This window comes from Sporosarcina sp. 179-K 3D1 HS (assembly GCF_047228905.1).
Taxonomy (GTDB): Bacteria; Bacillota; Bacilli; order Bacillales_A; family Planococcaceae; genus Sporosarcina.
Map to the genome: position 1 here is coordinate 1 of NZ_JBFEGI010000007.1, position 57,671 is coordinate 57,671.

The 57,671-nt window shown below is 48.5% G+C and carries 57 protein-coding genes, 2 riboswitches and 1 other annotated feature (1 of these 60 running past the window's edge); of the genes, 42 read left to right on the forward strand and 15 right to left on the reverse strand.

Annotated elements, in window-relative coordinates:
* Window positions 1–844 precede the first annotated feature (844 nt).
* Complete coding sequence (locus tag AB1K83_RS10405) at window positions 845–1,351, forward strand: hypothetical protein (RefSeq protein ID WP_413058133.1); 507 nt, start codon at window positions 845–847, stop codon at window positions 1,349–1,351.
* A 51-nt stretch (window positions 1,352–1,402) separates the two neighbouring features.
* On the opposite strand, the gene AB1K83_RS10410 is transcribed toward AB1K83_RS10405, so the two are convergent.
* Complete coding sequence (locus tag AB1K83_RS10410) at window positions 1,403–2,857, reverse strand: amidase (RefSeq protein ID WP_413058134.1); 1,455 nt, start codon at window positions 2,855–2,857, stop codon at window positions 1,403–1,405.
* A gap of 105 nt (window positions 2,858–2,962) precedes the next feature.
* Between AB1K83_RS10410 and AB1K83_RS10415 the strand changes: the two genes are divergently transcribed.
* Window positions 2,963–3,718 (forward strand): response regulator transcription factor, encoded by a 756-nt coding sequence (locus AB1K83_RS10415; protein ID WP_413058135.1) that lies wholly within the window; start codon window positions 2,963–2,965, stop codon window positions 3,716–3,718.
* A 166-nt stretch (window positions 3,719–3,884) separates the two neighbouring features.
* Here AB1K83_RS10415 and thiW read toward each other — a convergent pair whose 3' ends face one another.
* The 4 genes from thiW to thiM are packed head-to-tail and all read right to left on the reverse strand — an operon-like array spanning window position 3,885 to window position 6,670.
* On the reverse strand, window positions 3,885–4,382 hold the full coding sequence (thiW, locus tag AB1K83_RS10420) for an energy coupling factor transporter S component ThiW (protein ID WP_413058136.1): 498 nt from the start codon (window positions 4,380–4,382) through the stop codon (window positions 3,885–3,887).
* Complete coding sequence (thiE, locus tag AB1K83_RS10425; RefSeq protein WP_413058137.1) at window positions 4,379–5,047, reverse strand: thiamine phosphate synthase; 669 nt, start codon at window positions 5,045–5,047, stop codon at window positions 4,379–4,381. The genes thiW and thiE overlap by 4 nt, the downstream gene beginning before the upstream one ends.
* Window positions 5,037–5,870, reverse strand: coding sequence for a bifunctional hydroxymethylpyrimidine kinase/phosphomethylpyrimidine kinase (thiD, locus tag AB1K83_RS10430; RefSeq protein WP_413058138.1), 834 nt, complete (start codon window positions 5,868–5,870; stop codon window positions 5,037–5,039). The genes thiE and thiD overlap by 11 nt, the downstream gene beginning before the upstream one ends.
* Entirely contained in the window at window positions 5,867–6,670 is an 804-nt protein-coding gene (gene thiM / locus AB1K83_RS10435; protein ID WP_413058139.1) for a hydroxyethylthiazole kinase, read from the reverse strand. Before thiM ends, thiD begins: the two co-directional genes overlap by 4 nt.
* A gap of 80 nt (window positions 6,671–6,750) precedes the next feature.
* Window positions 6,751–6,858: riboswitch (TPP riboswitch) on the reverse strand.
* Window positions 6,859–6,993: 135 nt separating this feature from the next.
* On the opposite strand from thiM, the gene AB1K83_RS10440 reads away from it, so the two are divergent.
* The 3 genes from AB1K83_RS10440 (at window position 6,994) to wrbA (ending at window position 9,538) form a co-directional block, all read left to right on the forward strand.
* On the forward strand, window positions 6,994–8,190 hold the full coding sequence (locus AB1K83_RS10440; RefSeq protein WP_413058140.1) for a DUF3238 domain-containing protein: 1,197 nt from the start codon (window positions 6,994–6,996) through the stop codon (window positions 8,188–8,190).
* A gap of 74 nt (window positions 8,191–8,264) precedes the next feature.
* Window positions 8,265–8,879, forward strand: coding sequence for an alpha/beta hydrolase (locus AB1K83_RS10445; RefSeq protein WP_413058141.1), 615 nt, complete (start codon window positions 8,265–8,267; stop codon window positions 8,877–8,879).
* Between the two features lie 47 nt (window positions 8,880–8,926).
* Window positions 8,927–9,538: an NAD(P)H:quinone oxidoreductase gene (gene wrbA, locus AB1K83_RS10450; protein WP_413058142.1), complete on the forward strand. Its 612-nt coding sequence runs from the start codon at window positions 8,927–8,929 to the stop codon at window positions 9,536–9,538.
* Window positions 9,539–9,815: 277 nt separating this feature from the next.
* Here wrbA and AB1K83_RS10455 read toward each other — a convergent pair whose 3' ends face one another.
* On the reverse strand, window positions 9,816–10,373 hold the full coding sequence (locus AB1K83_RS10455) for a hypothetical protein (RefSeq protein ID WP_413058143.1): 558 nt from the start codon (window positions 10,371–10,373) through the stop codon (window positions 9,816–9,818).
* A 116-nt stretch (window positions 10,374–10,489) separates the two neighbouring features.
* On the opposite strand from AB1K83_RS10455, the gene AB1K83_RS10460 reads away from it, so the two are divergent.
* On the forward strand, window positions 10,490–11,077 hold the full coding sequence (locus AB1K83_RS10460; RefSeq protein WP_413058144.1) for a TetR/AcrR family transcriptional regulator: 588 nt from the start codon (window positions 10,490–10,492) through the stop codon (window positions 11,075–11,077).
* Window positions 11,078–11,134: 57 nt separating this feature from the next.
* Window positions 11,135–11,605 (forward strand): hypothetical protein, encoded by a 471-nt coding sequence (locus AB1K83_RS10465; protein ID WP_413058145.1) that lies wholly within the window; start codon window positions 11,135–11,137, stop codon window positions 11,603–11,605.
* A gap of 50 nt (window positions 11,606–11,655) precedes the next feature.
* Here AB1K83_RS10465 and AB1K83_RS10470 read toward each other — a convergent pair whose 3' ends face one another.
* The 3 genes from AB1K83_RS10470 to AB1K83_RS10480 form a co-directional block, all read right to left on the reverse strand.
* Complete coding sequence (locus AB1K83_RS10470; RefSeq protein WP_413058146.1) at window positions 11,656–13,062, reverse strand: sensor histidine kinase; 1,407 nt, start codon at window positions 13,060–13,062, stop codon at window positions 11,656–11,658.
* Window positions 13,059–13,760, reverse strand: a complete 702-nt coding sequence (locus tag AB1K83_RS10475) for a winged helix-turn-helix domain-containing protein (protein ID WP_413058147.1) — start codon at window positions 13,758–13,760, stop codon at window positions 13,059–13,061. Before AB1K83_RS10475 ends, AB1K83_RS10470 begins: the two co-directional genes overlap by 4 nt.
* A gap of 352 nt (window positions 13,761–14,112) precedes the next feature.
* The gene (locus AB1K83_RS10480; RefSeq protein WP_413058148.1) at window positions 14,113–15,267 is read right to left on the reverse strand and encodes a S1C family serine protease; all 1,155 of its coding nucleotides are present in this window, start codon (window positions 15,265–15,267) and stop codon (window positions 14,113–14,115) included.
* Between the two features lie 275 nt (window positions 15,268–15,542).
* On the opposite strand from AB1K83_RS10480, the gene adh reads away from it, so the two are divergent.
* Both adh and AB1K83_RS10490 read left to right on the forward strand, forming a co-directional pair.
* The gene (gene adh / locus AB1K83_RS10485; RefSeq protein ID WP_413058149.1) at window positions 15,543–17,084 is read left to right on the forward strand and encodes an aldehyde dehydrogenase; all 1,542 of its coding nucleotides are present in this window, start codon (window positions 15,543–15,545) and stop codon (window positions 17,082–17,084) included.
* A 29-nt stretch (window positions 17,085–17,113) separates the two neighbouring features.
* Window positions 17,114–17,470: a DUF779 domain-containing protein gene (locus AB1K83_RS10490; RefSeq protein WP_413058150.1), complete on the forward strand. Its 357-nt coding sequence runs from the start codon at window positions 17,114–17,116 to the stop codon at window positions 17,468–17,470.
* Window positions 17,471–17,743: 273 nt separating this feature from the next.
* Here the strand turns inward: AB1K83_RS10490 and AB1K83_RS10495 are convergent, their stop codons facing one another.
* Entirely contained in the window at window positions 17,744–18,133 is a 390-nt protein-coding gene (locus AB1K83_RS10495) for a thiol-disulfide oxidoreductase DCC family protein (protein WP_413058151.1), read from the reverse strand.
* Window positions 18,134–18,308: 175 nt separating this feature from the next.
* Here AB1K83_RS10495 and AB1K83_RS10500 point away from each other — a divergent pair, with 175 nt between their 5' ends.
* Window positions 18,309–18,482, forward strand: a complete 174-nt coding sequence (locus AB1K83_RS10500; RefSeq protein ID WP_413058152.1) for a hypothetical protein — start codon at window positions 18,309–18,311, stop codon at window positions 18,480–18,482.
* 26 nt (window positions 18,483–18,508) lie between these two features.
* Here AB1K83_RS10500 and AB1K83_RS10505 read toward each other — a convergent pair whose 3' ends face one another.
* Complete coding sequence (locus AB1K83_RS10505; protein ID WP_413058153.1) at window positions 18,509–19,435, reverse strand: MerR family transcriptional regulator; 927 nt, start codon at window positions 19,433–19,435, stop codon at window positions 18,509–18,511.
* A gap of 115 nt (window positions 19,436–19,550) precedes the next feature.
* Between AB1K83_RS10505 and AB1K83_RS10510 the strand changes: the two genes are divergently transcribed.
* Window positions 19,551–20,054, forward strand: a complete 504-nt coding sequence (locus tag AB1K83_RS10510) for a hypothetical protein (protein ID WP_413058154.1) — start codon at window positions 19,551–19,553, stop codon at window positions 20,052–20,054.
* Here AB1K83_RS10510 and AB1K83_RS10515 read toward each other — a convergent pair.
* Window positions 20,044–20,274, reverse strand: a complete 231-nt coding sequence (locus AB1K83_RS10515; protein WP_413058155.1) for an EAL domain-containing protein — start codon at window positions 20,272–20,274, stop codon at window positions 20,044–20,046. The two genes, AB1K83_RS10510 and AB1K83_RS10515, sit on opposite strands and share 11 nt — an antisense overlap.
* Before the next feature lie 388 nt (window positions 20,275–20,662).
* Here AB1K83_RS10515 and AB1K83_RS10520 point away from each other — a divergent pair, with 388 nt between their 5' ends.
* The 6 genes from AB1K83_RS10520 to AB1K83_RS10545 all read left to right on the forward strand — a co-directional run bounded on the left by AB1K83_RS10520 (window position 20,663) and on the right by AB1K83_RS10545 (window position 25,631).
* Complete coding sequence (locus AB1K83_RS10520; protein ID WP_413058156.1) at window positions 20,663–21,958, forward strand: protoglobin domain-containing protein; 1,296 nt, start codon at window positions 20,663–20,665, stop codon at window positions 21,956–21,958.
* Between the two features lie 24 nt (window positions 21,959–21,982).
* Window positions 21,983–23,053: an ABC transporter permease gene (locus AB1K83_RS10525; RefSeq protein WP_413058157.1), complete on the forward strand. Its 1,071-nt coding sequence runs from the start codon at window positions 21,983–21,985 to the stop codon at window positions 23,051–23,053.
* 3 nt (window positions 23,054–23,056) lie between these two features.
* Window positions 23,057–23,734, forward strand: a complete 678-nt coding sequence (locus tag AB1K83_RS10530; RefSeq protein WP_413058158.1) for an ABC transporter ATP-binding protein — start codon at window positions 23,057–23,059, stop codon at window positions 23,732–23,734.
* Between the two features lie 12 nt (window positions 23,735–23,746).
* Window positions 23,747–24,556: a deoxyribodipyrimidine photo-lyase gene (locus tag AB1K83_RS10535; RefSeq protein ID WP_413058159.1), complete on the forward strand. Its 810-nt coding sequence runs from the start codon at window positions 23,747–23,749 to the stop codon at window positions 24,554–24,556.
* Window positions 24,520–25,161, forward strand: a complete 642-nt coding sequence (locus AB1K83_RS10540; RefSeq protein ID WP_413058160.1) for an FAD-binding domain-containing protein — start codon at window positions 24,520–24,522, stop codon at window positions 25,159–25,161. Before AB1K83_RS10535 ends, AB1K83_RS10540 begins: the two co-directional genes overlap by 37 nt.
* Window positions 25,162–25,310: 149 nt before the next feature.
* Window positions 25,311–25,631, forward strand: coding sequence for a hypothetical protein (locus AB1K83_RS10545; protein ID WP_413058161.1), 321 nt, complete (start codon window positions 25,311–25,313; stop codon window positions 25,629–25,631).
* A 237-nt stretch (window positions 25,632–25,868) separates the two neighbouring features.
* On the opposite strand, the gene metH is transcribed toward AB1K83_RS10545, so the two are convergent.
* Entirely contained in the window at window positions 25,869–29,318 is a 3,450-nt protein-coding gene (gene metH / locus AB1K83_RS10550) for a methionine synthase (protein ID WP_413058315.1), read from the reverse strand.
* Complete coding sequence (locus AB1K83_RS10555) at window positions 29,299–31,158, reverse strand: bifunctional homocysteine S-methyltransferase/methylenetetrahydrofolate reductase (protein WP_413058162.1); 1,860 nt, start codon at window positions 31,156–31,158, stop codon at window positions 29,299–29,301. Before AB1K83_RS10555 ends, metH begins: the two co-directional genes overlap by 20 nt.
* Before the next feature lie 115 nt (window positions 31,159–31,273).
* Window positions 31,274–31,379: riboswitch (SAM riboswitch) on the reverse strand.
* A gap of 202 nt (window positions 31,380–31,581) precedes the next feature.
* On the opposite strand from AB1K83_RS10555, the gene AB1K83_RS10560 reads away from it, so the two are divergent.
* From AB1K83_RS10560 to AB1K83_RS10620, 13 genes are all read left to right on the forward strand, one after another.
* The gene (locus tag AB1K83_RS10560) at window positions 31,582–31,767 is read left to right on the forward strand and encodes a histidine kinase (protein ID WP_413058163.1); all 186 of its coding nucleotides are present in this window, start codon (window positions 31,582–31,584) and stop codon (window positions 31,765–31,767) included.
* A 267-nt stretch (window positions 31,768–32,034) separates the two neighbouring features.
* Window positions 32,035–32,457, forward strand: a complete 423-nt coding sequence (locus tag AB1K83_RS10565) for a c-type cytochrome (protein ID WP_413058164.1) — start codon at window positions 32,035–32,037, stop codon at window positions 32,455–32,457.
* Between the two features lie 17 nt (window positions 32,458–32,474).
* Complete coding sequence (gene nosZ / locus AB1K83_RS10570) at window positions 32,475–34,346, forward strand: Sec-dependent nitrous-oxide reductase (RefSeq protein ID WP_413058165.1); 1,872 nt, start codon at window positions 32,475–32,477, stop codon at window positions 34,344–34,346.
* A gap of 69 nt (window positions 34,347–34,415) precedes the next feature.
* Complete coding sequence (locus AB1K83_RS10575) at window positions 34,416–34,979, forward strand: hypothetical protein (RefSeq protein ID WP_413058166.1); 564 nt, start codon at window positions 34,416–34,418, stop codon at window positions 34,977–34,979.
* Window positions 34,976–36,274, forward strand: a complete 1,299-nt coding sequence (nosD, locus tag AB1K83_RS10580; protein WP_413058167.1) for a nitrous oxide reductase family maturation protein NosD — start codon at window positions 34,976–34,978, stop codon at window positions 36,272–36,274. The genes AB1K83_RS10575 and nosD overlap by 4 nt, the downstream gene beginning before the upstream one ends.
* Window positions 36,271–37,071, forward strand: coding sequence for a copper ABC transporter permease (locus tag AB1K83_RS10585; protein ID WP_413058168.1), 801 nt, complete (start codon window positions 36,271–36,273; stop codon window positions 37,069–37,071). Before nosD ends, AB1K83_RS10585 begins: the two co-directional genes overlap by 4 nt.
* Window positions 37,064–37,732: an ABC transporter ATP-binding protein gene (locus AB1K83_RS10590; protein ID WP_413058169.1), complete on the forward strand. Its 669-nt coding sequence runs from the start codon at window positions 37,064–37,066 to the stop codon at window positions 37,730–37,732. The genes AB1K83_RS10585 and AB1K83_RS10590 overlap by 8 nt, the downstream gene beginning before the upstream one ends.
* Complete coding sequence (locus AB1K83_RS10595) at window positions 37,729–38,088, forward strand: FixH family protein (RefSeq protein ID WP_413058170.1); 360 nt, start codon at window positions 37,729–37,731, stop codon at window positions 38,086–38,088. Before AB1K83_RS10590 ends, AB1K83_RS10595 begins: the two co-directional genes overlap by 4 nt.
* 5 nt (window positions 38,089–38,093) lie before the next feature.
* Complete coding sequence (locus tag AB1K83_RS10600) at window positions 38,094–38,744, forward strand: hypothetical protein (RefSeq protein ID WP_413058171.1); 651 nt, start codon at window positions 38,094–38,096, stop codon at window positions 38,742–38,744.
* 147 nt (window positions 38,745–38,891) lie between these two features.
* Window positions 38,892–39,488, forward strand: a complete 597-nt coding sequence (locus tag AB1K83_RS10605; RefSeq protein ID WP_413058172.1) for a biotin transporter BioY — start codon at window positions 38,892–38,894, stop codon at window positions 39,486–39,488.
* Complete coding sequence (gene bioB / locus AB1K83_RS10610) at window positions 39,485–40,489, forward strand: biotin synthase BioB (protein WP_413058173.1); 1,005 nt, start codon at window positions 39,485–39,487, stop codon at window positions 40,487–40,489. The genes AB1K83_RS10605 and bioB overlap by 4 nt, the downstream gene beginning before the upstream one ends.
* 382 nt (window positions 40,490–40,871) lie before the next feature.
* The gene (locus AB1K83_RS10615; protein ID WP_413058174.1) at window positions 40,872–41,396 is read left to right on the forward strand and encodes a sigma-70 family RNA polymerase sigma factor; all 525 of its coding nucleotides are present in this window, start codon (window positions 40,872–40,874) and stop codon (window positions 41,394–41,396) included.
* Entirely contained in the window at window positions 41,389–42,072 is a 684-nt protein-coding gene (locus tag AB1K83_RS10620; RefSeq protein WP_413058175.1) for a DUF3600 domain-containing protein, read from the forward strand. Before AB1K83_RS10615 ends, AB1K83_RS10620 begins: the two co-directional genes overlap by 8 nt.
* A 352-nt stretch (window positions 42,073–42,424) precedes the next feature.
* Here AB1K83_RS10620 and AB1K83_RS10625 read toward each other — a convergent pair whose 3' ends face one another.
* Window positions 42,425–43,102 (reverse strand): hypothetical protein, encoded by a 678-nt coding sequence (locus AB1K83_RS10625; RefSeq protein ID WP_413058176.1) that lies wholly within the window; start codon window positions 43,100–43,102, stop codon window positions 42,425–42,427.
* 136 nt (window positions 43,103–43,238) lie between these two features.
* On the opposite strand from AB1K83_RS10625, the gene AB1K83_RS10630 reads away from it, so the two are divergent.
* The 12 genes from AB1K83_RS10630 to cysS form a co-directional block, all read left to right on the forward strand.
* On the forward strand, window positions 43,239–44,921 hold the full coding sequence (locus AB1K83_RS10630) for a hypothetical protein (protein WP_413058177.1): 1,683 nt from the start codon (window positions 43,239–43,241) through the stop codon (window positions 44,919–44,921).
* Between the two features lie 327 nt (window positions 44,922–45,248).
* Window positions 45,249–45,719 carry a CtsR family transcriptional regulator gene (locus AB1K83_RS10635; protein ID WP_413058178.1) on the forward strand — a complete coding sequence of 157 codons (471 nt, stop codon included), beginning with the start codon at window positions 45,249–45,251 and terminating at the stop codon, window positions 45,717–45,719.
* 32 nt (window positions 45,720–45,751) lie between these two features.
* On the forward strand, window positions 45,752–46,309 hold the full coding sequence (locus tag AB1K83_RS10640) for a UvrB/UvrC motif-containing protein (protein WP_413058179.1): 558 nt from the start codon (window positions 45,752–45,754) through the stop codon (window positions 46,307–46,309).
* Window positions 46,299–47,387, forward strand: coding sequence for a protein arginine kinase (locus tag AB1K83_RS10645; RefSeq protein ID WP_413058180.1), 1,089 nt, complete (start codon window positions 46,299–46,301; stop codon window positions 47,385–47,387). The genes AB1K83_RS10640 and AB1K83_RS10645 overlap by 11 nt, the downstream gene beginning before the upstream one ends.
* 222 nt (window positions 47,388–47,609) lie before the next feature.
* On the forward strand, window positions 47,610–50,066 hold the full coding sequence (gene clpC, locus AB1K83_RS10650) for an ATP-dependent protease ATP-binding subunit ClpC (RefSeq protein ID WP_413058181.1): 2,457 nt from the start codon (window positions 47,610–47,612) through the stop codon (window positions 50,064–50,066).
* Between the two features lie 76 nt (window positions 50,067–50,142).
* The gene (gene radA, locus AB1K83_RS10655) at window positions 50,143–51,513 is read left to right on the forward strand and encodes a DNA repair protein RadA (protein ID WP_413058182.1); all 1,371 of its coding nucleotides are present in this window, start codon (window positions 50,143–50,145) and stop codon (window positions 51,511–51,513) included.
* A 255-nt stretch (window positions 51,514–51,768) separates the two neighbouring features.
* The gene (locus AB1K83_RS10660; protein WP_413058183.1) at window positions 51,769–52,881 is read left to right on the forward strand and encodes a PIN/TRAM domain-containing protein; all 1,113 of its coding nucleotides are present in this window, start codon (window positions 51,769–51,771) and stop codon (window positions 52,879–52,881) included.
* Window positions 52,882–52,919: 38 nt separating this feature from the next.
* Complete coding sequence (ispD, locus tag AB1K83_RS10665; protein ID WP_413058184.1) at window positions 52,920–53,636, forward strand: 2-C-methyl-D-erythritol 4-phosphate cytidylyltransferase; 717 nt, start codon at window positions 52,920–52,922, stop codon at window positions 53,634–53,636.
* The gene (ispF, locus tag AB1K83_RS10670; protein WP_413058185.1) at window positions 53,611–54,087 is read left to right on the forward strand and encodes a 2-C-methyl-D-erythritol 2,4-cyclodiphosphate synthase; all 477 of its coding nucleotides are present in this window, start codon (window positions 53,611–53,613) and stop codon (window positions 54,085–54,087) included. Before ispD ends, ispF begins: the two co-directional genes overlap by 26 nt.
* A gap of 71 nt (window positions 54,088–54,158) precedes the next feature.
* Complete coding sequence (gene gltX / locus AB1K83_RS10675) at window positions 54,159–55,622, forward strand: glutamate--tRNA ligase (protein ID WP_413058186.1); 1,464 nt, start codon at window positions 54,159–54,161, stop codon at window positions 55,620–55,622.
* 87 nt (window positions 55,623–55,709) lie between these two features.
* Window positions 55,710–55,929 (forward strand) — a binding site (T-box leader).
* Between the two features lie 110 nt (window positions 55,930–56,039).
* Window positions 56,040–56,696, forward strand: a complete 657-nt coding sequence (cysE, locus tag AB1K83_RS10680) for a serine O-acetyltransferase (protein WP_413058187.1) — start codon at window positions 56,040–56,042, stop codon at window positions 56,694–56,696.
* Window positions 56,693–57,671: the 5' portion of a cysteine--tRNA ligase gene (gene cysS / locus AB1K83_RS10685; RefSeq protein WP_413058188.1), read on the forward strand. Its footprint extends 422 nt past the window's final position; the window shows 979 of its 1,401 coding nt (coding positions 1–979); the start codon lies at window positions 56,693–56,695; its stop codon lies off the right edge, out of view. The genes cysE and cysS overlap by 4 nt, the downstream gene beginning before the upstream one ends.

The following is a 57,671-nucleotide window of genomic DNA, read 5'->3' on the forward strand; positions in this document are numbered from 1 at the left end:
CAAGCAACTTGACATGGAGCCTCTGCGGGCATGAGTCCCAAACCAGGAAACCCAGCTCATGGGGCTGGCTTTGCCCGACAAGGCTATCATGCCCGCCCCTCCATGTAAAGTTGCGAGCAAATGAATTGTAGAACCAGTATGGCCAAGTATATTTGCGTCATAAGGAAGAGCTTGAAAACATTGCAAGGGAATTTACACAAGATTAAGGACTTGACTCATAAATCTCGCGGAACGCCTATAACATGTGAGAAACGCTTATAAATCAAGTGGAGAGCTCATAACTTGTGCAAAGCGCTCATATGTAGTGCTGAACGCTGATAACTCCCTGGCTCCGCTCATAACTTCGCCAAAACGCTTATAATGCCGGCAGACTCTAGGCATTAACCATTACATTTTATCCAGGGGGCATGTACATATGGTCGAGAATCAAATTACAAATGGACAGATTACCAAACGGTATTGGATCAATTGGTGAACTGGCAGTCGGCAGTCCAATAATTTAAGGCAGCTTTCCGAAGTGGGAAAGCCGCCTTTTTACCTGTTTATTTTCCTGAAGAAGTGTCATAAGCAATCAAGATGACGCCTAATTTCTGCTCCAGCGCCGCTAGTTCTTCCAATTGTTTGGCATCCAATTTCGCCACTTGTGTCTGATTCGATGACATTGTGAAACCTCCTTTTTGCTATATGCAATAGTGTAGCCAAAGAGGAGTTGGCGTAACCGGTTAATCGGAGAAGGCGATTAAAGGTATATAGTAGCTTCAATCCGAGTGATATTGCAGACATAATGCCCAAGGGAACTTCAAATAAAAAGGATCCGAATTAAAAAAAAAAGGAGCCGAGCCCTATGCCTTTAACCCCCACTACGTATATTCAAACAGTCAAAAAACATCTTCTCCAGCACTCGGAAACCTTAACCGAACGGATCCGGGAAGTTGTAAGCTTCTCCTATTCCAAGAAAGTTGACCTGCTGGACTTCCAAGTGTTCCTTCAGCCTTTCGAGCAGTCGATTATGTTATTTACAATGGATCGGAAGGCAAATGAGGTGTTTATGAAGGGAGAGCAACCAGGTGTCTTTGCGGGGAGCCATGAACTGCTAGGTAATGCGGTTTATTATAAAATGGCCACGGAATCGATGGACGCATTTTATGAATTCTACGAGCAGCACGATACGGAGTTGGAGGAAGCTGAACAGCGAGTGGTGACGGAGTGGTTTGTCGATTGTTGGATTAAGGCGGAAGGCAATCGCTTGGCATTGCCGGTCTACTTCGATTTCCATGATTCTACGGCATCCTTTGATATGCATCGGAAGGTGTGGGTGAAAGAGGAAGAGAAGTGGCAGGCATCTTTTTAAACTCCACAATTGAAAGGCCCGTTGTCTTTGCATGAGACAACGGGCTTTTCATTATGAAATAGTCAACAGCTTATGGACCGGTGGCTTTTTCTCTTTCCACGGTTTGGCTTGTTCTAATTGTGCTGCTAGCTGTAGAAGTGTGGTTTCATCCGCAAATCGGCCAGTGAACTGCATGCCGATCGGCAATCCTTCATGGCTCCATCCGATTGGGAGGGAGATGGAGGGTTGTCCCGTTGCATTGAACAGGTTGGTGAATGGTGCATAGGTGAAGATTTGTTCTGTCCATTCGACCGCGTCTATCGACGGATTATTGGAATTAAGCAATCCTAATGGCGTTGGCAACGTAGCAAGGGTCGGTGAGAGTAAAACGTCATAGTCCGTGAAAAACTGTCCAACCTGGCGGGAGACGGCTGCATTGGTGTCAATGGCTTCCAACAGTTCTGAAGCACGCATCTCTCCCCCATGTTTATAACATTGCCAGATGGCCGCTTCAATGTTTTGTTCACTCGGTTTACGATCTAAGGCAGCCGCGACCCCATTGATCATATGATGGATATTGGCAGTCCAGATACGGACCGTGGCTTGGCTGAATGATTCCGCATCGTATTGCGGCGCGGCTTCCACTACCGTGTGGCCCAAATCCTCCAAGAGAGAGACGGTTTCGTGTAAAGCGCGAAGGCATTCATCGTCAACGGGCACTCCTGAAGCCGGTTTTCCCGTCCATGCTATTTTCAATGGTTTCGGTGCTGTTTTCATTGCTTGGGCGTATGGTGTTTTCGGCGGTTCCGCCCATCCATAGCAACCGACATCCGGTCCCGCCACTGCATCCAGCAAGGTGGCCGTGTCACGGACAGTCCTGGATAGGGCAAATTCGATAGCAATGCCGTTTAATGGTTCACTATTGAAAGGGCCGAACGGAATACGCCCTCTTGTCGGTTTCAATCCGACTAATCCGGTACAGGAAGCGGGAATCCGGATGGAACCCCCTCCATCATTGGCGTGGGCAAGAGGGGTGATTCCGGCAGCAACCGCGGATGATAAGCCTCCGCTGGATCCGCCCGGACTGCGGCTTGTGTCCCATGGATTTTTCGCCGGTTCACCATAGAAAGTTGCCTCCGTGGTCGCATTGTAGCCGAATTCCGGCGTAGGCGTGGTCCCCACGGTTACAAGGCCGGCTTTACGGAAACGGACCATTAATTCACTATCCACAGGGAAGGTCATACCTTCCGCTAGGCGACTCCCCATATTGACGGGAACCCCTTTGGCGTGAAGGACAATTTCTTTTATAAGGAAGGGTACTCCTTCGAACGGACCTTTCGGCAATCCTTGTTTGATTTCTTCCATAGCCTGATCTCCGATTAACGAGGCGACTGCATGAAGTGTAGGATTCAAATCTTCGATGAGACTCAGTGATGTTTGAACCAATTCCTCAGGTGTGACTTCCTTGTTTTTTACAAGTTCCGCAAGGCCAATTCCATCGTAGTTCACGTATTCTGACTTTTTCATCTTCTCTCCTCCTTTGTTCCATTGTAATAAAAGAGGAAAACGGATACTATTACCCAAAAGAGTTATATGACCATTTATAATATTCTGAACCGGGAGGAAGATTACTTGTTGCAATTGACGCAGAAAGAGTACAACAAGATCATGGAAGGTTTGGACCGGGTTGCATTTGACCCTGATAGGAGCAGCTTGACAGCTTATCGTCAGAAAGTGGTTGATTGTCTTTTTGAAGTGTTTGGCTATACCAATTTATTTTGGTTACTGGATGAAGAAGGGCGGCTGATTGATCCGATTTTCACTAATATTGAAGATCAATCGATGTATGAGTATTTTGAAACGTTTCACACGTATGATGTATTGGCACCTAGGAATATACCGACTTTAGTACCCACGGCCCCCATCCTGAAAATAAAGGATGTCATGTGTTTAGAGCAATTTAATAAGACAGAGTTCGCGCTCCATTTTTTTAATCGGTTCGGTTATATCGATGAAATGGGAATTTACATTTATGATAAATCGGATTTGGTTGGGGTGATCGGTTTGGTGAGGAAGCAAGGGGAAGCTCTTTTTAGCCAAGAAGATCGAAATCGACTGCATTTTCTTGTGAAGTCAATTGAAGGTGCCTTTCATGCTGCGTCAATCATTGGTCGGGAGAAGAGCAATCCAATTTTGGAGGCAAGATTAACTAAGCGTGAGCAGGAAATTGTGGAATTGGTTCGACAAGGTTTATTGAATAAGGAAATTGGAGAGACGCTAACTATCAGTGTGAATACAGTGAAAAAGCATTTGCAAAATGTCTTTCAAAAGATGGGTGTCGAGAATCGGACTGAATTGGGATATTATTTGTCTCGTATAAATGTGTGAGTAAAGTCCTGATTTGAGAATAGACTTGTAAACTTGACGAATATCTTTCTCGAAGTGACGGATAAGTACATCAAAGTGACGAATATTCCGTGAAGAATGACGGATATCCCACAAAAAGTGACGGATAAAAAAACAGCGGCCATCTAAGTGCCGCTGTCGTTCTAATCTATTCCACTTGACCGATTTTCGCCGAAATCCGGGTACCCTGCAATCGGGCTGCCAGTACGAGGCCAAGCAAGGCGCCGCTTACGCTCGATACGAGGAAGGGCGGGACAAAGAAAAATGCGGTGAAGGTCGTACCCATCAGAATTTTGGCATATGGGACGGCGAGCAATGAGGCGATGATGCCCGTTCCGACCATTTCGCCGACACCGGCGAGCCACGCTTTGCCGAATCGCTTATACATGACACCCGCCAGGAACGCGCCGATCATGCCGCCAGGGAATGCTAATAAGGAACCGGTTCCTGTCAAAATTCGGACCAACCCCGTCAAAAAGGCGATGATGACGGCGGGAACCGGTCCGAGCATGATCGCCGCGATGACGTTGACGGCGTGTTGGATCGGATAGGCCCGTGCGATGCCTGCCGGAAATGAAACGAACGCCGAACCCGCTACGGCAATCGCCACGAACATTGTTATAATGACCATCTTGCGTGTATTCATGATGAAATTCCTTCCCTCTGTATGGTGTCGTCTATCGCTGTTGCGAAATTCCGTGCCGTTTCATATGGATTGTGAGACGACGCAATGGCCGAGATCAAGGACACTCCACTGGCACCAGCCTGGATGACCGGTGCGAAATTATCCAGTGTAATACCGCCGATGCCGACAATCGGCAAGTCGGGGTGAATTAAAGTCGTTTTGCGAATCAATTCCGTCCCCGCGACCGGCTTGGCATCCGCTTTCGAGATCGTTGCATAAACGGGACCCATGCCGACGTAATCGGCTCCGGCGGCAATCGCTTTTTCCACCTCATCCAACGTGTGGGTGGAAACGCCCAAGATTTTATGGGGGCCGAGCTGTTCCCGCACCCGTCCCGCTTCCTCATCGTCTTGTCCGACATGGACGCCGTCCGCATCGATAGCCATCGCCAATTCAACGTCATCATTGACGATGAACGGGACGTTGTATTGCTTACAAAGCTGTTGGCAGGCTAATGCAAATTCCCGCTTTTCTTCCCCAGTCAATGCGCCTTCCCCTTTTTCCCGCAATTGAAAACAGGTGACGCCTCCACGGAGAGCCGCTTCTAATACGTCGAGTGGCTTGGCATCCCCGGTATTATTTGATCCCATAATGAAATACAACTTCAACTGCTCTTTAATCGACAAAAACAACACCCTTTCCTGCACTTTCTCCTAGGCGGCGGTAGGCCCAATGATTGGTCGGTCCATGTCCGGCGCCTAGCTTCAATCCATCGCGGATGGCTGCTTGGATGAAATGTTTCGCATCAATCACAGCTTCCCCAGCTGGCTTTCCGCTTGCCATCCGGGCTGTGATGGCAGCTGAAAATGTGCAGCCGGTTCCGTGGGTGTCTTTCGTATTAATCCGTTCTGAGCGGAGAGTGAACCGCTCGCCGTCCGCGGAGAGGAACAGGTCTTCTGCAAATTCTTCATTGTGGCGATGGCCGCCTTTCATGACGACCGAATGGGCCCCGAGCTCCAACAGTTTCTCCGCAGCTTTCAATACGTCGGCGTCCGTTTCGATGGCGATCCCTGTCAGCACTTCCGCTTCCGGTATGTTCGGCGTGATCACCGTGGCAATCGGGAGGAGCTCTTCCTTCAACGCTAGCACAGCTTCCTGCTGCAAGAGGGAGGCGCCTCCCTTTGCGATCATGACGGGGTCGATGACCAATGCAGGTGGTCCATACATCTGCAATGCCTGTGCGACTGCTGTAATGATGTCAGCCGAAAAGAGCATGCCCGTTTTCACCGCACCGACGGTAAAGTCGTCCAAGACCGCTTTCACCTGAGCAATGACACCACCGACTTCAATCGGATAGACGCCATGCACACCGAGCGTGTTCTGCGCCGTGAGGGCGGTCAGTGCGGATGTGCCGAATACATCCAATTCCTGGAATGTCTTCAGGTCGGCTTGGATGCCGGCACCGCCTCCGCTATCCGAACCTGCAATCGTTAACGCTACTGCTGTCATGATGAGACACCTCCTTGTGGAATGAAATTCTCAATTGTATTTTCTAGTGAAGATAAGCCATTTAGGAAATAAACTGCAAAATCCCCCGGGCCGGTAGCCGTCGCTGCCGCTTGTTCCCCGACTTGTTTATAAAAAGTCAATGCGGTGGCGGCCGCCTCCAACCGCTTTTCATTAGCCACTGCTAAGAAAGCACCTACGACCGAGCTTAATAGGCAACCGACACCAGTTACGCGCGTCATGAGTGGGTGTCCTCCTGTAATGGACAAGACGTCCTGTCCGTCCGTGACAATATCGACCTCCCCGGATACTGCAACGAGGCAATGGTGAGTGGCGGCGACTTGTTTTGCCAATTTCACAACGTCAGCTTCACCCTCTCCGGAATCCACGCCTTTGGATTGCCAATCAGCCCCTGCGATGGCTGCAATTTCTCCGGCATTGCAACGGATGAGCGTGACATCGACTTCTTTCAAAATACGCAGTACGGAATCCTTGCGGAACGCAGTCGCTCCAGCTCCGACCGGGTCCAAGATGACCGGCTTTCCGTGCTCATTGGCACTCTTGCCTGCAAGGATCATCGCCTCGACCGTCACCGCCTTCAACGTACCGATATTAAGGACGGTACAAGAGGAGATTGACGCAATTTCTGCCGCCTCTTCGACCGCGTCCGCCATCACAGGGGAAGCGCCCAAAGCAAGCAAGCCATTCGCCTGGAAGTTGGCCACGACAATATTCGTAATGCAGTGAACGAGAGGCTGCTCCTCCCGTAATTTTTGTAAAAGAGGTTCTGTTGAATTTGACATGAGGATCCACTCCTTTGTTGGAAATAAAAAACGCTTCCTGATCGGATCAGGAAGCGGGCGTGTTGAAAAATGGAATAATCAAAACTACCACTCCACTTCCCTCCGCTGGCTTCAACCAGATCAGGTTCCAAGGGTCCGCATATCCATACGCGTCTCAGTCCTTCTACGGGACTCCCCTAGTGGCGATACATGAAATTTGTTTTCACCCCCACTATAACATAGTTTCAAGCGATGGCAAGGAGGGAATTCATAATAAGATGCCTGACCAGGTTTAGTCTCTTTGAAAACAAGCAAACATGGAGGATAAAGGAGGCTTCGCATCTATGCAGCCACTATTTGAGATTAAGACAGTCTTGCACGAGGCGGACCTGATTTCATTCACATGGAATGACGTCGGCGGACTGTATCGTGTGTATAAAGATGGGACACATCTGTACGAAGGGACGGTGGCCGAATTCAGTGATGGGGATTTCACCCATGCAAAACTCTATACGTACACGATCGAACGGCTGGAAAACGGGGAAGTGGTCGATGTCATCGTCCTTCAAACGTCAGCGTTCGCGGAGGAAAAGAATAAGGAGAATCCACTTCAATCCATCGTCATGACAACCATCGTTGCCAAGACGCAAATCGCATTGTCATGGGAGAAGATAAAAGATATTGAAGAATATCATATTTTACGCAACGGAGTTTATGTAGAAACGGTAAGAAGGAATCGTTATATCGACCGGGATATCTCATTAGATGAACCTTCCACCTACTCCATTCATGCGGAGCGTCCATTGGCACAGTCCGAAGAACAGTTGAATGTCAGTAAATCCATCGTATCTCAAGTGTTTGGTAGCTTGAATCCGTTTGCTACAAAAGAGGAAGCCGAAGTGGAACAGTTTTGGATAACGAAGGAAATTGATCCTCCGAGTCAATTGCTGCTGCCTATCCAAGAGAAGGAACCCCGGAACAAGGTGGATCGTTGGAAGTTTCGGTATACGACTTTCTTGGCAGACAAATGGGTGACCAATCCGAATGTCCTTTCTCCGAATCACTATTTCAAAGGAGATGGGAGAGGTTTCAACCCGGAAGGAAAGGGGTTCCGCACAAGGGTCGACGTCGGACTCGCCTATGACTTGGACCGTTCTCCATTGACCTTTACAAAGCAGGTGGGGGAGTCTGTCGCCTATAACTATTTGAAACGTTATCGGGAACGGGCGGCTGCATCGCCCGACGGCATCACGTTGAAACGGTTGGATCACGGTGAAGAGGAATCCGGTTTTCTACTCCAGCATGCGGGCGGCAATCCGTTGACTACGGCTCCGCAAATCGATTATGAAGTGACAGCGGTCATGCGGCGGGATGGCTTATTCGATATTTGGGGCTATCATGACCAAGCACCTCATCATGAAGTGTATTTAGCGCGTGGTGACGGGAAGTGGGAAGACATCCATCTGGCAGAAAGCAAAGGGTTGGCGTGGATGTCCCGGATTGTCGCCTGGCAATATTGGCGCATTTCGAACTTGCAGTGAAACAGACTTTTTGACAGTCAAAATGGGCATTGTTATATTTATCTTGAATTAAAGATAAATAACGAGGTGAAGGAATGATTCATCTTTTCAAAGAAGGAACGAATCCCGCGAGGCCGATCTTGCTTCTGCTGCACGGCACAGGCGGGACGGAACGGGATTTATTGCCATTAGCTGAATGGGTTGATCCGCAAGCGTCGGTGCTCAGTGTCCGAGGCAATGTGTCGGAGAATGGCATGCCCCGTTTCTTTCGGCGTTTGGCGGAAGGCGTGTTTGACGAGGAGGACTTGATTTTCCGGACAGGGGAGTTGCACCGGTTCCTGGACGAAGCGTCCGAAAAATACGGATTTGACCGATCCAATATAGTGGCGATCGGGTATTCGAATGGGGCCAATATCGCGGCGAGTTTATTGTTTCATTATCAAGATAGTTTGAGTGGTGCGATACTCCATCATCCGATGGTTCCACGTCGTGGGGTGGAGTTGCCGGATTTGGCCGGGGTTCGGGCATTCATTGCCGCAGGGAAAAATGATCCGATGTGTCCTCCGGAGGAAGCGGAAGAATTGGCGGGTTTATTGAATGGGGCGGGCGCAGAAACAGTGATCCATTGGGAAATGAACGGCCATTCGCTAACCCGTTCGGAAGTGGAAGCTGCGGCGGAATGGTATGGAAAGACGATGACTGGTGAATAAAGTGAAGACACCATAGACAAGCTAATTTGGAAATCTGAAAGGAGAAGATGGATATGGTTAAAACAGCAATCGTATATTACAGCTCAACGGGAACGAATTACCAGCTCGCCCAGTGGGCAGCGGAGGCAGCGAAGGAAGCCGGTTCGGAGGTTAAGGTGTTGAAAGCTCCAGAGACGGCACCTCAAGCGGCCATCGATTCAAATGAGGCATGGCGGGCGCATGTGGATGCGACGAAAGACGTGCCGGATGTGACGCCGGCGGACTTGGAATGGGCAGACGCCATCATTTTTAGCGTGCCGACGCGATTCGGCAATATGCCAGGGCAAATGAAGAACTTCCTGGATACGACAGGCGGTAGTTGGGCGCAAGGAAAGCTTGCCAATAAAGCCGTGAGCGCTATGTCGTCCGCGCAAAACCCACATGGCGGCCAAGAAGCGACCATCCTTTCTTTGTACACGACCATGTACCATTGGGGAGCGATCGTCGCGGCGCCGGGATACACGGATGCCGTTACATTCGGTGCAGGCGGCAATCCATACGGCACGAGCGTCACGGTGAGCCAAGACGGCAAAATGATTGAAGACGTGGAAGCTGCTGTCAAGCACCAAGCGAAACGCACAGTAAAAGTGGCAGAAGCCTTGAAACATCTGGAAGCATGAGAAAAACCGGCCTGTGGCCGGTTTTTTTGGCGTAAACCTTTCGGCGCGCTCATAATCTCGGGGAACCGCTCATACTTCCTTCTGCGCGCTTATAACTTTGGAGGACTGCTCATAATTCTTCTGGCGCGCCCATAACTTCGGAGAACTTCCCATATTTCTTCTCACGTGCTCATATCTTCAAGGAATCGCTCATAACTCATCCCCTACGCCCATAATTTCAGAAAACCGCTTATAATGCCCTCGCATCGTCCCGATTCCCCACGGGCATTTCCCCATTTCATTCACTCAAGCCTTTCCGCACTTTCTCCGCTCGTGGCCAGATGAAGTAGGAAATGGAAATCGCGAAATCGACGCCCAAGACGAATAGCCATGTTTTCAGCGTTCCGGAAAGTGCGCTCGTTTTGTAAGGGTTCCCGATGAGGAAAATCATCAGCAATAGAAGGGCAGCGCCAATCAAGAAGGCAGCAAGATGCTGGAAGGATCCTTTCAAGGAGTGGCGGGCATGTTCCCATCCGGTTTTTCGTTTCGGTTTATTGCCCTGTTTCTTTACGTAATAGAGGAAACGTTCGTCGGCCCAGCGAATCATACTTTTTCCGAAAGCAATTGAGACACCAAGATAAATAGCGGCCAGTGCATGGATTTGAGTGGCGGCTGCCCCATTGGATAAGTCCATTGCCGTGATAGCCAACAGAATTAGGTCAATCACAGGTGTTAGAGCCAAAAAGAATAGGCCAATCTTTTTTCGATTAAAAACATATCGTATCAGCAGGCCGAGCAGGATGACGACCCAGAAGCCGATTTCACATGCCACGATCGTCCACGCAATAAGACTCATTTAGCACACCTCTTTTTAATACATCCGTATTGTTTAAAGTTATTATACTGTGGGTTTTTATTTAATACAAGTGTATTATTAATTGCATAGGAATATTAATTTGTTAAAATAGAAGTATGCCGAAAATTGTCGATCACGAGAAAAGACGTGAGCAGATCGCTAAGGCGATGTGGCGGGTCATTTTGGATAAAGGGATGGAAGGGGCAACGGTGCGGAATATTGCGGAAGAGGCGGGGCTCTCGCTCGGAGCGCTTCGTCATTATTTTTCGAACCAGGATGATTTGCTAGTCTATGCGATGACTCTCGTGCAAGAGCGGGCGACTGCGCGGATTGAAACGGTCGTGACAAAGAATTTGCCGCCGAAAGAGATGGTGATTGCGGTTCTGTTGGAAATCGTCCCGGTGACTGCCGAGACACGTGCCGAAATGGAAGTGTGGTTTTCGTTCATGGCGCATATCCAACATCGAAAAGATACATTGGCTATTCCGGAAGATATGATTTTGGAAGGGGTCAGGAAATTATTGGGTCATTTGGCGGCCAGTGGCGTGCTAAAGGAAGGACTCGATTTTGAGTTGGAGATTGAAAGGCTCTATTCCCTCATTGATGGAATTGCCATTCATGCTTTCTTTGAACCGGAGCGCTTGACAAGTGAGCACGTGATTGCCACTATCCGTTACCATATCGATTCCATCTGTCAAAACTGAAAGAGAACTTTTAGTCATTTCGCAGCGTCTTTCTGATAAGAAGGGGGCAGATCGAAGATGAACCAGAAGGGACTTGCAGGTTTGCTGTTCTTTGCTCTAGTGGCTGTCGTCATCTTGGTCCTGATGAAAGAGGGGCCGTGGGAAGTGAATATGAAGCGGCTTCAAACGAAATTGACAACGGAGCATTTGGTGGACAAGCGGATCGATTTAACGACCTTTACCCCGTTCGAATGGGATACCGTCTATTCATTTGACCCGTATGTGTCCAAAGAGGTGGTCTATGATACCATCGGCTACAAATGGATGCGGGTACAGGAGACAGTAAGTGAAGGGATGAACCAAGTCGTCTTTATGAAAGATGGAAAAGTCGTTTGTTATGTATATGGTTACCCTGAAAACAATCGGTTTGGCATCTCATTTGGGAGCAGTGGTAGTTCAGGTGATGCGACTGTCCTCCATGCGGAAGATCATGTGCAGTTTGACGTTATCAAGAAAGAAGGGATTGTTTACTTGATTCAAGCAGAATGAAAGGCTGTCTCGAAAGTCAGGAATGCGACTTTGAGACAGCCTTTTCCTCTTTATGCTTTCGGTATTTCAATGGTGAAAGTAGTCCCTCGCCCTTTCGCGCTGGCGACTTCAATCGTCCCCTCATGGAGCGTGACCAGTTGTTTGACGATGGAAAGCCCGAGACCGAATTCCCCGTAAGGATTCGTAGTCCGGGAAACAATCGCTTTGTAGAAGCGGCTCCAAATTCTTTCAATCTCTTCCGGGTCCATGCCGATTCCGGTATCTTCTATTTCAATCACTGTACTGCCTTCGCTGTCGAACCCCCGTAATTGAATTAACCCATTCTCCGTAAACTGGATACTGTTTTTTGTGATGTTGATCAACACTTGCAGTAGCCTGTCGTAATCGGCCAGGACATGGACTGTGGGATCGACATCGATTTTAATTTGATTGCTCCTAGCCTGCGCCTGCCCTTTCAGCTGTTCTTTCGTAATCTCGAATAATTCAACTAGCTGGAAGCGTTGCTTATCGAGTTTCACTTGATTGGCCCGGATCTTTTCGTAGTCGAGGTTTTCATTCACCAACCGGATAAGTCGCATCGTTTCGTTGCTGGCGAGATGCAAGCCCTTCTCTTTTTCCGATTCGGAGATCATGTCATTGCGAAGTCCTTCGATGATGCCGCGAATCGTCGTAAGTGGGGTCCTCAGCTCATGGGAAACATCCGCCATAAATTGGCGACGCCGGTTTTCAAGATTTTCGATTTCAGCTTGAGAGACCTCCAACTTCTCCACCATACGATTAAAATCCCCCGATAATTCCCCGATTTCGTCAAAGTTTGATGAAGGAACCCGAACAGAATAATCCCCTTGGGCGACGCGAGACGCTCCTTGCCGCAATCGTTCGACACGTTTCACATGGAACGTTGACAAAATCCAACTGACGATAAGGGCAACCGCCAAGGCGATCAACGTCGTATAAATCAAATAATGGTTCATCTGAGAAATGATTTCCCGTGACCCTTTAATTGGGGAGGTGAGGAGAATGCCCCCGACAAATTGATGATTATGGATATAAGGAAGAAGCACAAAGGTGACGCCCACATCGAACCGTTTATAATCCTGATTCACGATGACAGAGTGGCCATTCGTAATGAGTTCCCATTCCTTTTCATTTAATTCCACCAAAGGGGTCTTCAAGCCGGTGGAATAAATAATTGCCGAATCCTCATCAAACAGACTGTATTGGATATCCCGCCCGTTCAGCACATGGCCATAGGATTGGAGAATCCTGTTGGAATTTAATCGATCCCTTTGGATATCCCGTAAGATTTCCTTGCCGTACTGGGTAAGTTCCTCGGTTTTATTGTCATAGACAAATTGCTCGATATAATGGGAAAACAGCAGACTTAATAGTAGGAACGCAATCAAGATGACGCTAATATGGCTGGCGAGCTGCTGGTAAAGAACTCTCACATTCATGTCGCGTCACCGCTCGTTTCGTCAAACCGGTAGCCGACCCCCCAGACGGTATGGAAGAAAGGGCGTTCCTCTGTTGAAATTTTTGTGCGCAGCCGTTTGATATGAACGTCGACGGTGCGATCGTCCCCGTAAAAATCATAGCCCCAGACACGATCGAGAAGCTGCTCCCGGGAAAATACTTGTTTCGGATGTTGGAGGAAAAAATGAAGCAAGTCGAATTCTTTCGGTGTCAGGTTGGGAATTAATCGGCCATCAAGCAAAACTTCCCGGGTGTTGGTGTTCATTTTAAAATGAACGGTCTGAAGAACTCCTTCTTCCTCGGGGGGAGAGGGCGGCTGAGCATAGCGCCGGGTCACAGCTCGAATGCGGGCCATAAGGGCAAGCGGGCTGAACGGTTTTGTCACGTAATCATCCGCGCCCATTTCCAGGCCGAGCACTTGGTCGGACTCGCTATCTTTGGCGGTCAGCATAATAATCGGAATATCGACACGGGCTTGCCGCAATTTCCGGCAAATCGTGACACCGTCCATGCCGGGGAGCATCCAATCAATGATCAAACAATCCCAACGTTTGTCGCATGCTCGACGATAGCCTTCCCGTCCGTCTTTGACGAACTCGCCTTCGATACCCTCTTTGGAAAAGAAGAGCTCGATCATCGAGGATACGCTCTCATTGTCTTCAATTACTAAAATTTTCATAGGCCGCCCCCCTTATCCTTTCTTTCAAGGTAAAACGATTGGGGAAATTAATCAACTGTTGGGAGTCACAAAGCTGAGGAGAAGGGCCCAAGAGTAGATTCCGCTCAAGCAGTTTCGAATTGCTACCAACTTCTGCAGGATTCCTCCCAATTGTTTTAGGATTCCGCCCAACGCTTCGAGAATTGCGACGAAGGTTCCTGATTTCGACAAAGTCGCCGAGAATTCCGCCCAACACCGGTCGGACTCCGCCCGTTGCCTCAGGAATTCCGACTAAGATGTCAAACCTTTTCAAGTCCCGATAAAAAGACGCCATGTGCCCATTTGTCACACATGGCGTCTGGTGGATGTTCACTTAGCCTTCTCTAGCCGAAGTACTCGTCAAAGTCAGTTCAACACTCTGTTTTGCATTGCCGCGATAGATGGTGAACTTCGCTTTGTCGCCGACGGATAGCTTCGAATAAAGGAATTTCCGGAGTTCCACTGAATTCTTGATTTCCGTTCCATTAATCGCCGTGATGACATCTTGTTGTCGCAAACCGGCTTTTCCTGCTGCTGAAGAAGGGTCTACACTGGTTACCAAGACGCCGCCTTCCACTGATTCCGGCAGATTTTGAATATACATGGCCGGCACATCGGCGAGATCGGCAAGGCCAATGCCGATATACGCCCGCTCCACTTGGCCGTGTTCGACCATTTCTTCCAGGAGTGGAATCAGTTCATTGCTTGGAATGGCGAAGCCTAGTCCTTCAACTCCGTTCTCCGCGATTTTCAAGCTGTTGATGCCAACCACTTTGCCGTCCGTGTTCAACAAGGCACCGCCGCTGTTTCCGGGATTGATAGCTGCGTCCGTTTGGATGACGTTCATTTCCCAGACGCCCGCCGAAGTTTTGACATCAATGGACCGGTTGACTGCACTGACAATCCCTTGAGTGACCGTTCCGGAGAAATCAAGTCCGAGCGGATTCCCGATAGCGATGACTTGATCGCCTGCGCGGAGAGAATCCGAGTCCCCGAATTCCAAGACGGCCTTCGCATATTTGGCGTCAATTTTCAAGACGGCCAGATCGCTTAACGCATCTTTCCCAATAATTTCTGCAGTTGTTTTCTCTCCATCGTTCAAGACGACTTCGACATTATCCGCTCCTTCAATGACGTGATTATTTGTGACAATCAATGCCTCATCACCGTCAATTTGATAGATCACACCCGAGCCAGCACCCGCTTCGATACTTTGGCTGTCCTGTGCAAACCGGTTCCCCATCTTTTGATAATTGACGACGCCGACAATCGCTCCCGAAGCCTGCTCCACCATATCGGATAGGGAAGCAGCGCTTTTTACGGAAGTCGGTTGCACTTCGTAATTGCCCGTTGCCGTTTCCGTCGCAGTTGCACCTTGGGTTTTTGCAGTGAGCAAATCGGTATTCGCGACTACTCCCAACGTCAACATCGAGCCGATAACCCCGGCAGTCAGAGTGGATAAGAATTGTTTGCCTTTTGAGTTCTCCATCATGTCCGTCTCCTTTGTATTTCATCTGCTTTTATTGTACGAGTGAGATATGAACAAATTATTACGGGAAATTTAACAAACTATTAAAGTGAAAACTTCAAATTGTAAATCTTAATAGTTGAAAAATTTCGCATAGTCTGACAGAATGATAGGACAAGCTTCAAATGTACGCGAATATGTAAAGTCATAGGCAGGAAGCTTGCAGCATAAGGTGATCTTGCGTGCAAAAAGTTAGCCGCCGGTTACCGAATCGAAAAAAAAGGGAGGAATGGAATTTGGTACAAGCCACAGAAAGTCAAGTTTATGCGTTTCCGAACACAGATGGAGCAAAGGTGAACTTCAAAGAACGGTATGACAATTTTATTGGCGGTAAATGGACAGCCCCTGTAAACGGGGAATACTTTGACAATGTCACGCCGGTGACAGGAAAAGTATTCACCCAAGTTGCCCGGTCGACGAAGGAAGATATCGAACTTGCCCTCGATGCAGCACACGCGGCCAAGGATTCTTGGGCACGGACATCGGTTACGGAACGCGCGAATATTCTTTTGAAAATCGCAGATCGCATAGAACAGAACTTGGAAATGTTGGCTGTTGCTGAAACTTGGGAAAACGGCAAAGCGGTCCGTGAAACATTGAACGCTGATTTGCCGCTTGCCATCGATCACTTCCGTTATTTTGCGTCTGCTATCCGTGCGCAAGAAGGCGGAGTTAGCCAGATTGATAACGATACGGTTGCGTACCACTTCCATGAGCCGATCGGAGTCGTCGGCCAAATCATCCCTTGGAATTTCCCACTTCTCATGGCGGTTTGGAAACTTGCACCCGCCCTTGCTGCAGGGAACTGTGTCGTATTGAAACCAGCGGAGCAAACACCTGCTTCGATCATGGTCTTGATGGAACTAATCGAAGATTTATTGCCTGCAGGTGTAGTCAACGTCGTCAATGGATTCGGATTGGAAGCCGGAAAACCGCTTGCCTCCAATCCGCGTATCGGAAAGATCGCGTTCACGGGAGAAACGACGACAGGGCGCCTCATTATGCAATATGCTTCGCAAAATATCATTCCGGTCACATTGGAGCTTGGCGGCAAATCGCCGAACATTTTCTTCGAAGATGTCATGGCAGAAGATGATGCCTTTTTGGATAAAGCGATTGAAGGCTTTGTCATGTTCGCGCTGAACCAGGGAGAAGTGTGCACATGCCCTTCACGTGCCTTGATTCAGGAGTCGATCTATGATGAATTCATGGAGCGTGCACTAGAACGTGTCAAAGCGATCAAAATTGGAAATCCGCTTGATCCGACGGTGATGATGGGCGCACAAGCTTCCGCTGAGCAGCTAGAGAAAATTCTGTCCTATCTCGATATTGGAAAGCAGGAGGGCGCAGAATGCCTGACCGGCGGGGAGCAAAACCAGCTGGAAGGGGAGTTGGAAGGCGGCTATTACGTGCAACCGACCGTCTTCAAAGGGAACAATAAAATGCGGATCTTCCAAGAAGAAATCTTCGGTCCCGTCGTATCTGTGACGACATTCAAGACGAAAGAAGAGGCGTTGGAAATTGCCAACGATACATTGTATGGCCTTGGTTCAGCCGTCTGGACACGCGATATCAATACAGCGTACCGATTCGGCCGGAAAATCGAGGCGGGGCGCGTCTGGACCAACTGCTATCACGCGTATCCGGCCCATGCAGCATTCGGTGGTTATAAAGCATCCGGAATCGGACGCGAAAATCACTTGCAAATGCTGTCCCATTATCAAAATACGAAAAACATGCTCGTCAGCTACAGCCCGGATAAGTTAGGATTCTTCTAATCGTCATCAATTGAAGGGATGTGGGAGCCTTGCCAGATCGCGTCATTGCGACAGACGCAGCATTGGAGCTCATCGACTTCTTGAAGCGGAAACACGGTCCGCTCCTGTTCCATCAGTCCGGCGGTTGCTGTGACGGCTCCTCGCCGATGTGCTATCCGGAGGGCGACCTGATCATCGGTGATCAGGATGTCTTGTTAGGATATATCGGCGGGGTCCCGTTCTATATGCACAAAAACCAGTTCGACTATTGGAAGCATACCCAGCTCATCATCGACGTCGTGGAAGGTCGGGGCGGCATGTTCTCGCTCGAAGGCGTGGAAGGAAAACGCTTTTTAACAAGATCCCGCGCCTTCACGGCTGAGGAAAACCAACAACTGCAAGCATGATAGGAAAAGGCTGCTCATGGGCAGCCTTTTTGGTGTGAGTGAGGAATACGGGGTAAGTTGTGAGTTATGGGAGCTCGTGGTCGTTGGGATATATGAGCGTTTCTCGAGCCTTATGATCGCTTGCAGGGAAGTATAGGCGGTTCTGGGGAGTTATGATCGCTGTCAGAACATATAAGTGGATCTAATCTCCCGAGGATAGTGTAGGATTTCAAAGAGGTTATGGATAGGAGCAAATAATAGGGCTGCCCTTGATGGACAACCCCGGTCTTTAATTTAAATAAATCGCTTCCTTATTTCAGGAGGCGGGAGCATGCAGGAATCTTTTTTGCCAAACCATTTGTAGCGGTTTTTTGCAATGTAGTCATACGCAACGTCACGCAGCGGACGCGGCACGAGGATAAAGAGAAATAACAGGTGCCAAAGCCCATCCAGTTTTTTTGCAATATGGAGAGCGGCCGAGGATTTGGTATACGCTTTACCTTTCTCAATGAGGACAATGCTATCCACATTTTCCGGAATATAGTATTGCTTTTTCAATTGCTGCCCCGTTTCGCTCTGCAATGATGTAAAAAGAAAATGTGCAGCAGGATCGCGTTTGAGGATGAATTGCACACTGGCGTCACAGAAATTACATTCGCCGTCAAACAGGACGATTCTTTTCACATCCACACCTCCTTCGTGATATGTATCTCTCTTTAGTATAACCGTTACCCTCTTATTGAAACGTTCGGACACCTTGACAAATGACAGAATAATGTGTACAATATAAGAGAATAATAGATTGCTAAGTCTCGGATGTCAACGTATTCTGTCACGGAAATAGTTGAGGAGATGATCTATGATGGAACGTCAGTTTATTGATTCGACAGAGATGGAACTTCGGAAAGACGAAGATTATATCGCTTCTTTAGGCATGGTTGGAGAAGGAGCCCCCGATCATGGCGCATTCAAGCCAAAAAGGGCCGAGCCTGAAGGATTTGATGAAGAAGATTTACCAGCCGCATACCAGTAGAAGCCTCATATGTCTGTGAGGCTTTTTTATGTTGCAGTCGGTTTCTCCCCTACGACTTCTTCGTAGGAAGTAGCGATTGTGATTGCCCGCAATTCCAATTCCTTTGCATATTCAATTGCACCCGCGCCCCCTAGATAAAAATCAATGGTTGGCTGCTTTGCCGCGAAGGCATCCAAGTCTTGAAGCATGTCCGGCTCCTGTTCGAACGGGTGAGTGGTTAAGGCGGACAGCAAAACCTTCTTAGGTTGCAACTTCAACACGAGCGATTCAATTGCATTCGGAGCAGGCGAGGCCCCGATGAGCATTGTTCTCCAACCTCTCAACATCATTTGCAGCAATATGATTTGAACCGGGATTTCATGCCGTTCGTACGGCAGGCAGGCTCCGACCACTAACGGGGCTCCCTCCCGGTATTGATAGTTTCGCCGGATCTGTACAAGGAAATCCCGTACTATGAGACTGGAAACGGATTCCTGGTATTCGGTCCATTCCTTTTTCCCCCAGCGGTCCCCGACCTCTTTCAAAAAAGGGATGACAACAGACGAGAGGAACGTGGATAGTCCGACCTCATGATACGCTTGTTGAAGGAGCAAACCCAACTCCATTTCATCACAATGGGCCCCTCGTTCCAGCAACTGGAATACATACTTATTCAAGCCATCCGGATGGAGTGGATCGGCCGTCTCCATCAAAGGGTTTTCATTCACCTCGACATGTTGTCCCTCCAGAAGCTCCACCGCCTGCTTGATGGAATAGCCTTGTTCCGATAGTGCTTTCACTCTCAATAAAATATTGATATCCTTCTCGCTATAAATTCGATAGCCATTAGCCAATCGATCAGGTTGTATAAGTCCATAGCGCTCTTCCCATTTACGGATGACTTGTTTTGACAGGCCGGTCATATCCGCGACCTGTTGGATATAATACCGCCCAGTTTCGCTTGAGGGTGTCATGGGAATCATCCTTTCGATAGTTATTCGGAATAGGGTAGAACCTAATTTCTTCTCCATTAGTATAGCCAAATCAGCAAAACTGTACAATAATCGTTATCCAACCTTATACAAGAGGTTGACGGACTGGTATACTTTTGTCCATAATACGGATAAACAAATTTGGGAAGGCGTGGTGAAGATGCTGCAAAAACATTGGGTCAAGATTTTTTTCTCCGGCATCATCGCGGGATTGGTCCTCAGCTTTTCATTCAAACTGATCGAGCAATGGAAGGCTGTCAAAGTGTACACCCTTTTGCTGAATGTCGATTATATCCCTTTCCTCAACCGCTTCACCTATCCGGAATCCGTGGAAGTAGGCTTTCATCTGCTTGTCTCTGTTTTTGTGAGCCTGGTCCTGTTCCTTCTTCTTCGTGAGATCAGGACATCTTATCATAAATTAATTGTGTCCATGGTCGTCAGCCTGCTAATCGGAGCCGCCTATTATCCGATGACCGTATTGTCGGAACGTACACCACAACTCACAGACCTTGCCGCTTTGCTCTATTGGTTGGCAGGGCATGCCGTCTTCGGTCTTCTCCTTGGCTGGATGCTCGCCGACCGGAAATCGCCTAGCCGATAATGGGGGAGGGTTTGCCGAAGAGATAGCCTTGGAATAGTTGAAATCCTTTATTCTTGTGCCATTGGAAATCCTCCCACTCCTCCACGCCTTCTGCTAGCGGAATGGCCCCCACTTCTAAAGCCGCATCCAATATTTTGCTTGCCGCCACTTGTTTTTCCCGCTTGTTCGGAATGCCTTGGAAGAACCGATCCATTCGCGCACTTCTTTGATTGGTCTCCACACTCTATCCCCCACCGAGAAAAGATTGACTGAATGTCCAACATATCATCAAAATAATCGCACAGTCCGGCAACCGCCGTTTCTTTCACGGTGAGCACATTCTGCTGGCAGCTGGTGAGCAATCCCGCCTTTTCAAGATAATTGCACAGGGCAGGGATGTGCCGCCGGTTTTCTTCCCCGTCCAACCGGATTTGATAAAACAATTCTGTGGGCATACAAACTTTACAATGTTCCATTCCGATTTCTCCTTTCCATTAACTATCTTCTCTCATTATAAAACTATTTGTTAGTGTTGTATAATCTTTTAGTAATAACATTATACAATCATTTGACGGTTAATTGTAGCCTAGTATATAGTAAAAGGTAGAAGGAATAAAGGAGGCATTCATATGAATATCCTGTTTAAGCGAAAAACGACCGAGTCGTCATCGCCGACCAAGCTCTCGATACGTAAATTTGAATTGCAGGCATATCCGGAACTGCAACGACAATTAAGATTGATAGATTTCACGGAAGAAGATATGGCTTTCATCCATACGTTTCAACCTCGGGTGAAACAAGGGGTCAACGTTATAGCAGACGTCTTTTATGACAAAGTGCTCGCTGTCCCCTTGTTGCAGCAGCTTATTGAGCAGCGCATCGGTATTGAGCGGCTCAAGGGACTGTTGGGAGACTATATAGTCGCCATGTTTGACGGGGAATTGAATGACGAGGCCATTCAGCGGAAGAGGAAGCTCGCCAAAATGCACTTTGCGATTGGGGTTGAACCAAAATGGTATATGGGCACAATACATCAAATACAGGAAGCGGTCATTCGCGTTATTACGGACGGCATGCCTGCTGGTGATCGTAGGGAACGAGTACGATTGGCTGTCTCAAAATTAATCAATTTCGAGATGCAGATTGTTATGGAAGAATACGAGAAGGAAAATGAGGAACTTCGGCACCAGCAATATGAAGTCGTCAAGACGGAACTGAAAGGGAAAATATCCTCGATTAGTGAGGACTTGGCGGATTTAGCCGAGGAAACGAACTCTTCTATTGAACATGTCGACAACCAGGCGACAGTCATTCGCCAACGGATCCATTCCAATGTGGAAAGTGTCGAGCAAATTCAAACCGACGCGACCGAGGGCAATGAAAAGCTTCATCAACTAGAGGTCCAAATGGAGTTTGTCACTGGTAGTACGGAGCAGATGGGCAATATCATCGGTCAATTGAAATCATCATCCGATAAGATCATCGATATCATTGCCATGGTCAAGCAAATTGCAGAGCAGACCAATCTTCTCGCCCTGAATGCGTCGATTGAAGCGGCACGGGCGGGAGATTCGGGTAAAGGGTTTGCCGTGGTGGCACAGGAAGTCCGTAAATTGGCAGAGCAATCCAAGGAATCTGTGGAACAGATCACTAGTCTTGTCCGGACGTCCACGTCACTAACGGATCAGGCGGTCTCGATGATTGGTCAGGTCCAGGAGCGAGTGGCGATCGGAAGGAACGACTCCATTGAGTCACAAGAGAAATTCCACATGATCCTTACTTCCCTGGAAGCGAATAATCGCCAGATCAAGCAGATTGAGACCGAAGTGGCCGACTTGGTCGAAGTCATCAAGGCAATCGGGAACGATACGAAACAAGTCGCCGTGTCGGCAGACAATCTGCACCAGACGGCATTGCGTCTATAAGTAGATGAAGAAGGAGGAAGGGCAATGTTCTTGGCCTGGCGTGAAATAAAAAGAAATAAATTACGGTTCACCTTGATTACCGGTATTTTACTGCTTGTCTCCTATCTGGTTTTCTTCCTTTCCGGCTTGGCGACCGGCCTGCAAAACCTCAACCGGGAATCGGTCGATAAATGGGAAGCCGACGCCATCGTACTGACCGAGGAGTCGGATAAAAGCCTATACCAGTCGCTGATGGGTGTCGAAGCCACGGGAGAAGTGGAAGGGGATAAAATTGCTGTCCTAGCTCAGTTAAGCGCTATTGTCGGAAACGGGGAAAAGAAGCAGAACGTATCTATATTCGGAATTGAGGAAGATGGGTTTCTTGTACCTTCAGTTACGGAGGGGAGTCCTTTCTCGGGAGACAACGAAGTGATTGCAAGTGACGCACTGAAAGAGGACGGCTTTGCCTTGGGCGATGTACTCCACGTATCCTCTTCAGACGAAATATTGACGATTGTCGGTTTTACGGATAAGGCCCGCTTCAATGCAGCACCTGTGCTGTATGCCGATCTATCGACATTCCATCGGGTGAAATACGGGGAGGCGGCCGAGCTCAACAGTGACCGGATTAACGGAATCGTCATCCGGACCGATGGCGACCTTAACGCCATCACTTCGAATGCAGAACTGGAAGTCATCGAAGTGGAAACTTTCATCGAAAACTTGCCGGGTTATACTGAGCAGAATATGACCCTGACATTCATGATCTATTTCTTGTTCGTCATTTCTTCCGTCATCGTAGCGATCTTCTTATACGTACTGACCGTGCAGAAAATCAGCTTGTTCGGCGTCATGAAAGCACAAGGGATCTCCAGTTGGTATTTATCCAAGTCGGTTATTGCCCAGACGTTTATTTTAGCTGCGGTCGGAGTGGGGGCCGGTTTCGGGCTGACCTTGTTGTCGGGGCGGTCTTTACCGAGCGCGGTTCCCGTTTCCTTTGACCTTGCCACAATGGGTCTATATGGAATTGTGTTAATAGGCGTTGCAATTGCAGGCGCAGTCTTCTCGGTTCTCACCATAGTACGGATCGATCCATTGAAAGCGATAGGAGGGTGACCTATGAGTGTCTTACAATTAGTTGGTGTGACGAAAACATTCGGTTCGGGACGGACTAAAGTGGAAGCGCTGAAGAATACTGATTTTCACGCGGAGAGCGGTGAATTGATTGCCATCATCGGTCCGTCCGGCTCGGGCAAGAGCACCTTTCTGACGATTATCGGCGGATTGCTGTCGCCTTCGGAAGGGGACGTCATCATCAATGGGCAAAACTTGTCTGCCTTGAATGAAAAGCAACGATCCCGCATCCGGTTGAAGGAAATCGGGTTCATTCTCCAGGCATCCAATCTCGTTCCATTCCTCAGCGTGGCAGACCAATTACGGTTGTTGAATAAAGTGAAGAAGGGGAACATGGTGCAAGCCGAACTGGAACAGTTATATGAAGATCTGGGCATTGGCGATCTGCGTACCAAGTATCCGTCCGACTTATCCGGCGGGGAACGGCAGCGTGTCGCGATAGCCAAAGCGCTTTTCAGCAATCCTTCCGTCATCTTGGCGGATGAACCGACAGCCTCGCTCGATTCGGACCGGGCGTATGAAGTGATGGAACTGCTGAAAAGCGAGACGAAAAACAAAAATACGACAACGATTGTCGTCACTCATGATATCCGGCTTACCGGATATTGCGATAAGGTGTATAACATGACGGACGGTGTCCTAACCTTGCAGGAAGAACACTAATGGGGGGATGTAATGAAGAAAACCATTGTCTGGTTCCGGAACGACCTTCGGCTCCATGATCACCCCGCCTTATGGGAGGCAGCTCAGCAGGGGGCCGTCCTTCCGGTCTTCATCAAGTCGCGGGAAGAGGAGCGGGGTGCAGCGTCACGCTGGTGGCTCCATCATTCATTACTAACGTTACAACGGAATCTTGCATCGAAAGGAGTTCCGTTGGTCATTCGTTCAGGCGATCCTGGGGAAGAGCTTGAAAGTTTGATGAAGGAAACGGGCGCAGAGGCGCTGTTTTTTAATGAACGGTACGAACCCGATGTCCGGCGGACGGACCGGGATTTGACGGAGCAACTTCGATTGCGGGGCGTGGAAGTCCGTCGGTTTCATGGCCATCTGTTATTCGACCCGGATCGGTTGTGGAATCAAAAGCAGGAGCCGTATAAAGTGTTCACTTCGTTCTGGAAACGGTGCATGCAACAGACGGTTCCGCCGGTTTTGGGGATTCCAGATTATTTGGAGACCGTGGCGCGGCCCGTTGAGTCGTTATCCGTAGAGGATTTGGGATTATTGCCGGATGGGGCTTTGCCTTTCGGTGAGTATTGGAAACCTGGAGAAGCAGGAGCGATTGCAAGATGGGAGCAATTTGCCGAGGAAGGGCTGGGCCGATATGCGGCGGGGCGGGATTTTCCGCATCGTGAAGCAGTTTCGTCTCTGTCTCCCATTTGGCGCATGGAGATATTAGCGTTCGGGTGCTATGGCACGGTGTGCAGCGTTGGAGCGGGATGGACTCCTCTTTGCATCAGGCGGCGGATGCGTTCCTCCGGCAATTGATCTGGAGGGACTTTGCGTATCACCAGCTCATCCATTTTCCGGAGATCCTTCATTCCCCCCTCCGTAGTCAATTTCAGGCGTTTCCTTGGGTTGGTACGTCAGCGCAATTGGAGAAGTGGAAAGAGGGAAGGACGGGCTATCCGTTGGTTGATGCCGGGATGCGACAGTTACGGGAAACGGGGTTCATCCATAACCGGGTACGAATGGTGGTCGCTTCGTTTCTGGTCAAACATCTGCTCATTCCATGGACGGCGGGGTCTGATTGGTTTCGGGAGACATTGGTCGATTTCGACGAGGCGAACAATGCGATGGGCTGGCAATGGGTGACTGGCAGCGGCATTGATGCGGCGCCGTATTTCCGGATTTTCAACCCAATTATGCAAAGTGAAAAGTTCGACCCGAATGGTTTTTTTATCCGCAGATGGGTTCCGGAACTGGGGGAGCTGCCCGCTAAGTACACTCATCGTCCTTGGGCAGCGCCTGCGGATGTACTAGAGGAAGCGGGCATCCGAATCGGTGAAGATTATCCCTTTCCGATGATTGATCACGCTTTGGCACGAAATCGGGCGCTGGCGGCGTATGATACGGCGAAAGGGAAGGCTTGATGGGGTTGTATCCTATCAAGCCTAGCCGGATGCGGTCGAGTGTGCGACCACTCTAACGGCTTTTCCGTGACAAAGCTCCTCGTTCTAGTCGCTCGCCCGAGTGTACGCTCTCCCTTCCGCATGTAATAGAGGAAGGAGGAGGTGAGAATATGATGATGCACCATCACCATGGACATCACCATGGACACGGACATTGCCACAGAGGCCGGGTTATGCCGATGAGCCGGACGGAGCCGGTTGTTTGCCCAACTCAGTATCGTTGCCACAATTCATTTATTCCACGGGAGGTCCCATATATCCATCCGATTGTCAATGTGAATATGCAGCATTACGTCGATGTGCCGCGCCATTATTATGCGGAAACAGAACAAACCGTAATGGGGCCACCTGTTCAAGCGCAGCCCGGGTTCGGACCACCATTGGGAGGCTTTGGCGGCCGGTTTGGCATGGGCCGTCGACCTTGGAGATAAACAAGTTGAACTCGATTGATCGGTTCGCCCTTTCCGCAGGAGGTCATCCTTGCGGAGAGGGCTTTTTGGGGGCGGTTGGAGCCTAGGTGGTCCCGTTGAAGAAGGAACATCGCTGGGGTTTCCGAGGAACAGGGGAGTTATCCAACATCAGGGCCCCGCTGCCCGACCAACCTCCAGAAAATCCAAAAACCCGCCAATCGGACAATGATATCCGTTTGGCGGGTTTATTTCTCTTCATTAATCTACATTGAAGTAGCGAGCATCCGGATGGGCGAAAACAATGGCCGAAACGGAAGCTTCCGGCTCCATCATGAATTCTTCAGTTAAATGGACACCGATGTCTTCCGGTTTCAGCAGTCCGAATAGTTTTGCCTGGTCTTCCAGGTTTGGACAAGCCGGATAGCCGAAAGAGAAGCGTTGGCCTTCGTATTTTGCGGCAAACCGTTCGCGCATCGTGAAATCAGTTGGATCGGAGATACCCAGTTGGTCGCGCATCTCTTGGTGGACCCGCTCGGCGAAGCCTTCCGCAAGCTCCAGAGCAGTCGCCTGGAATGCGTGGCTCTCCAAGAATTTCCCTTCCGCTTTCAATCGGTTGGCGAAGTCGCGGACACCATGTCCCGCGGTCACCTGCATGAAACCGACATAGTCCATGATGCCGCTGCTGACCGGTTTTAGGTAGTCGGCGAGGCACAGGAACGGTTCCTTGCTTTGGCGCGGGAATGTGAAGCGTTCGATTTCTGTTTTCCCATCTTCCGGATCATAGATGATAACATCATCGCCATCGGATTGGGCAGGGAAAAATTGATACAGCCCCGATGCTGTCAAGTTGCCGGATTCTAAAAAACTGGTGACCATTTCATGCAGCTCGACTGCCCGCGGCTCCCGCTCTTCCAACATTTTATCAACGTTGCCACGCAAGCCAAGATGGTGGCCAATCAGCGTGCGCATGTTGACGTATGGGTACAAATGGGAAACGGAATAATCTTTCAAAACACGTCGGCGCAAGTCGTTCGGTACACGGACCGGAACGTCTTCACGCACTGTTTTGACCGGGCGGACGGCTACCGCGACAGCTCCCGATTCGGCTTGTCTCGCTGCTTTGATTGCATCATTTTCTGCCCGGCGTTCTTGTTGTTCTATTAATTCATTTAGCAAGGCTACTTTCTCTTCTTTATTTTGCAGCCGGTTGGCCAGTTCCAGTCCGTACATGGCGTCTTTCGCATAGAGGACTGGCCCGTCGTATTCCGGCGCAATTTTCGTTTCGGTGAATCGGCGTGTCAAGGCTGCACCGCCAACGAGGACCGGCACATCAATATCGGCTGCTTTGAAGTCTTGGGCTGTCAACACCATTTGCTGCGCCGATTTGACAAGTAATCCCGACAGACCGATAATATCCGGCTTCTCTTTCCGTACGGCCTCAATCAGTGTGGCAGGAGTCACTTTGATGCCAAGATCGACGACTTGGTAGCCATTGTTGCTTAAAATGATGTCGACCAGGTTCTTCCCGATATCATGGACGTCGCCTTTGACGGTCGCCAGTACGATTTTCCCTTTGCCCGTATCATCCGCCTTTTTATCCATGAACTGCTCCAGGAATGACACGGACGCTTTCATCACTTCCGCACTTTGCAGCACTTCCGCAACAATGAGCTGATTATCGTTGAACAGGCGGCCGACTTCCGCCATGCCCTCCATTAATGGGCCATTGATTATATCGAGCGGAGCATCGTACATTTTCAATGCTGCTTCCAAGTCGGGAATTAATCCCTCTTTCGTCCCTTCCACGACATAATAGCTAAGTCGTTCCGGTACGGTTTTCGGGATATCATCCTCTGTTTTCTCTTTCTTCTTACCGCGGTAGAAGTTGGTGAATTCGGCAAGTGTCTCATCGGTTGTGGAGAATAACAGCTCGTTTGCCATTTTCACTTCCGCTTCCGGAATTGAAGCATAACGTTCCAATTTCTCCGTATTGACGATCGCGTAATCCAGACCGGCCTGCGTACAGTGATACAAATAGACGGCATTCAACACTTCACGGCCGACCGGCGGAAGTCCGAATGAAACGTTACTCACACCGAGGGTCGTTAACGCACGAGGCATTTTTTCCTTGATCATCCGGATGCCTTCCACCGTTTCCACAGCGGAGCCGATGTATTGCTCATCTCCTGTACCGACAGGGAATACGAGCGGGTCAAAAATGATGTCTTCCGGGGCCAACCCCCATTTATTGACCAATAAATCATAGGAGCGCTGGGCCACTTCCAACTTCCGTTCGCGGGTGACTGCCATGCCGATCTCGTCAATCGTACCGACAACGACGGCTGCCCCGTATTTTTTCACGAGAGGCATGACCGCGTCGAAACGCTCTTCGCCATCCTCCAAGTTGATGGAGTTGATGATCACTTTCCCTTGGGAGTATTTCAATGCTTCTTCGATGACTTTTTCGTCCGTCGAGTCGATCATGAGAGGCACTTTCACTTTTTTAACGACTTCTTTCATGAATTGCTTCATATCTTCCAGCTCATCCCGGTCGGGGTTTGCCAAACAGATATCGATGACATGCGCTCCGCCGCGTACTTGAGCACGCGCGATTTCGGATGCCTCTTCAAATTTCCCATCGACAATCAATTGTTTGAACTTCCGGGAACCGATGACATTCGTCCGTTCACCGACTAGGAGAGGCCGCATCGAGTCATCATAGAGCAGGGGTTCAATTCCCGAAACGGCATGACCATGCGACTCTTCAGGTCGTGGGCGAGGTGTTTTCCCATCGACCACTTCCCGGATCGCACGGATATGTGCTGGGGTCGTACCGCAGCAGCCACCAACCAAGTTCAACCAACCTTTCTCCGCAAATCCTTCCAACTTCTTGGAGAGGGACTCAGGAGATTCATGGTAATGCCCTTCTTCATCCGGCAGGCCGGCGTTCGGATAACAGCTGACATAGCCCGTTGCCAAGTCGGATAGGGAGCGCAAATGATCGGTCATGAATTCAGGACCTGTCGCACAGTTTAAACCGACCGAAAGTGGCTTGATATGTTCGATTGAAATATAGAACGATTCAATGCTTTGGCCGGCCAACGTTGTTCCCATCGGCTCAATAGTACCCGAAATCATGACAGGGACTTCTTTACCGGTCTCTTCGAATGCGCGCTTGATGCCGAGTGTGCCTGCTTTGACATTCAGCATATCCTGGCTCGTCTCCATTAATAGCAAGTCGCAGCCGCCTTCGATCAGCGCTTTTGCCTGCACATAGAAGTCTTCGGTCAATCCATCAAATGTCGCTCCGCCTGTGACGGAAAGCGTCTTGGTCGTCGGTCCCATCGCGCCCGCGACGAATCGTGGCCATTCCGGTGTTGAGAAGTCTTCTGCACATTTCTTCGCGATCTGAGCCGCTTCAAAATTGATTTCATGCGCCCGATCACCGAGGTCGTAATCATCGAGGACAATCGGTGTGCCACCAAATGTATTGGTACAAATGATGTCCGCACCCGCCTCCAAGTATTCGCGGTGAATCCGATCCAGAACGTCAGGTCGTGTAATATTCAAAAATTCGTTACAGCCATCGTACTCCTCGCCGCCGAAATCTTCGGGGGTCAAGTCAGCTGCTTGCAACATCGTGCCCATTGCACCATCTATGATGAGAATTCTTTTCTGTAGTTGTTGTTCAATTGGATGAATCGGCATGGACAAGTTCCCTCTCCTTCTGTGCATCAAGTTCTTTTATATGTTGAATCAATTCCAATGACATATCGTAACGAAGGAAAGGCGTGATGATATAAATGCCATTAAAGAGCTGCGCCGCCGTATCGATCAGTTCTTTGGCAATCCGGACACCTTCCTCCGTCGATTTTTGACGGTCTTCCCCACAAGCACGCATCCGTTCCAATACTTCATCTGATAATTTGATGCCTGGCACTTCATTGTGCAGGAATTCCGCATTACGGATATTGGTCAACGGCATGATGCCGATGAAAATCGGCGTATCTAAATGTTTGGTCGATTCATAGATTTCTTCGATTTTTTCTTTAGAATAAACCGGCTGACTAATGAAGTAATCCGCACCACTTTCAATTTTCTTCTCCAAACGCTTAACGGCACGCTCCACGACCCGGACGTTCGGGTTGAAGGCGGCTGCCACTGAGAAGGAAGCTTTCTTCTTCAACGGTTTGCCGGAGAAGGAGATTCCTTCATTTAATTGCTTGGTCAGTTGCGTCAATTCCATGCTGTTCACGTCATAGACATTGGTCGCGCCTGGGAAGTCGCCTACTTTCGTCGGATCCCCCGTGACAAGCAAAATATCTTGGATATCAAGCGCATCCAGTCCCATCAGATGCGATTGCAGACCGATCAGATTGCGATCGCGGCATGTGATATGGACGAGTGGTCTTATATTATATTGCTGTTTCAGAATGGCGCCCATCGCGACGTTACTGATTCGCGGGGAGGCGAGTGAGTTATCGGCCATTGTGACAGCATCGACACCCGCTTCGTGGAGCAGATTTGCGCCTTCGATGAATTTTTCGATTTCCAACGTCCGCGGTGTGTCCAGTTCGACAATGACGGATCGTTCTCTTTTCACTTTTTCGTGGATTGGCTCATTGATAGCCGGGTTTGCTTCGCGGATGACCACCGGCTTTTGTTTTTTCACTTCTTTGGCTACGACTGGAGCGAGACCGGCCAGTTGCTTTTTCGCCGCTTCGATATGCTTCGGCGTCGTTCCGCAGCAACCGCCGATCAGACGGACGCCTTCATTGCGAAGGGACAGGGCGGCCCGGCCGAAATAATCCGCCTCGGATACATAGACAATCCGGCCATCTTCCACGTCGAGCAGGCTCGCATTCGGATAGGCGGATAAAAATGCCTTCTCCGGCAAAATGACCTCTTCAAAAGCTTGGATTGTATGGAAAGGACCGAGACGGCAGTTGACACCGACCACATCCGCACCAAGCGCCTCCAATTGATGAAGTGCATCGTTTAGGGAAATTCCGTTCTGCAATACGCCCGGCTCTTCCATCGAGACTTGGGCAATGATCGGCGTGTCTGTCATGGTACGAAGCATCTGAACGACAGCGGATAATTCTTCGAAATCATAATAGGTTTCTAGGAGAATTCCGTCCGGATCCCCAGTCAATAGATGCTCAGCCTGTTGCTGGACGACCTTCTGGATTTCTTGCAACGTGGCGTCGCTTTTCCGTATGCCGCGGAAGCCGCCGATTGTGCCAAGGACGAATTGTCCACCCGGAGCAGCCGCTTTCTTTGCAATTTGTATTGCCGCTTCGTTAAACTCTTTCACCCGGTTTTCCATTCCATAGCGGGCCAGCTTCAGAGCATTCGCACTGTACGTGTTCGTCTGGATGACGTCGGCACCTGCCCGGATGTAATCTTGGTGTATCTTTTCAATGATTTCAGGCTTTTCAACATTCAATTCTTCATAACAAAAATCAATTCCATATGAATAAAGCAGTGTCCCGATTGCTCCATCGGCGGTCAGAACATCGGTTTTCAGTTTTTCTAGCAATGACATAGTGCGATCTCCCTTTCTACAAACGGTTATGCCTTGGCAGAGTTGCTTTAACTCGAATTAAAAGTAAAAAAAGCCTTCATCGAGAAAGAAGGCTTTAGACGTGTATATTCGCTCCTTCTTATCTTCCAGGCCGTCGAAGACCTGCTGGAGGTAGCACCTTGCCGACCGGCTGGTTGCTGAAGCGTCTTCGGGCCAGTTCCCTCAGCTTCTCTCGATAAGAATCTTTATTTTATTTGAATTGTTGAAAACATCGTAACGTTAAAAATCCGTGCCGTCAAGTCTTTTTGTTAAATTCCTTAGTAGCATATCGGTTTTAAGGTGATACGAGTCCGACCCTGTATCCAGTTTGCCGATTCCAAATTCCATTGCTGGAGTATGGTATTATGGAGACAACCATGACAAAGGAAGTAGAGGGTGGAATGATTGAGAGCACTTAAATTTATCATCCCGATCATGTTAGTTGTCGGATCGTTCGGTTGGATGATGTTGAGTAAAAATTATCAGGAAGTCCCGCCGACATCCCGGGTGTTCATTACCATCGGAGCGATGATCGTAAGCGGGGGCATATCTTTTTTCCTCTTTCCTAAAGATGAAGGGGAAAAATACTGACGGGTGGCGATTCGGCCATCCGTTTTTGTTTGTTTGCTAGTAGGAGAGGGTAATATAGATTACTAACTTGCGGAATATTTCCGCAATGCCATAAGGACGCCGCATGATCGCCTGTCAGAACAGAAATTGTTACAAATCCATCTCGGTTAATTGTGAAGAATTGATGAAGTGATTAGGAGTTTTGGGACTGCCCTATAAGACTGTGATAAAGTTGTATTATAAATACAAGTTTATTAAATTAGCAATAGAAAAGGAGGTTATAAGCTTATGAAGACAAACGGCATCATTTTTATTGTCGCCTTTGTATTGGCGTTTGCTGGAGGGTATTTTTACTTTAGCCAAGGCAATAAAGAGGAGACGGCAACTACCGAAAGTGGCGCGACGGAGCCGGCGAATGAAGAAGGACAAGGCGAAGAGCAGGCATCGGTGCCGGCGGAAGCAGAAGTGTTGAATACGAATAGTTGTTTATCCTGTCATGCCGTCAATTCACTCGGTATCGAAGGCGGGACGACTGGACCGGATCTATCGCATGCGTACGATGGCGTCAAGGACAAGCATGGCGTCGATCTGGATTCATTCCTGAAACAGCCGACTTCTGCCGTGATGTCCGGCGTCATTGCAGGCAATCCGTTATCTGATGAAGATCGTGCGGCTATCATCGATGTCCTGAAGACAGCATCTGAGAAATAAGAATCGAGGTGGGCAGAGTGAATACGAATTTGAAGAGAGTTTTAGCTGCTATATTTGGCATTGTTCTAGGGTTATTAGTGGCGATCGTCTTTTTTGCAGATTTTAATAAAGGAAACCAAAATGCCGAGTCCAATAAGACCAAAGCGGAAAAAGTGTATGTACCGTACGGGGAAAAAGATGAATATTACATGATGGCTTCTGGCGGGCATTCAGGCCAGCTGTTCGTCTACGGGATCCCCTCCATGCGGAAAATCCGGACAGTCCCTGTCTTCACACCCGATCCTGCCACGGGATATGGATTTGACTCCGCTACGAAAGAAATGCTGGGCGGTTTTACATGGGGGGATTTCCACCACCCTTCGATTTCCGAGACAGATGGTGAGTATGATGGCGAATTCCTTTTCGCGAATGACGTGGGGAATAACCGCGTTGCCGCCGTCGATCTGAGTACATTCCAAACAGTGGATATGATGTTCTTGCCGAATATGGGCGGGCCGCATGCGGGCGTCTTCGTCACTGAAAATACGGAGTACATTGCATTGCCGACACGGTTTGCACGTCCATTGGGAGATGCCTATGCCACTTTGGATGAGTATGAAGAAGAATATAAAGGTGTCGTCTCGATGACCACTTTCGACAGAGAGGCGAAAAAATTCGATCTTGCCTATCAAATTGTCTTGCCTCCCTGGTCTTATGACCTCTCGGATGCCGGCAAGAAAATGTCGGGTGATTGGATTGTCATGACGACGTATAACACAGAATTTGCAACAACTAATTTAGAAATTAATGCCTCGCAGAATGACCGCGACTATATCGTACTCGTCAATTGGAAGAAGCTCGAGGAAGAAGTTGCAGCCGGGAATTATGATGAAGTGAATGGGGCCAAAACAATCGATCCCCGAAAACATAAAGGGGCCATCTATGCAGTCCCAGTTGCCAAATCACCTCATGGTGTGGATGTAACACCGGATGGAACCAGATTTATCGCAGCAGGGAAGTTGGCCCCGATGATGACGGTGTTTTCATTCCAACAGGCATTCGATGCGATTGAGAAAGGTGAATTTGTCGAAGAGAAATACGGCATTCCTGTATTGGCCTATGAAGATGTGATGGAGCGTGAAGTCGATCCTCCAGGCGCACTCGGTCCATTGCACACGCAATTTGACGACCGGGGGAATGCGTTTAACACGATGTTCATTTCCTCCGAGATTGTGAAATGGAATATCGAAACGGGCGAAGTGATCGACCGTACGCCGACGTACTTCTCTCCGGGACACTCCGCCGCAACAGAAGGGGACACAGTCTCGCCGGACGGTAAATGGATCGTTGCGCTCAATAAAATTGCGAAGGACAACTTCTTATCCGTTGGGCCATCCCACCCAGAATCGATGGACTTGATCGACATTTCGGGAGATAAGATGGAGCATGTCATGGCTGCGCCGGTGGATCCGGAGCCGCATTACGCTCAGATTATCCATCGCGATAAGATCGAGACGATCACTGTCTATCCAAAAGATGAAGACCGTAAGAACTCCGTTTGGAAACAAGAAGATACCCGGGTGGAGCGGAATGGGAATGAAGTCCATATTTATGGAATTGCCATGCGATCGAAATTCATCTTCGACGCCAAGTCGGAACGTCCCGACGCAGTCACGGTCAAACAAGGAGATCGCGTATTTTTCCATATGACCAACATCGACTTGGATCAGGACATCACCCACGGATTCGGTATCAACGAATATGATCTGAATTTTGAAGTTCAACCTGGTCAAACAAATACGTTGGAATTCGTAGCGGATAAACCGGGTGTCTACCCAATTTACTGTACAAACTTCTGTTCCGCACTGCATCAGGAAATGAGCGGCTACTTGTTAGTGGAACCGAAGTGATATTAGCAGCCTGGAGAAGTGGGGGGATCTGCCTTACCACTTCTCCTAAATTACTGGAGGTGATCTCCTATGAAAGGCAGACTTTCCATGCCATCGAGGATCAGCCTCGTTGCAGCAGCAGTTATTACTTTACTCACGTTATTTGTTCCATGGTGGGGCATGAAATTCTATGCACCGCAATATCCGGAAGGACTTGATATTATCGTCTATCCGACTACATTGTCGGGGGATATTGATATCGTGAACGGGCTGAATCATTATATTGGGATGGCTGAATTCAGTAATGAATCCTTTCCTGAATTACGATATATGCCTGTCATTGTCATCATTTTTGCAATCCTAATCCTCCTGGTCGCTTTGTTACGGAAGAAGTCGTTTCTATATGGTCTCATTGCTCTCTTTATTATAGGGGGGGTCGTCGGTCTTCTGGATATGTACCGATGGTTGAAACAATTCGGAACAAATCTCGATCCGAGAGCGCCGATTGAACTAGAGCCTTTCATTCCACCTATTATCGGGGATAATGTCATCGCCAACTTTACGACGACAAGCTATTTTGCAATCGGCGGCTATATGTTGCTAGTCGTGTTCCTGCTGATGATTTTCCCGCTATGGAAGGATCGATCGCTATGAGGACAATTATCAGCCTATTGCTGGTTTTTGGGCTATTCATGGGGAATGCGGAGGCTGCTGAAAAAGGGCTGCAGCAATTGATCGACGAGACTCCCGCAAATGGCATCCTGGAACTGGAGTCGACAACCTACGAAGGGAATGTGACGATTACAAAGCCGATTACTTTGATCGGAAAAAAAGGGACCGTCATTCAAGGGGATAAGACTGCAAATGTCATCGAGATTGAAAGCGATGATGTCACGCTCGACACGCTTGCGATCGAAGGCAGCGGCATGAGCCGTAGTTCCCGTGAGGAATATTCCGGAGTGCGGGTTATGGGAAACGGGGCTGTATTGAAAAACTTGAAAATCACGGACAGCTTCCATGGCATTTTTTTGAATAAAACTAATCAAACAAGGATAGATCGGATCACAGTTATTGGGCATGGCACGCAAGCGCTGGGCAATCAGGGAAACGGCATCCATATCGCCCGTTCCAGCAACAACCATATTACGAATAGCCATTTGGAACAAACACGTGATGGGATTTTTGTCGAGTATTCGAATAATAATTACGTCGATGATAATACGATGACCCACACGCGATACGGGCTTCATTACATGTATTCGAATCACAACGAATTCAAAGGGAACCATTTTGTCAACAATATCGGTGGCGCTGCGATTATGCACTCCGATCACATCCTGCTGGAGGGCAATCAGTTTTCATTCAACCAAGGATCCCGTTCTTTCGGGCTTATTGTTCAAACGAGTCGGGACGTGCATGTATTGAATAATGAATTCCATTTGAATCAACGCGGATTATATTTGGAGCAGTCGACAAGCAACCGGATCGAAGGGAATGATTTCTTCCAGAACCAGGTCGGTGTGGAGTTATGGACCTCCTCGACCGCCCATGTATTTTTAAAAAATACATTCGATAAAAACAAGATCCATGCATTGACCGTCGGCGGTGAATCCAATAACGACTGGTTTGAAAACGGAGTGGGGAACTACTGGAATTTGCCCATGCTTGATCTAAATCAAAACGGCGTAGGGGATCAAGCGCTGGAGTATCGCTCCTCTCTGGGCGATTTATTGGAGAGGAATGAACTGGCTTATTTATTTTTGTCCAGTCCGGCGATTGCTATCTATGAAAAAGCGAATGAGTTGTTGACCCATCAGAAAGTGATGGCGTATGACAAGTACCCTTTGCTGAAGAAAAGGGGAATGCCGATGGGCGTCTGGATATTTCCGGCCATAGTGCTTGGAGTGGCCATATGGTTAGTTTATAGAAGGAGGGCGGTCAGACGATGATGTATATCTGGAAAGAGGCATTGGAACAGATGAGGGGCAAGGGCATGTGGCTCGGTCTCGGCATGCTGATGTTGGCCTCGCTATTCCTCATTGCGGAGGCGCGTTCGTTCCCTGTCGATTTGGGATTTGAAGCAATGCTCTTATCCGTATTCGACATGAATGTCTATCTCCTCCCCCTCTTTGCCATGTTTTTATCCTCTTTTTCCATGTATCAAGAAAAAGAGTTGAAGACTTCGATGATTTTATTGACGAAGAGAGAATCGACCTGGACGTATCTTTTGAAGAAGTCTGCAGCGATCCAGCTTGTTCTGCTCGCGACGTTCGTAACGGCCTATTTTGTGCTCGCGTTATTCATGAAGGCGTTTTTGGCGTTCCATATCATGAGCTTTCTGCATTTCTTACTCGTGATTATAGTATTCCTACTTATTTTCAATCAGATCGGAATTTTCCTAGGAGTCGCTTGCCATTCGAAAATGCAGTTGGTTGGTGCGAATATCCTGACATGGTTTTTCGTTGTCTTTTTGTTTGACTTGATGTTTCTTTACTTTCTGCCGGCCGTGACATTCGGCAATCTTCGGTTCTTTTCTTGGGTCTACTTTTTAGATCCCATCCACACGATGCGGTTTTATCTGGAAACGAGTTTGGGCCTCTTCTCTTTGTCGCATATGTCTCGCATGATGGAGAAGTTCGTTTTTATGGATATTGGAATTTTCTTGCTCATCAATGCGGTGCTATGGCCTCTCGTCATGTTTGGCGTTTCACTGCTTTTCCGGAATGGAGGTGCGATTGATGATTAATATCCAAAACCTGTCTTGTGCTTATGAGAAGAAGCAGGTTTTGCACAATGTGAACCTGCATATCGAAGAGAATGAACGTTGTGCATTAGTCGGTCGGAACGGGGCTGGGAAATCGACCTTGATTCATTCGATGCTCGGCTTACTGCCTTTCCAAAAAGGGACTGTTCAATTGGGAGGGATACCGAACCGCAAGCAAGAGTGGAAAAAGGTCGTTTCCTATTTGCCGGAGAAATTCCGGCTCTATCCCCGGATGACAGGTGAAGAGAATATGCGTTTTTTTGCTTCACTCGCCCCAAAACGGGTGGATGAGGAAAGCATTTCTGAAAAGTTGGAGATGGTGTCGCTTGGACAGGCGCGTGACGAGGCGATTACGACCTATTCGAAAGGGATGCTCCAACGGCTCGGTTTGGCTGTCATGCTTTACTATGATGCGCCTATCATCATTTTGGATGAGCCGACGAGCGGGCTGGACCCGGTTGGACGGGAAGAGATCTTGGACATCATCAATCGGTTGGAGAATAAAACCATTCTCATGGCTTCCCATCACTTGGAAGAAATCAAGAAAGTCTGCACCCATGTGGCGTATTTGGAAGGCGGGAGCATTACGAAGTACCCGATTGATGTGTTTATGACAAATCATATGAGGGGGGACGCAACATGAAGAAATTTTTAATACCACTATTTGCCCTATTGTTTCTCCTATCAGGGTGCGGTTCGAGCAAGGTGGATTTTGCCGTAGAACAGTCGCCGGACTATAGGGACGGCGAAACGTCCGAAATGATCATTCGTGTAACGGAGGGTGACGAGCCTGTCAGCGGCCTATCTGTCCTGGCTACCTTGGAAATGGCGAAGATGGATCATGGGGTCATTGAAGTCCATTTTGACGATATAGGTGATGGGCTATATAGCAGTCACGTAGAATTGCCAATGGGCGGGGAATGGATCGCCACGGTACAAGCGGACACAGGAAAGAAAGTATTGGAAGAAGTCGTGACTTTTGATGTTAAAGAGGGATGATGGGATTGAGAAAAGGGCGGGCTGAAAGGCTTGGGTATCTTTTGGCAGCAGTGCTGCTCCTAACGGCATGCACTGCAACCGAGACCCAAGTGGAACAAGATGTTGAAGAAGAACCTATTGTCACAATCGAGGGACAGAGCTTTGACGAGGAAGATTTGAAGTTTTATACGACAATGAAGCAAGTGGAGATCGAGTGGGGTCATTTACAAGCAATTAAGGGTCTGCAAGGGGAAGAATTGGCAGAACGGAATGCGTACTGGGACGAGCATAAAAGGCAGTATGCGAATAAGAACGTCCAATTGCAGAACTTGATTGAAATCCATGCGATGTCATTGCTTGCGGAGGAAAAAAATTATTTTGTTCCGGATGAGAAGTTGGATCGGGAAGTGGAGGAACTGACGAAGGCGATACAGGCCAATGAGGAAACGTGGGAAATTGTCCAGGAATACGGCGAAGAGGATTATCGCTTGGATATCCGGGAGTATTTGCGGAAACGTTTGCTTCGGGACCGCGTTTACCGGGAGCTTGAGAAACAAGTCCGTGAAGAATTGCCGGACGCCACCGACCAAGAAGTGAACTATGCAACGAATTCCCGGTATGAAGACCTGTATGTGGAGCAGGTGGCTTCTCTGGAAAGAAAGATATATGTGAAATAAGGATGGTGCGCCATCCTTTTTTGTATGGAATGGAATCAAATCCGTCCCAAGAAGATTTGAATGAGTCAATCCTTACCAAAATTTGATTGACACAAAATGAGTTATCTTTTATTCTAGTATAGATAACATAACACTGGGGGTGTGGAAGTGGCAACAGCAACAGCGAAGTCGAAAAGTGGTACAAGTGCCTTGACGCTTGTGTATAGTGGAATGTTTGCCGCACTGATGATGATCGGTGCCAATATTACGTCGTTTGTACCGTTTCTCGTTATCGGTGGGGTGCCGATCACATTGCAGACATTCTTTGCCATCCTTGCCGGACTTCTGTTAGGCAGTCGGATCGGGGCGACTGCGATGACGGTCTATATGTGTATCGGACTCGCGGGGGCACCGGTATTTTCGAAATTCCAAGGCGGATTCGGGTTTATCCTCAGTCCGACATTTGGATTCGTTTTATCATTTATCCTGACGGCGTATATAGCAGGGAAAATCGTGGAGAAAAACGGGAAATTGAAAAATTACATCGTAGCTGCTCTTGCCGCGATGGTGGTCAATTATGTAATTGGTACGAACTGGATGTACTTTGCTTATAAATTTTGGGCAGCGGCCCCTGATGCGTTTACGTATAAAGTGGCTTGGATCTGGATGGTGCCGCCATTGCCGAAAGATATCTTGCTTGCAGTTCTGGCCGGGATTTTCGGTCATCGCATGTATAAAGTATTGAAAGTGAGGCATGGACAATGACAGATTATAACCAGCTGGCCCAACAGGTTCTGAACGGCCACCAACTGACGGATGAAGAAGCGCTTTCCATTTTGAATAGCCCGGACGAGGATTTATTGCCCCTTCTGCACGGAGCCTACCAAATTCGCAAGCACTATTACGGGAATAAAGTGAAGTTGAACATGATCATCAATACGAAATCCGGTCTATGCCCGGAAAACTGCGGGTATTGCGCCCAATCCATCGTTTCCCAAGCTCCGGTTGAGAAATATGCCATGATGAAGCAAGAAGAGATTGTGGCGGGTGCTGAACGCGCGGCAGCGGTCAATGCGGGCACCTATTGTATCGTGGCGAGCGGACGTGGGCCGGTCAACAGCGAATTGGAAATCGTCATTGATTCAGTTAAGGAAATTAAGTCGAGACATAAAGACATGACCATCTGCGCCTGCCTCGGAATCTTGAAGCCGGAACAAGCGGTACGGTTGAAAGAAGCAGGTGTCGACCGATACAATCACAACTTGAATACATCAGCCGATCATCATGAAAACATCACGACTTCCCATACATACGATGATCGGGTGAACACGGTCGGTCTCGCGAAAGACGCCGGCATCTCCCCTTGTTCGGGGGTTATTGTCGGCATGCGCGAGACGAAGGAAGACGTCATTTCGATGGCGCGCAGCCTGCATGCGTTGGATGCCGATTCGATCCCGGTGAATTTTCTACATGCGGTAGATGGGACACCGCTCGGCGGAACGGATGAATTGAATCCACGCTATTGCTTGAAAGTGCTCAGCTTGTTCCGCTTTACCAATCCGTCCAAGGAAATTCGGATTTCGGGCGGCCGCGAAGTGAACTTGCGCAGCTTGCAACCACTAGGCCTCTACGCGGCGAATTCGATTTTCATCGGGGATTATTTGACGACAGAAGGGCAGGAGAGCGACAGCGATCGCCAAATGCTTGAAGACTTGGGCTTCGAAGTGGACTTGGAGCCGTTAAACAGAGAACCGGTTTCGGTTTGAGTTTGAGGTGAACGTTAACTAATAGCTTCATCGAAGACACAATTCACATATGAATTGTGTCTTCTTTTTTGTTTTTATATCAATGATGTAGCCAATTTAGCGCATTAATCCATATTGGAGACACCGCGGAATTTAAAAACGGCGCTGATACTGCCGGGAAATAGAAATGCGACAATTGTGGAAAGTTGTGGTAAATAAATGTATATGTGTGTGAATGGTTGTACTTCAGTAACAACCACCATGAATTCTCTGCCTGCTCAAAGAAAAAATCGAAATACATAAAACTAATTAAAAATAATTTAAGCCAAATCACCTTCCCTTTTGTCTAATAGATGTAAAGCCTAAAGCCTAAAGCCAAAACAAAACGAAAGGAGGAGTTAAGGTGAAACTTGAACGTTTAGTAAAGAAAGCACAAAAAGGAAATGATAAAGCCTACTTAATGCTTTTCCGGCAGTACGAAGCAGATATTTATCGAATGGCTTATGTCTATGTAAAAAATAAAGAAGATGCCTTAGATATAGTTCAAGAAGTGGCCTATCAGTCATATAAGAAAATCGGTACATTGAAAAAACCTGAGTATTTTAAGACTTGGCTTATGAAAATTACGATTAATTGTGCATTGAACTTAATCAATAAAAACAAAAAGGTGATTCCGCTATATTTAGACTTTGAAGTGATATCTGGGTCAGAAGATGAAGACATTGCACTCACTTTATCTTTGCACAAGCTGATCAATGCTTTAAAAGAGGATGAGAAGAGCGTCATTTTACTAAAATATTACGATGATCGTACATTAAAGGAAATTTCAGAGATATTGGACATACCGCTCGGAACCGCAAAATCTGTCCTATACCGTGCTTTAGACAAGCTTCGTCAAAATGTAAAGGAGGCGGGTAATTATGGATAATCATTTTAAACAAGAGTTATCAAAAATTGAAATCCCTGCAGAGCTTCATGAAAGGAGTAAATTGGGCATTAATAAAGCAAAGTCTGAAATGGGTGGCAAACTGAATCGTTTTTTTAAAAAACGATTGGCTATAGCTGTTATTTCTGCTTGTTTACTGATTCCAACAGGTGCATTTGCTTATCAAGCGTTACTGGCCGATGATGTATATGGTTCATTTGATAATCTAAAAAAACATGTGGCAAGCGTAACAATGGAAAGTTACTTATTATTTGATGCAAAACTAAATCAAGCAAAAGGTGACCTGACAAAAGACGAGTACGAACAGTTTAAAGATTTACTAAATGTATTTACTAGTGCAAAACTTGAATATGGCGATACAAATGGAAACATCGATTATTCACAAGTCCCTGCAGAACAATTAGAGGATATTAGAGTAGCAATGTACGAAATCCAACCATACTTTGACAAACTCAACGGGCTACCATCAAGCAAAGAGGTTTTAACAGCCGAAGAATATGAACAATACATTCAAGCTTTATTAACATATGAAACGACTATGGCGCAACTAGGAGTCTCAAGTGCCCCCGAGATCGCTTCAATTCCTTCAGAGTTACAAGCGGAATTCATTAAAGCTCAAGAATACTTAAATTATGTAAATGAAAAACAAATTGATTGAATTATAGGGGGGACTAAAACATACTAAGTTATTTTCAATTCTTTTTGAAACATAACAGTAGGCTGAATATACGTTTCAACGGGCGCATTAGCTCGAAAAGAATTAGTCGTTTTTTGGATTGAGACCATACTTAAGTTAATTCATTGTAGGGCGTGATTGTTTAATTAGCGGCTCAGTCCAATAAGGGGAGTAAAATATTTCATGAAAAAACGCTCGGGTTTCTGAGCGTTTTACTTGTTGTTTAAATTGCAAATGTACTGTTGCAATATATGTTGATTAACTTGTTATCCACATTGTTATTGCATTTTTCTCCCTATCATCGAATCCGTTATTCATCCAAAAGGGTTCTTTTTCATTTGTGCTGCCACTCGAGTAGCTGCTCCTGTTGCTGAAAATAGTCTTTGATGGAGAAATTGCCGTCGAAAGATTGGGCATCTATCGTTTGGATAAGCGTATCAAACGTTTCCCGTTTGACATTCGAAATAATGAATGGCGTGATAAATGCCGGGATGTCATGTGCCTGAATTCGCTCATTCCACATAGTGAGGACCTTTTCATCAAAGATAATCGAGGAAGTATACGTCCACTGTCCGTCTTCATCCGGATGGCGGATGATGAGTTGGGCTCCGACGTAATCACTTTTCCGGCCCTTGAATCCGCGATTCGTCCAGACGCCGATCAGCAAGTGGTCGATCGTGTCGTAATGGACTTTTGTCACCTTCTCATCCTCGGTCCATTCATTGATGGCGTAAATGGTATACGCATCCTCTTCCGCCACCGCAATGATTTTCGTCGGCTTCTTGTTGCGCGTGAGGAGGAAGATTTTGATGGACGCCCAGAGCGAGAACGCAAACAGGCCGCCGAATAGGAGGGACAGCCACCCCTCCCCCATGGACAGGGAATGGAAGAGCAGCGTACCCGTCCCGATGAGAAGGCTCCCCATCATCACGCTAATGATAATCAAATAAAAGATCCATTTCGGCTTCATCTTCCCCGTTGCAATCGTTTCATCATACCTATTTTTACTCATGATTAGGCCCCCCTCCTTCCGTGTCTATCTTCTACGGGTTAGTTGGAAGAAAGTTTCGGGAATCTGCTGAAACGTTTCGGCTGTTCAACCGTATAGTATAGAAGACCAAAATCTTAAACGGAAAAGAGTGTTCCAGATGCTCAACTTATTCATACTATCTGCCGTTGCAGGAGTTCTAGTCGCACTGTTCATCGTGCCGTTTTTGTCAACGTCCAAAGAGAAGGAAACACGGTTAGCCGTTACTGAATGGGTTGCTATCGTCGGTTTGGCAGCGGTAGCTGGTATCTCCATCTTTGTATTCTATTACGTAACGAATGTAGATCGAAATTGGACATCTTTATGGGTAGCCCTACTCGTCACGACTTTATTGGGGACATTGGCGTCAACTGGGAAAGAGCGGCTCCTGAAAGGGATTTTATTCCTAGGTGCGCTGGTCGTAGGGGGGTATATGCTGAGTGCCCCATTGTTCAATGCCGATAAGAAGTACAAGGCGGTGGAAATGGACCAACAGGTGGAAATCAAAGCGTTTGATGAAACAAAGACGCCAGCTAGCGTACCACCTAAATTTGCGCGCAATAAAATGAAAAAGGCATTCGGCCAAGTGCCGAATACGAGTTATTTTGAACTGGGCCATTTACAGATCCAGAAAGTGAATGATGAATTCGTCTATATCGCGCCTGTTGAGTTCTCGGGCTTTTTCAAATGGCTGAACGGCAAAACGACGCCGGGCTATTTTACCATGAGCGCGACCGACTCCGCGGATAATCCGAAATTCATCAAGTCAGAAATGAAATATACTCCATCTTCTTACTTCCATCATCAAGTGGAACGCCATATGCGGATGGCATTTCCGGATTTGATTTTCTACGGGGAAGTCCAACTGGAAATTGACGATGAAGGCAAGCCCCACTATTTCCGTTCATATGGAAATTTCATTACCGCCCGGAATGGCTTTGACGTCAAAGGGATTGTAATGGTCGATCCCATGACGGGGGCGACGACGAAGTTTGGGCTGTCAGACGTGCCGGGATTCATTGACGGAGCGGTTTCTCCTGAGGCGGTTAGTTTACAAAACAGTTACTTCGGAAAATACGTTCACGGCTTCTGGAATTCGGTGGTCGGGAAGAAAGATGTGAAATTGCCGTCCGATGAAGGGACGGAGGCGAATGTAAGCCCGATTTTTGACGAAACGGGACATATGTATTACTTCACCGATTTTACAAGTCCGAAAGAAGGGGTCGATTCGATGCTCGGCTATGCGTTGACGGATGGCCGGACTGGGGAAGCGACTTATTATACAGGTAACTTGGAAGAGTCGTACATGGATTCTCAAGGGGCTCTCCAGATCATCGAAAAGAAATTTATCGAAAAGAAGTGGACGGGTGAAATGCCGGTGTTATACAACTTTTACGGAGAAGCGAGCTGGCTGACTCCGGTGCTGGACTCCAACGGCTTCCTGCAAAACTACTTCATCGTGTCTGCAGCCAATCCGGAAATATCGGTGTACGGCAACTCGCCTAACGAGGCGCTCAGACTGTACAAAACAGCACTGCAGCGGGGCGGCAGCACAGTGGATGGAAGTTCCGATGCGGAAGAGGCAAAAGCGGCGATCACCGTCAAACGCGTGTTTAAAGAGCGTGTCGGCGATTTCACCCTAGTGTCCATCTTGGCGGACGACGGGCGGAATTTTATCATTTCGACGGAAGTGGCGCCACTGGCGGTATATGTCCAGGAAGGCGACCGGTTGGTGTTGACCTACTTGGAAACTGGCGAGTTGTTCTTGCCGGTGAAAGATCTGACAAATACGACGATTGAATAAAAAAGCGCCGGGGGATCTGATCCTCCGGCGTTTTTTTATGATGACTCAGCGCGCCGATTTCTAAACGAAAACATGATAGGGACTCATATTTATTCGCCATTTGAAAAAGTAAGCGTAGCCGAAAGAAAAATCGGGTACGCTTACAATAATATGGCCTTGCTTCCTGACGACAGGTTTTCCGTCACGACGCATTTCTGTTGCGCTACACCTCAAAATTCCTTCGTTAGCATATCAATTGCACCGAACGGGTTTATTCGTGTACAATTAAGTCAAAGATAGTCAAAGTCAACGGATTCTGACCTAGTTAGGAAAGAGGTGAGGATAGACATGCGAAACATTTCTGACATTATTGAAGGGTATTTAAAGGCAATAATCGAAGAGGAAGAGAAGAGCGCCATTGAAATTAAGCGCAGCGAAGTCGCAGAAAAATTCCAATGCGTCCCTTCGCAGATCAACTACGTCATTAAGACACGTTTTACGGCGGAACGCGGGTATATTGTCGAGTCCAAGCGTGGAGGCGGGGGGTATATTCGCATTATCCGTGTCCAAGCTAATTCGCATAAAGAATTGATCGAGCATATTTTGGAAGGAATACAAGATGGCGCCTCTTTCACGATGGCCGAGGATATCATCCACCGGCTTATGGAAGATGAGGTCCTGTCCGAACGGGAAGCGAATCTGATCCTTGCCGCGGTGGACCGGGCGACCATCCAACAACCATTACCCGAGCGCGATACAATGCGCGCCCGTATTTTACAGGCGATGCTCCTGACGCTCTTGTACGAGCAAATGGATTGAACGCCAATAATTAGGACGAGGTGGGTGCCCCTATGATGATATGTGAAAATTGCAAAGAACGTCCGGCTTCTGTCATCTTGACCCAAGAGAGTATGGGAGGGTCATTGGAACGCCAATTATGTGAGAAATGCGCATTCCACTCGCACTCCCTTCAGTTTGATCCGAATCAGGAGCCGTTATCGATCCAACAATTCCTCTCCCAATGGTTTGGCGGGCAAGACCCATTCCAAAGTCAACCGCAGACGAGGGGAGAGATGATGCGGGGTCCCGAATGCCCAAATTGCGGGCTGACATTCCAGAAGTTCTTGGATATCGGAAAGTTCGGTTGTGCGAAGTGTTATGCGACATTCCGGGAGAGGTTACCGCGAATGCTGGGAAAACTTCATAACGGCCATTCCAAACACGTCGGTAAAATTCCGGTCTCCTTCAATGAAATCTATGCAGTGAAAAAGAAGATAGAAGAAATTCGGGTGAAGATGAAAGAAGCTGTCGAAGCGGAGCGCTTTGAAGAGGCTGCGGTTTTGCGCGATGAAGCCAACGCATTGAAGTTGCGGCTTCATGATGGAGGTGAAGAGAGCGATGTCAATTGAACGATTTATGCAGCAATCCGTGACGGGCTGGATGACAGCGCATGGCGAGCACTCGGATATCGTCCTGTCCACCCGGATCCGGTTAGCCCGGAATTTGACGGGATACCGTTTCCCGATCGCCTTTTCGGAGGAGGCTGCGATGGCGGTCGATAAAGAAGTTTCGGCTGCATTGCTTGATTCGCACCAAAAAGGGTACACCTATATGAAGATGGCCGATTTGCCCTCCATGGAACGTCAAGTATTGGTGGAGAAGCATTTGATCAGCCCGCAGCTTGCAAATCCCGAACGCTTTGGCGCTGTCATCTTATCGGAAGACGAAACCGTCAGCGTCATGGTGAATGAAGAGGATCATATCCGGATCCAGTGCATTTATCCAGGCCTTCAGCTGGAAGCGGCCTACGAGCAGGCCGATCAAGTGGACGATCAGCTGGAAAAGGTACTGCCATATGCGTTTGACGAAGCGTTTGGATATTTGACGAGCTGTCCTTCCAATACGGGGACGGGCATGCGCGCATCGGTCATGATGCACTTGCCGGCACTCACCATTACGAAGCAAATTGACCGGATCATCCCTTCTATTGCACGGCTCGGCATGGTCGTGCGCGGAAGTTATGGAGAAGGGAGCGAGGCGTTGGGCAATATTTATCAAGTATCGAATCAGACGACTTTAGGCAAGACTGAACATGAAATCATAACAGATCTTGGAAATATAACAGACCGGCTCATTGCCCATGAACGCAAATCCCGGGAATTACTCCTGTCCAAATCGCGAATCGCTTTGGAAAACCGTTTGTTCCGTTCGCTTGGTACAATTCTCTATGCGAGGCTGTTGCCATCGGGCGAAGCGGCACGCTGCCTGTCGGATGTCCGTCTCGGCATCGACCTCGGCATAATTGAAGATATTGATATGTCTATTTTGAATGAACTGATGATTTTCATGCAGCCGGGCTTTTTGCAACATTATGCAGGAACAGAGCTTTCGCAGGAAGAACGGGATATCTTCCGGGCCCAATTGTTCCGGGAAAGGCTGGACGTCGAGAAAGCCAAAGCTGCCATAGAAGAAAACGAGGAAAGTTGAGCATCTACTTTGCGTAACTGATGTACGGCAGGTATAGTATAATCAAAGATAGTCAAAGTCAATTTTTGGGACGCCGTTTTTCGATGCGGTCCAGTTGAATACACTAAAATAGGCTGTCTTTGAATCAACAGAATTTCCATTAGGATGCGTTATACCTTTACTCCCTCAGCCTTGGCTGATGCGGATGGGATAGGATCATATATAGATAGGAGAGGAATGAATATGATGTTCAACCGATTTACACAACGTGCACAAAAAGTATTGCAGCTTGCTCAAGAAGAAGCCATTCGGATGAAACATGAATCGATCGGCACGGAGCATATCTTGCTAGGATTGATCCGCGAAGGCGGCGGCATTGCAGCGAAAGCGCTCGAAGCGATCGATGTAAGTTTCGAAACTATTGAACAAGGCGTGGAGAAGTTAGTAGGCAGCGGCTCTAAAGATGTGGGACCGATCGTTCATTACACACCGCGCGCTAAAAAGGTAATTGAACTATCTGTGGACGAATCCCGCAAGTTGGGCCATTCCTATATCGGCACAGAACATATTCTACTTGCGCTGATCCGTGAAGGAGAAGGTGTGGCCGCACGGGTATTGAACAACGCAGGGGTCAGCCTCAACAAAGCCCGTCAACAAGTCCTTCAACTTCTTGGCAGCAATGACAGCTCTGTTGGCAATCAAGGCGCTGCCAATTCTGCCGCCACTCCGACATTGGATAGCTTGGCCCGCGACTTGACTGAAATCGCGCGTGAAGGCACACTCGATCCGGTTATCGGACGCGGAAAGGAAATTACCCGCGTAATCGAAGTGTTGGCGCGCCGTACGAAAAACAACCCAGTTCTGATTGGAGAGCCGGGCGTCGGGAAAACGGCGATTGCGGAAGGGCTTGCCCAGCAGATCATTAACAACGAAGTGCCAGAAATCCTTCGCGATAAGCGCGTCATGACACTTGATATGGGAACGGTCGTCGCCGGCACAAAATACCGCGGTGAATTCGAAGACCGTATGAAAAAAGTGATGGAAGAAATCCGCCAGGCCGGCAATATCATCCTGTTCATTGACGAGCTCCATACGCTCATCGGTGCGGGAGGAGCGGAAGGCGCGATTGATGCTTCCAATATCCTGAAACCGTCTCTTGCCCGCGGTGAATTGCAATGTATCGGGGCAACGACATTGGATGAATACCGAAAATATATCGAAAAAGACGCAGCGCTGGAACGTCGTTTCCAACCGATCCAAGTCGACGAGCCGACTGTCGAGGAAACGATCCAAATTATCAGTGGCTTGCGCGATCGTTACGAAGCACATCACCGGGTAAAAATTACGGACGAAGCGATCGAAGCGGCTGCGAAAATGTCGGATCGCTACATTTCCGACCGATTCCTTCCGGATAAGGCGATCGACTTAATTGACGAAGCGGGATCGAAAGTACGTCTCCGCTCCTATACAACACCGCCAAATTTGAAGGAGCTCGAAGCGAAGCTGGAAGCGATCCGTTCTGAAAAGAATGCGGCCGTCCAAAGCCAGGAATTCGAAAAAGCGGCTTCTTTCCGCGATAAAGAGCAAAAGATGAAAGAAGAGCTGGATAAGACAAAAACGGCTTGGAAAGAGAAGCAAGGCAAGACGGAGTCTGAAGTGACAGTCAACGATATCGCCGAAGTCGTAGCGATGTGGACCGGCGTGCCTGTCTCGAAAATCGCGACGACCGAGAGCGCCAAATTGTTGAACATGGAAGAATTGCTCCATAAGCGCGTCATTGGCCAAGGAGAAGCGGTCACCGCCATTTCCCGGGCGATCCGCCGGGCACGTGCCGGCTTGAAAGATCCGAAACGTCCAATCGGTTCCTTCATTTTCCTCGGACCTACCGGTGTCGGGAAAACGGAACTGGCGCGGGCGCTTGCGGAATCGATGTTCGGTGACGAAGATGCGATGATCCGGATCGACATGTCTGAATACATGGAGAAGCATTCGACATCCCGTCTCGTCGGTTCACCTCCAGGATATGTCGGTTACGATGAAGGTGGCCAGTTGACGGAAAAAGTCCGTCGCAAACCGTATTCGGTTGTCCTGCTGGATGAAATCGAGAAAGCCCACCCGGACGTTTTCAACATCTTGCTACAAGTGTTGGAAGACGGAAGGCTGACAGATTCTAAAGGGCGTACGGTTGATTTCCGCAACACGGTGCTTATTATGACATCGAACGTCGGAGCCGAAGCCTTGAAGAAAAACCGCTACGTCGGTTTCAATTTACACGGCACGGAGCGCGATTACGAGAGCATGAAATCGACTATGCTCGATGAGTTGAAAAAAGTGTTCCGTCCAGAGTTCTTGAACCGTGTGGATGAAATGATCGTCTTCCACTCACTTGAAAAAGAGCATCTGCGTGAAATTGTCTCGCTCATGTCCAATGAATTGGTGAAACGCTTGGTAGAACAAGATATTGAACTCATCATCACAGATGCGGCGAAAGAGAAAATTTCCGAAGAAGGCTATGATCCGGAGTATGGGGCTCGTCCACTCCGCCGGGCCATTCAGAAACATATCGAGGATCGCCTATCGGAGGAGCTCTTGAAAGGCACTATCCTGACAGGCGGCCAAGTGGTCATTGACGTCGAAGCTGGAGAATTCACGGTGAAAACAAACAAGAAAAACGAAGCAGTCGAAGTCGGAGAAAAATAAAAGTGCACCGGATAGCCCGCCCGCCGAATGGATTTTCGGCCGGGTAGGGCTGTCCTTTTCACGTTGGGGGGATTTTATGGCTAAACGGAAGACGAAATTCATGTGTAGATCCTGCGGCTACGAGTCTCCGAAATGGATGGGTCGCTGCCCGGGCTGCGGTGAATGGAATACAATGGACGAAGAAGTGGAGATTGTCCAAAAAGGACCGCGTGGCGCGTTTCAGCACTCCGAAAATATACGGCAAAAGGCTATGCCGATCAGTGCGGTTGAGACAGTGGAAGAACCCAGAGTGGAGACTGAGCTCGGGGAACTGAACCGGGTGCTGGGTGGCGGAATCGTCCCAGGTTCTTTAATTCTGATCGGAGGCGACCCAGGCATCGGGAAATCGACCTTGCTACTTCAAGTGTCGGCTCTCCTCTCAAACAAGAGCCAACGAGTCCTGTATATTTCCGGAGAGGAATCGATTCGTCAGACGAAGCTGCGGGCGGAGCGGCTCGGGGTCGCGTCGGATGAGCTTTTCATTTACGCAGAAACGGATTTGGGGCAAATTCATGAAACGATTTCGGATGTGAAACCCCGCTTTGTTATCGTGGACTCGATCCAGACCGTCCACCATCCGGAAGTTACATCGGCACCGGGCAGCGTGTCGCAAGTGCGGGAATGTACCGCTGAACTGATGCGGATTGCCAAAACGCAGGGGATCGCCATTTTCCTTGTCGGCCATGTGACGAAGGATGGTCAGATTGCAGGTCCGCGGCTGTTGGAGCATATGGTGGATACTGTCCTGTATTTCGAAGGGGAACGCCATCACACGTACCGGATCTTACGCAGTGTCAAAAACCGTTTCGGCTCGACGAATGAAATCGCCATTTTTGAAATGTTGCAGTCCGGCTTGAAAGAAGTGTTGAACCCGTCTGAGTTGTTCTTGCGGGAAAGGTCGCAAGGCGGAGCGGGTTCGACGGTCGTGGCGTCCATGGAAGGAACGCGCCCGATCTTGGTTGAAGTCCAAGCGCTTGTCACCCCTTCCAGCTTTAATTATCCAAAGCGGATGGCCACCGGAATCGATCAGAACCGGGTGTCCTTGCTCATGGCGGTGCTGGAAAAACGGATGGGGATGCTGTTGCAGGCGCAAGATGCGTATATCAAAGTGGCTGGTGGTGTAAAACTAGATGAACCGGCCATTGACTTGGCGGTATTGATGAGCATCGTCTCCAGTTATAAGGACGCTGCCGCCGGGGTGTCCGACTGTTTCATTGGTGAAGTCGGATTGACGGGAGAAGTCCGTCGGGTCTCCCGAATTGAACAACGTGTCGTGGAAGCCGCCAAACTAGGGTTCGAGCGGGCCATCGTTCCATCTTCCAACCTGGGCGGGTGGGACTACCCGAAAGGCATCCAAGTGATTGGTGTTGACACGATCAGCGAAGCATTGAAGATAGCATTTGGTTGAGGGGCTTGCGGGGGAGGGGGGTTAAGATCGTTTCTCCGCCCTTCCATCTTTCATTTCAATAGGGAGCCGGAACTTCGATACATGATCGGAAGTCTTATGAATATAGGATTAAATTCGGTTCCGGACCATGTTCAGAACAGCTTTCAAAAGGATAAACATGTATAATGACAGGCAACGGGATGTTCGAAAAATGTTTTCTTAATAAAGAATTTGCTTTTTCAACATCCTTCTTATACATGAAAGGAGGTCGTAGATATGTTGAAACGAGTGGTGCAAATTGGGCTTCTATTGATTGGCGGGACGCTTGGGGTGTTGTTTTTACCGCATTTATTCACCTTATTTTCATTTACCTCCAAGCCGATGATCAATAATCCATATGTATCCGCCATTCTGGGAGCCGCTATTTTTTACATCGTCAATCTATTTTTGACTGAGCCGATTGTCAATTTCATCAAATGGATGGAAGATCGTCTCTTGAAAGCGCCGATTTTTGATTTGCTCTTCGGAACGATTGGTCTGATTGTCGGCTTAAGTTTAGCTTTCCTTGTCAGTTTCGGACTAGGCAATATCGAAATTCCGGTCATCGCTTCCGTCACACCCATTTTGTTGTCCATCCTTCTCGGTTATCTCGGATTTCAAGTCGGTTTCAAGAAACGTGAAGAATTCATTCAAGCGCTTTACTCTGCTAAAAATGCGGGACAAAAAAAGAAGGAGGCGGAAGGTGGAGACCCTTCCGCTCTACCGAACCACAATAAGCTCTATAAAATATTAGATACTAGCGTTATCATTGACGGACGCATCGCGGATATTTCGGCGACCGGTTTTTTGGAAGGCATTCTCGTCGTACCGCAGTTTGTCTTGACGGAACTGCAACATATTGCGGATTCATCCGATACGTTAAAGCGGACGAAAGGAAGACGGGGGCTCGATGTCTTGAAAAAGTTGCAGACAGATGAAGGCCCCAATGTCCAGATAACGGACGAAGATTTCCATGATGTGGCGGAAGTGGATCTGAAGCTTGTCCGTCTTGCGAAAAGTATGGGTGGTTTCGTCGTGACAAATGATTTTAATTTGAATAAAGTTGCGGATTTGCACGGCGTGGCCGTATTGAATATTAATGATCTGGCGAATGCGGTAAAACCGGTTGTCATCCCTGGAGAGGAAATGCACGTTGTCGTCATCAAGGACGGCAAGGAGCATAACCAGGGCGTCGCCTATCTGGATGATGGGACGATGATCGTGGTGGAAGATGGTAAACATCATATTGGAAGCGCGATCGATGTCGTTGTGACGAGCGTGCTACAGACATCGGCGGGTCGTATGATTTTCGCCAAGCCGAAAAATGGGAAGACGGCACGGGCCAATTGATGTCGTGATTGATTAAAGGAAGTAGAGGAAGATGGATAGTGGAGTACACAGTGATGTTGCCGGCCGCCGGAAGCGGAAAGCGGATGGGGGCGGGCTTCAATAAACTATTCTTGGAGATCGGCGAGACGCCGATCCTCATACATACTCTTCGCGTATTCGACAGCGACCCTGATTGTGCTGGGATCCTTCTAGCTGTCAAACCCGAAGAGCGCGGGCAGATCCAAGACATGCTGGGACAGTTCGGCATTACAAAAGTGAAAGCGCTCGTCGATGGAGGAGAGGAACGTCAACATAGCGTCGCTTCCTGTATCGAAGCGCATGAGGGTGCTGGTGTCGTGCTCGTGCACGATGCGGCCCGGCCTTTTATCCGGCGTGACGTCATCCGGAAGCTTGTTGACATGGCCTCCGCAAAAGGAGCAGCCATCGCCGGGGTCAAAGCGAAGGACACGATGAAGATGGCGCGGAATGGCGTGGTGGAAAAAACAGTCAATCGCGAGGCGCTTTATATCATCCAGACACCTCAAGCCTTCCGCTATGAGGTACTGCACGAAGCGACGAAAAAAGCGGAGGAAGACGGTTTTCTCGGCACGGATGAATCGATGCTTGTGGAACGGCTCGGGCATCCAGTCCATATCGTGGAGAGCACGTATGATAATGTGAAAATGACGACTCAGGAAGATCTCGTGTTTGGCGAGGTTTTATTGAAGCGAAAACAAGAGGAGGATTTGGATGATGCGGATCGGACAAGGCTTTGATGTGCATAAATTCGAAGAAGGGCGGCCGCTGATTATCGGGGGGATCACCATTCCTCACGATAAAGGGTTGGTTGGACATTCCGATGCGGATGTCCTGTTACATACGATCACCGACGCAGCACTTGGCGCAATTGGAGAAGGCGATATCGGAAGGCATTTTCCGGACACAGATGAAGCCTATAAAGATGCCGATTCAGCCGTTTTATTAGAGAAAATTTGGAGTCTCGTCAAGGAAAGAGGCTATCAATTGGGGAATATCGATTGTACGATCATTGCCCAAAAGCCGAAAATGGCACCTTATATTGAGCAAATCCGGACGCGTGTTGCGGAACTATTAGAGGCGGACGTTTCCCAAGTCAATGTAAAGGCGACCACGACGGAACGGTTAGGCTTCACGGGACGGGAAGAGGGCATCGCTTCCATGGCGACAATCTTGCTCGTTACCTCATGACATCTTTCAAAGAAAGCGGACGAGTGGTAAAATGACACAGTAAACAAATGAGAACGGAGATGTAATAACCCATGACAACAGAGGTACGCGTACGGTATGCACCGAGCCCAACCGGACATTTACATATCGGCGGAGCACGGACGGCTCTTTTCAATTATCTTTTTGCCCGCCACCATGGCGGAAAATTCATTATTCGAATCGAGGACACCGACACGGAGCGGAACATCGAAGCCGGAGAATTGTCCCAGCTCGACAACTTGAAGTGGCTTGGCATTGATTACGATGAGTCCGTCGATATCGGCGGTCCATACGGGCCTTATCGTCAAATGGAGCGACTTGACCTCTATACGAAATATGCGCAGGACATGTTGGATGGCGGCCATGCCTATAAATGTTTCTGTACGACAGAGGAGCTGGAAGCAGAGCGGGAAAGGCAAAAAGCGACCGGCATTGCAGCTCCGATGTACGCCGGCACATGCCGGAATCTGACGGCGGAAGAAGTGGCGGAGAAGGAAGCGGCCGGCATGCCGTATACGATCCGGATGAAAGTACCGGAAGATGTGACATATAAAGTGGAAGATCTCGTCCGCGGCACGGTAGCGTTCGAATCAAAAGACGTCGGAGACTGGGTGCTGGTGAAAGCAAATGGCATTCCGACCTACAACTTCGCGGTTGTCATCGACGATCATTCCATGAAAATTTCCCATGTCTTCCGTGGGGAGGAGCATTTGACAAACACGCCGAAGCAGCTAATGGTTTACGATGTTTTTGGCTGGGAGTATCCGCGTTTCGGACATATGACTTTGATCGTCAATGAAGATCGGAAGAAATTGTCGAAACGGGACGAATCCATTATCCAATTCATTTCCCAATATAAAAACCTCGGGTATTTGCCTGAAGCGATGTTTAATTTCTTTGCCCTACTTGGTTGGTCCCCGGGTGGAGAAGAGGAAATCTTTACACATGACGAGCTCGTGAAGCTGTTTGATGAAAGCAGATTATCGAAATCGCCTTCCATGTTCGACAAGCAGAAATTGACTTGGATGAACAACCAATACGTAAAAAAATTATCATTGGATGAAGTGGTCGCTTTAACGTTGCCGCATCTTCAGGAAGCCGGACTGGTGGAGAACGAGTTGACGGAAGCGGAAAGCGCATGGGTCCGTGATTTGATCGCCCTTTATCATGACCAGCTCAGCTTTGGATCGGAAATTGTCGAGTTATCCGCCCAGTTCTTCCAAGATGATATTGAATATGATGAACAATCCCAAGAAGTCCTAGCGGGCGAACAGGTTCCGGAAGTGATGGCTTCATTCAAAGAGAAGCTGGAAGGTCTGGAAACGTTCGATGCAGCGTCGATTAAAGATGCAATCAAAGCAGTTCAAAAGGAAACGGGCCATAAAGGGAAGAACTTGTTCATGCCAATCCGAGTGGTGACGACTGGCCAGACGAATGGCCCTGAATTGCCGGCTGCCATTGCCCTGATTGGAAGAGAGAGAGTTTTGGAGCGCGTTTCGAAATACGCCAAACAATAATATTGACTTTCATCGTTCGCGATGTACAATGATAGGTAATCGTTTTTTGAACTTAAATGCGCCTTTAGTACGCCGAAATAGAGAGTATGTAAATCGTTGATAAGGAGAAGTAGGTATGGCAAGCACCCCAGAGAGGATCATCACCGGCTGTAAGTGATCCGTGCCCCTGTCATATCGAAATGCCCCTTTGAGAGCCGTGCCGAAACCCAAGTAGGCCGGACGCATCACCAGCGTTATAGGTGTTCAAGCGGGAAGGAGATTTTTCCTTCCAAGCGGAGTGGAACCACGCATGCAATGCGTCTCTGTCATTTTTTGGCGGAGGCGCATTTTTTATTTTTTTAAGATGATGACGACGGGGCAGGCTAAATGGACCATTAAGCAGGTGCCTTCCATTAGTTAGAAAAGGAGGAAAACAAGGTGTTTCGAAGGATGAGAGAGGATATCCAGTGCATATTCGAACAGGATCCCGCTGCACGCAGCACTATTGAAGTCGTGTTGACATATTCGGGTTTGCATGCCATTTGGGCTCATCGGATTGCGCATGCTCTGTACAAACGGAATTTTCGATTCATGGCACGGGTTGTGTCGCAAGTGAGCCGATTTTTCACCGGCATTGAAATCCACCCGGGCGCGAAGATTGGACGTCGCTTTTTCATCGACCATGGAATGGGGATAGTCATCGGGGAGACTTGTGAAATCGGCAATGACGTTACGATCTACCAAGGGGTGACTCTAGGGGGAACCGGGAAGGAAAAGGGGAAGCGCCATCCAACGCTTCACGATAATGTGTTAGTTGCCACCGGAGCGAAAGTACTTGGGTCCATCACGATCGGAGAACGAAGCAAAGTGGGAGCTGGGTCGGTCGTTTTGAAAGACGTACCGCCCGATGCCACAGTCGTCGGTATCCCGGGCAAAGTAGTCATGATGAACGGCATGAAAGTCGAACGGCATGATCACCAAAACTTGCCGGATCCGGTTGCGGACGTATGCAGCCGGCTTGAAGCCGAAATCCAACGGCTGGAAAAGCGGATTGAGCAAATAGAGAAGCAGGAAGTGAAGGAGGGACGGTATTGAGTATTCAAATTTACAATACGCTAACACGAAAGAAAGAGCATTTCAGCCCCATTGAAGAGGGCAAGGTGAAAATGTATGTTTGCGGACCGACCGTTTACAATTACATTCATATCGGAAACGCGCGGCCTGTCATCGTATTCGACACCGTTCGTCGTTATTTGGAGTATCGTGGGTATGACGTGACATACGTGTCAAATTTCACGGACGTGGACGATAAAATTATTAAAGCGGCCAATGAACTGGGCGAAGAGGTCGGGGAATTGACCGACCGCTTTATTAATGCCTATTTTGAAGATGTCGGCGCGCTAGGCTGCGGGAAGGCGGATGTCCATCCCCGCGTTACGGACCATATTGAAGATATCGTCCAGTTTATCGGCGTCTTGATTGAGAAAGGATATGCGTATGAATCGCAGGGCGACGTGTATTACCGCACCCGCAATTTCAAGGGGTATGGAAAGCTTTCGCACCAATCCATCGATGAACTGAAGGTCGGGGCGCGTGTCGAACAAGGGGAGAAAAAGGAGAATGCCCTCGACTTTGCCCTATGGAAAGCGGCGAAAGAAGGGGAAATCGCTTGGGATAGCCCGTGGGGTGCAGGACGTCCAGGGTGGCATATCGAATGTTCCGTCATGGCGCGTGAACATCTAGGCGATACGATCGATATCCACGCGGGTGGACAAGATTTGACATTCCCGCATCACGAAAACGAAATTGCACAGTCCGAGGCCATGACCGGCAAGCCATTTGCGAACTATTGGATGCATAACGGCTACATCAATATCGACAATGAAAAAATGTCGAAATCGCTCGGCAACTTTGTCTTGGTTCATGATATTCGGAAACAAATCGATCCAAAGGTATTGCGCTTTTTCATGTTGTCGGTCCATTACAGACATCCCGTCAACTTTTCGCAAGAGTTGGTGGAAAGTGCAGCGAACGGGTTGGAGCGTATCCGGACTGCTTATAACAACTTGC

Excerpts from the sequence above, each read along its gene's own strand:
- AB1K83_RS10660 (WP_413058183.1), top strand. The coding sequence starts at position 51,769 with ATGTTGAAACGAGTGGTGCAAATTGGGCTTCTATTGATTGGCGGGACG.
- AB1K83_RS10405 (WP_413058133.1), top strand. The coding sequence starts at position 845 with ATGCCTTTAACCCCCACTACGTATATTCAAACAGTCAAAAAACATCTT.
- nosD (WP_413058167.1), top strand. The coding sequence starts at position 34,976 with ATGAGGACAATTATCAGCCTATTGCTGGTTTTTGGGCTATTCATGGGG.
- AB1K83_RS10475 (WP_413058147.1), bottom strand. The coding sequence starts at position 13,760 with ATGAAAATTTTAGTAATTGAAGACAATGAGAGCGTATCCTCGATGATC.
- AB1K83_RS10535 (WP_413058159.1), top strand. The coding sequence starts at position 23,747 with ATGAAGAAAACCATTGTCTGGTTCCGGAACGACCTTCGGCTCCATGAT.
- AB1K83_RS10645 (WP_413058180.1), top strand. The coding sequence starts at position 46,299 with ATGTCAATTGAACGATTTATGCAGCAATCCGTGACGGGCTGGATGACA.
- AB1K83_RS10525 (WP_413058157.1), top strand. The coding sequence starts at position 21,983 with ATGTTCTTGGCCTGGCGTGAAATAAAAAGAAATAAATTACGGTTCACC.
- AB1K83_RS10500 (WP_413058152.1), top strand. The coding sequence starts at position 18,309 with ATGATGGAACGTCAGTTTATTGATTCGACAGAGATGGAACTTCGGAAA.
- AB1K83_RS10620 (WP_413058175.1), top strand. The coding sequence starts at position 41,389 with ATGGATAATCATTTTAAACAAGAGTTATCAAAAATTGAAATCCCTGCA.
- AB1K83_RS10520 (WP_413058156.1), top strand. The coding sequence starts at position 20,663 with ATGAATATCCTGTTTAAGCGAAAAACGACCGAGTCGTCATCGCCGACC.
- AB1K83_RS10440 (WP_413058140.1), top strand. The coding sequence starts at position 6,994 with ATGCAGCCACTATTTGAGATTAAGACAGTCTTGCACGAGGCGGACCTG.
- AB1K83_RS10445 (WP_413058141.1), top strand. The coding sequence starts at position 8,265 with ATGATTCATCTTTTCAAAGAAGGAACGAATCCCGCGAGGCCGATCTTG.
- AB1K83_RS10575 (WP_413058166.1), top strand. The coding sequence starts at position 34,416 with ATGAAAGGCAGACTTTCCATGCCATCGAGGATCAGCCTCGTTGCAGCA.
- AB1K83_RS10590 (WP_413058169.1), top strand. The coding sequence starts at position 37,064 with ATGATTAATATCCAAAACCTGTCTTGTGCTTATGAGAAGAAGCAGGTT.
- AB1K83_RS10505 (WP_413058153.1), bottom strand. The coding sequence starts at position 19,435 with ATGACACCCTCAAGCGAAACTGGGCGGTATTATATCCAACAGGTCGCG.
- AB1K83_RS10640 (WP_413058179.1), top strand. The coding sequence starts at position 45,752 with ATGATGATATGTGAAAATTGCAAAGAACGTCCGGCTTCTGTCATCTTG.
- AB1K83_RS10455 (WP_413058143.1), bottom strand. The coding sequence starts at position 10,373 with ATGAGTCTTATTGCGTGGACGATCGTGGCATGTGAAATCGGCTTCTGG.
- thiD (WP_413058138.1), bottom strand. The coding sequence starts at position 5,870 with ATGACAGCAGTAGCGTTAACGATTGCAGGTTCGGATAGCGGAGGCGGT.
- wrbA (WP_413058142.1), top strand. The coding sequence starts at position 8,927 with ATGGATATGGTTAAAACAGCAATCGTATATTACAGCTCAACGGGAACG.
- AB1K83_RS10595 (WP_413058170.1), top strand. The coding sequence starts at position 37,729 with ATGAAGAAATTTTTAATACCACTATTTGCCCTATTGTTTCTCCTATCA.
- clpC (WP_413058181.1), top strand. The coding sequence starts at position 47,610 with ATGATGTTCAACCGATTTACACAACGTGCACAAAAAGTATTGCAGCTT.
- metH (WP_413058315.1), bottom strand. The coding sequence starts at position 29,318 with ATGCCGATTCATCCAATTGAACAACAACTACAGAAAAGAATTCTCATC.
- radA (WP_413058182.1), top strand. The coding sequence starts at position 50,143 with ATGGCTAAACGGAAGACGAAATTCATGTGTAGATCCTGCGGCTACGAG.
- thiM (WP_413058139.1), bottom strand. The coding sequence starts at position 6,670 with ATGTCAAATTCAACAGAACCTCTTTTACAAAAATTACGGGAGGAGCAG.
- AB1K83_RS10625 (WP_413058176.1), bottom strand. The coding sequence starts at position 43,102 with ATGAGTAAAAATAGGTATGATGAAACGATTGCAACGGGGAAGATGAAG.
- thiW (WP_413058136.1), bottom strand. The coding sequence starts at position 4,382 with ATGAATACACGCAAGATGGTCATTATAACAATGTTCGTGGCGATTGCC.
- AB1K83_RS10410 (WP_413058134.1), bottom strand. The coding sequence starts at position 2,857 with ATGAAAAAGTCAGAATACGTGAACTACGATGGAATTGGCCTTGCGGAA.
- bioB (WP_413058173.1), top strand. The coding sequence starts at position 39,485 with ATGACAGATTATAACCAGCTGGCCCAACAGGTTCTGAACGGCCACCAA.
- AB1K83_RS10465 (WP_413058145.1), top strand. The coding sequence starts at position 11,135 with ATGAACCAGAAGGGACTTGCAGGTTTGCTGTTCTTTGCTCTAGTGGCT.
- AB1K83_RS10565 (WP_413058164.1), top strand. The coding sequence starts at position 32,035 with ATGAAGACAAACGGCATCATTTTTATTGTCGCCTTTGTATTGGCGTTT.
- ispF (WP_413058185.1), top strand. The coding sequence starts at position 53,611 with ATGATGCGGATCGGACAAGGCTTTGATGTGCATAAATTCGAAGAAGGG.
- AB1K83_RS10480 (WP_413058148.1), bottom strand. The coding sequence starts at position 15,267 with ATGGAGAACTCAAAAGGCAAACAATTCTTATCCACTCTGACTGCCGGG.
- AB1K83_RS10585 (WP_413058168.1), top strand. The coding sequence starts at position 36,271 with ATGATGTATATCTGGAAAGAGGCATTGGAACAGATGAGGGGCAAGGGC.
- AB1K83_RS10545 (WP_413058161.1), top strand. The coding sequence starts at position 25,311 with ATGATGATGCACCATCACCATGGACATCACCATGGACACGGACATTGC.
- AB1K83_RS10530 (WP_413058158.1), top strand. The coding sequence starts at position 23,057 with ATGAGTGTCTTACAATTAGTTGGTGTGACGAAAACATTCGGTTCGGGA.
- AB1K83_RS10460 (WP_413058144.1), top strand. The coding sequence starts at position 10,490 with ATGCCGAAAATTGTCGATCACGAGAAAAGACGTGAGCAGATCGCTAAG.
- AB1K83_RS10470 (WP_413058146.1), bottom strand. The coding sequence starts at position 13,062 with ATGAATGTGAGAGTTCTTTACCAGCAGCTCGCCAGCCATATTAGCGTC.
- AB1K83_RS10635 (WP_413058178.1), top strand. The coding sequence starts at position 45,249 with ATGCGAAACATTTCTGACATTATTGAAGGGTATTTAAAGGCAATAATC.
- gltX (WP_413058186.1), top strand. The coding sequence starts at position 54,159 with ATGACAACAGAGGTACGCGTACGGTATGCACCGAGCCCAACCGGACAT.
- AB1K83_RS10630 (WP_413058177.1), top strand. The coding sequence starts at position 43,239 with ATGCTCAACTTATTCATACTATCTGCCGTTGCAGGAGTTCTAGTCGCA.
- AB1K83_RS10555 (WP_413058162.1), bottom strand. The coding sequence starts at position 31,158 with ATGTCATTGCTAGAAAAACTGAAAACCGATGTTCTGACCGCCGATGGA.